Source organism: Polyangium sp. 6x1, from assembly GCF_029946515.1.
Lineage (GTDB): Bacteria > Myxococcota_A > Polyangia > Polyangiales > Polyangiaceae > Polyangium.
In genome coordinates this window covers 1-57,671 of the sequence record NZ_JARZHH010000009.1, presented here as the reverse complement: position 1 = coordinate 57,671, position 57,671 = coordinate 1, and the positions used below count along the sequence as shown (strand labels likewise).

Sequence of the window (57,671 nt, the reverse complement as noted above, 5' to 3'; positions counted from 1 at the left end):
CGCCTCTCCAAGCTGCTCGATCGACGGAGCGCCGCGAGCGAGCGAAGGCCCTCGCACCCTTCCGAGGATGCCGAGCCCGTGCTCCGCGGCAGGTACTTGCTCACGCTGCTGGAGAGCGCTGGCATCGCGCTCGAACCTCCGGAGGGCGCGTGGAGCTCGCCGTATCCGAACGCGCGCTCGAGCGGGCCTCCGGGGCCGGACACGTTGCGCGACGGCACGCCGTACGGTCACCTCCTGCGTGTCCGGGCCGCGGAGGACGACGGCGCGACCTGGAAGGTGCTCGGCGAGGCCATCCTCGCGGCCGCGCCGGAGGGCAAACGCGAGGGGCTCCGCGCGCTCTTCGGCCCGCAGGAGGCCTGCGTCGCCGCGCCTCCGCCGAGCTTCCAGGGGCCCGACGATCTGGCCTTCGCGTACGCGATGGGTCGCGCGCTCACGCCGTCGCTTTCGCTCGACACGACCCGGAAGAACCTCCTGCCGCTCGCGGCGTGGTTGCCCCGGTACGACGCCTTCGTTCGCGCGGTCGACGACGCCCGCACGACCTGGGCCCACGCCTTCGCGCTCACGCAGCAGCGCGGCGAGCTCTCGGGGATCTCGCTCGCGCAGACGCCCACGTTCCGGCGCGTCTCGACGCTCGTCTCCGCGCACCTCGCCGCGCTCGCGCAGCTCCACCAGGCGCACCCCGATCGCATGCGCTCGATGAGCGTGGTCACGCTCGCGTACGCGCCCGGCCTCGTCGCGGACGCGACGCTGCGGGATGCGCTCGTCGATCTGTTGCGACGCACGATCGAGGAGCGGATCGGGCGCGCGAAGGACGCCTCCGAGGTCTTCGAGGCCGCCTTCACCGGCATCCTGGCCGCGACGGCGTATCCGGCGGCGATCCAGAGCGCGTTTTATTCGGGCCTGCTCGGCGCGTTCCGCAAGAAGCTCGACGGGGATCTCGCCCGCCAGAGCGGCTGGGGCGTGGCCGGGCTCTTCACGGCCGACGCGCTCGTGCGCATGCTGCTCGGCGAGCGCCCCGATCTCGACGCGGCCGCGCTGCGGATCGGGCAGGCCCTCGGTGATCCTTCCGTCGCGCGGCGCCCGCTCGCGCGCCTCGCCGCCAGCGTGGCCCGCTACCTCGCGCTCGGCAGCGCCGGCAAGCTCGACCCCGACGCGGCCGATCCGGCCCGCTTCCCCGCCGATCGCAAGGCCGCGCGTGATGCCCTGCGGGAAGCCATCGCCGGCCTCGGCGAGGGCGCGGAGCCGATGCCCGCGGGCCTGCTCGAGGACGTGGTGACCCTTGGGGATCAAACGATCGCCGCGCTCGCCACGGTCCTCCTCGACAAACCTTCCGGAGCCGAGCCGACGTGCGCCGCGAAGGGCGGGCCGAGCCCCGCGGCGCGCCGTGTCCTCGCGCGGCTCGGTGACGTGCGGAGACGCATCCTCGCGAGCCCTTCGTACGCGAAGGGGGACAGCGCGACGATCCGCCGCGCGAGGTTCGTCGTGACGATCCTGTCGGACGCGATCGACGTCGCGTCGCCCCGGAAGAACAAGGCCGCGCCGTTCACCTTCGTGATCCCGGCGGCCGACGCCGAGCGCGCCTTTTCGGCAGGCCTCGTCGAGTGGGACGAGCGCGCGTTCGCCGACGCGATCACGTCGATCTACGGCCTCGTGCGGACGTACCTCGCCGAGCCGAAGGCGACGTCGATCGACCCGACACGCGTGAAAAATCTCCTCGGCGCGCTCGCCGCGATCTTCCGCGACGAACGCGCGGGCACGCCGGTCGGCCTCCTCGACGCGCTCGCGCGCGCCGCCGAGGTGGAGACCACGCGAGGCGGGCTCGACGCGCTCCTCGTCTCGCTCTCCGGCACCTTGCGCGCCCAGGGCAAGCGCGATCAGGCCGATTTTTGCCTGCTCGGCGGCGTGCTCGTCTCGGTGGCCACGGACAAACCTCCGCCCGACGCGGCCATCACCGCGGCGTCGAGCGGCGCCTCGGAGCTCGGCTGGGCCCTGCGCTTCGCGCGTGAGGTCTTCCGGGCGAGGCACGGCGAGCCGCCGCGGCCGAGCGAGTACGCCGAGGGCATGCGCGGCGCCGTCACGCGCGCCTGCGAGGAGCCCGAGGCCGCGGACGCCGTGGTGGCCGTGATGGAGGCGATCAAGCGCGCGAACACGGGCGACCGCACGAAGGCGCGCGAGGACCTCGACGCGTTCCTCGTGAAGGCCGAGTCGAGCGGGCTCGTGATGCCGCGCATGTCGTATCGCTACGAGGAGAAGACCGTCTCCAAGGTCTTCAACGTGAGCTTCGACGTCTCCTTCGGCGCAGGCCTCCTCGAAAGCTCGTCGACGTTCCAGATGGGCCTCGGCGTGCGCTCGCCCGGCAAACCCGAGGGCTCGTTCGTCGCGCGCCTCGCGCCGATCGCCGGCCCCGAGCGCGACACCGAGGCCGCGCGGTACTACGTGCACGCCGCGGCCATCGACGCCGCGTACCACTTCCTCGACGGGGACACCGAGCGCGGCGCCTCCGCCGCGTCCCGCGCGATCGACGCCGCGATCTTCGGCGCGCGCCTCGGCGGCCGATCCCTCGGCCCGGCCGATCCGAAGACCCTCGCCGCCGACGCGCGCGCGGTCCTCGCCGTGACGGCCGTCCTCGCCGCCGACGCGGGCATGCCCTTGCTCGCGGGCGATCTCTGGTCGCTCGTCCGCGCCACGCTTGAAGGCGACACCGACGACGCGGCGCTTCGAGAAATCCTCTCGACGACGCCCGTCGCCTTCGCCGGCATGCCCGCGGTGAAGCCCGTGCTCGCTCGCGCCGCGCGGGCCCTCGCCGTGCTCGGCGAGCCCCTCGCCTGCACCGAGGAGAAGGTCGAGCTCGGCGGCTTCGAGGCGCCCGCGTGTGACGCTTATCCCCTCGCCCTCTCGCTCCGCGCGGGCGGCGCGCTCCGCAAGCTCCCGCGGATCCGGCGGGGCGACACCGGCAAGGCGTGCGCCGGTCCCCTGCCCGCGCTCGACGCGTTCCTCGGCGGCATGGACCAGAAAAACTACGATCCCGACGCGTTCACCCGCGCCACGCTCGAGCTCGCGTCGGCCGGCCGGGTCTACGACGCCGCCGTCTTGCTCGCGCGCCAGCGCCAGCCGAGCCACTGCAACCCGAGCCTGCTCAGCGCGGCCCGCTCGATCGGCAGGTCGAAGCTCCTCGGCCCGAGCTTGCGGGCCGACACGCTCAGCGTCGCGGTCAATTGCGCCACGCTCGACGACGCCGCGCTCGACGATCTCGCCGCGCTCGACGCGGACACGAGCGCCCTCTCCGATCGCGGCCGCAACCTCTCGGTGCTCGTCTTCGCGACCGAGCTCGGCCTCACCCGCGACCGATGGGACGTGCTGGCCAAGCTCGCGCGGAGCCCCACGTTCGTCTCGCGATGGATCGACACCACGCCGCAGGCGTCGCTCTTCGCCCTCGTCCTCGCGCACGCGGTGGCGATCCTCGCGAAGGAGCCGGCCCTCGCCGAGCCTGCTGCGCGCTCGTACGATCTCTTCTGCGTCACGCTCCCGCCCGCGGACAAGGCTGCCTGCGAGGCCGTGCGCGCCTTGCGGCAGCCGGCGTCGGATCCCGAGGCCCAGGCCAAGCGCGCGCGCGAGGCGGTCTCGGCCGCGCTGCAAAGGATCACGCAGAAGGCGCGGCGATGATATCGTCCGCTCGCTTTTCGGCCCGCCGAGAGGAGACGCTCGCATGACCCAGGCCCAAGACAAACCCCGCCGCGAGGCGGGCATCCTCCTGCACCCGACCTCCCTGCCCGGCCCTTACGGCATGGGGGATCTCGGCGCCTCCGCGCGGCGCTTCCTCGACTGGCTCGCCCAGGCCGGCCTCGGCCTCTGGCAGGTCCTGCCCCTCAACCCGACCAGCAACAACTGCCCCTACGTCTGCTGGTCCGCGTTCGCTGGCAACCCGCTCCTCGTCGACCTCGTCCGGCTGCACGAGGTCGGCCTGCTCGACGCCGCAGACCTCGCGCATGGCTTCACGCCCGCGAGCCTCGTCGACTTCGACGCCGTGCGCGCCTTCAAGGAGCCGCGCCTCGATCGCGCGGCCGAGCGCCTCCTCGCGCAGCCCGAGCACCCGCTCCGCGCGCCGCTCGCCGCGTTCCGCGAGGCCGAGGCCTCGTGGCTCGAAGACTCCGCGCTCTTCTGGCTGCTGTCGCGCAAGAACGGCGGCAAGGCCTGGTGGGACTGGGATCCCGCCTTGCGCGACCGCGAGCCCGCGGCGATCGCGAAGGCCCGCGCCGAGCACGCGCGGGAGCTCGAGCGCGAGATCGCCATCCTGTTTTTCTTCGAGCACCAGTGGAGCGAGCTCCGCGCTTACGCCCATGCGCGCGGTGTGCGGATCGTCGGCGATCTGCCGATCTACGTCGATCGCAACAGCGTCGACGTCTGGGCGCACAGAAACCTCTTCCACCTCGACGAGCTCGGCACACCGCAGACCGTGTCGGGCGTGCCGCCGGACTACTTCAGCGAGACCGGCCAGCTCTGGGGCAACCCGATCTACCGCTGGGATCGCATGGCCGAGGATGACTTCGCCTGGTGGCGCGCTCGCCTCCGTCGCGTCCTCGCGCACACCGACATCGCGCGCATCGATCATTTCCGCGCGTTCGCCGCGTACTGGGAGGTCCCGTTCGGCGCGCCCGATGCGCGCAGCGGGCGCTGGGTGAAGGGCCCGGGGCTCGCGTTTTTCCAGGCGCTCGAGCGTCACGGCAAGATGCCGCTCGTCGCCGAGGATCTCGGCATGATCGACGAGGCCGTCCACGAGCTGCGCCGTGCCGCGGGCCTGCCCGGCATGCGCGTGCTCCAGTTCGCGTTCGGCGGCGACGCCGACAACACGCACCTGCCGCACAACCACGAGCCGGACAACGTCGTCTATCCGGGCACCCACGACAACGACACCACCGTGGGTTTCTGGAACGCGGCCCCGCCGCACGTGCGCTCCCACGTGCAGCGTTACCTCCGCGTGAGCGGCCAGGACATCGCCTGGGACTTCATCCTCGCCGCGTTTGCCTCCACCGCGAACACCGCGATCCTTCCCATGCAGGACGTGCTCTCGCGCGGCAGCGAGGCGCGCATGAACAACCCTGCCACGACCCGCGACAACTGGCGCTTCCTGCTCCACGGCGACGTCTTCCGCCGCGAGACGGCCCTGCACCTGCGCGAGCTCGCCGATCTCTACGGCCGCCTCGCTGCGCCCGTACCTACCGGAGCCGCGCGATGAGCGAGCAATACCGCCTCGCCTCCCCGCAGTGCCCGCTCTGCGGCGGCCTCTTGCAAGAACGCCCGACCCCGGGCGCGGTGGTCGACGTCTGCGCTGACTGCCACGCCGTCTGGATCGACTGGTTCGACGGCGACGTCTCCAGCGTCGCCGCTGCCGTCGAGGTTCGTCCGGCGATGCCACCGTCGCATCCCGGCGCGCGGATCTGCCCGCGTTGCCGCGACACGCTCGCGCCCGAGCACTTGCGCGGGCACGGCCCCGAGATCCTGCGTTGCCCTGGCTGCGCGGGCGTCCTCGTCCCCTCGACCAAGCTCGCCGAAGTCGTGGCCCTCGGCCCCATCGAGGACACCACACCCCCCACGCCGGAAGAGGGCCTCTTCCGGCGCATGCTCAACGCGATCCGCTCGCTCGGGGCTTGAGGCTCGACTCGTTGCATCGACTGCACCGCAGTCGATGCACCTGAGGTCCAGGGCTGGCCCTGGTTCGGGTCCAGGGGCGAACAGCCCCTGGTCGGGTCCGGGGTGAAACCCCGGCGCTACGCTACTTCGGCGGCTGCGTGGGCGGTGCGATCGTCGTCGAGCCTGCGCCCCAGAACACGAGGTCCGACGGGGCGTCTGGGATCGGGATCGCCTTCGTCTCGATACCGCTGCCGCCGGCGTTGAACGCGATCTCGAAGAGCTGGCCTTGGTCCGTGAAGCCGTAGACGATGCCGGCCCAGAACGCGATTCCGAAGACGTCCTGGTAGCCCACCGAGCCCCAGTTCTTCAGCAGCGCACCGGTCTTCGGGTTCACCTCGACCAGACAATCGCTGCAGCTGTTGCCCTTCACCGTGAGGTACGTTCCGCCGCCCTTCACGGACACGATGTCTCCGCTCGACGTGTAGCCGCCGCCGATCGCGCCGACCGTCGTCATCTGCCCGGTCACCGTGTCGATTCGCACGTACGTCGCGCCCTGGTAGCCGACGAGCGCTTCTGCGTTGTCGTCGAGCGTGCCGGCTGGCACGAACGAGAGCGAGTTCGGGTAGCTGCCCGTCGCGATCTCCGTGCACTTCGCCGTTGCCTTGTCGACCCAGTAGAGCGCGCCGAACGTCGTCGCGATGATCTTCGAGTCCTTGTCGATGGCCAGGTCGATGACACCGGAACAACCCTGGAACTCGCCGACGACCGTCACCTGCTTCGAGTACGGCTCGAGCTTGTAGAGCGTGTCGGCGCTGTGGCCGAACACTTCGCCGGGCACCTCCGGGTCGGGTGTGCCGCCGTCGGTCGGGAAGTTGAACCCGCCGTCGCCGCCCTGCCCGGCCGATCCTCCCTGCCCGCCTTGCCCGGCTGAGCCTCCTTGCCCTTGCCCGGCTTCGCCGCCTTCTCCTCCGCCGCCGCGGATGGCGCCGCCTGTGTCGGCTGCGCAGCCGACCACCAGCGCCGTAGCGGCGATCACGCCGAACCAGAAAGGAAGCAAGGAGGCTCTTCGCATGGGTAAAACTCCAGGAATTCGGCGTCCTTCGCGGACGCCCATCCAGGATCCGAGGAGACCAGACCCCCTCCCGGGCGTCAAGGCGCGCTCCTGGACACTGTTTCCTGAGCGATCCGGACACAACCGGCGGGAAGTGGCCCGGGTATTGTGGATGGCCTTGCATTCGGTAATGTGACGGAAACTAGGGATCACTTCCCTCGGTCCACGCCGGAGGCTCCAGACATGCTTCGCCGATCGCGACTTCTTTCTCTTTCTTTCCCCACCATCACGCTCGCCTTGCTCTGCGGCGCTGCCGGCTGCAGCGACCCCGCCCCGAACACGACTGGCGGCATCGCGCAGGGCGGCGCCGGCGGGACCGGCGGCGTCGGCGGGATGGGCGGCGACGGCGGCGGCGGGACGGGCGGCGTCGGTGGCCAGGGCGGTGGTGGCCAGGGTGGCACCGGCGGTATGTCCGGCTGCACCATCGGCACCACGCAGACGTGTTACTCCGGGCCCGACGGCACGCAGGACGTTGGCCCCTGCAAGGCTGGCGTGCAGACGTGCGAGCCGAACGGCGAGTTTGGCGCGTGCGTCGACGAGGTCGTCCCCGCGGCCGAGACGTGCAACGGCGTCGATGACGACTGCGATGGCAACGTCGACGACGATCCGAGCTGCGTCTGCGTCCCGGGCGACATGATGGACTGCTACGACGGACCGTCCGGCACGGCCGGCATGGGCGTCTGCGTGATGGGCAAGGCGACCTGCCAGCCCGACGGCCAGTCCTACGGCGCGTGCGTCGGGCAGGTCCTGCCCTCGGCCGAGGTCTGCAACATGCAGGACGACGACTGCGACGGCGCGCCGGACGACGGCATCGGCTGCGCCTGCGCGCCGGGTACCAGCATCGTTTGTTACACCGGACCCGACAACACGAACGGCGTCGGCGTGTGCATGGCCGGCTCCCAGACCTGCCTCCCGGATGGTACGGGCTACGGCCCCTGCACGGGGGAGGTCCTGCCGTCGCTCGACAACTGCGCCTCGGCTGCGGACGAGGACTGCAGCGGCGCGGCGCTCGCGTGCACGGGCAACCACGTCGCGAGCAAGGTGTTTGGCAACGTCTCGAACCAGGTCGGCATGGACGTCGCGGTCGACGCCCAGGGCAACGTCTACACGATCGGCCACTTCGAGGGCGCGCTCGACTTCGGCGGCGCCATTGGCACGCTCACGAGCGCGGGCGGCTTCGACGTCCTCATCGCGAAGTACGACGCGATGGGCAACGTCCTCTGGGCGAAGAAGTATGGCAACGCCTCGAACCAGGTCGGCAACGGCATCGCGGTCGACGGCGCGGGCAACGTGTACGTCACGGGCTCGTTCCAGGGCTCGATCAACTTCGGCGGGGGCCCCCTCACGAGCGCGGGCGGCGACGATCTCTACGCCGCCAAGCTCGACACGAACGGCAACTACGTCAACGGTTCTTCCTGGCAGCGCGCCGTCGGCAACACCGTGACCCAGCAGGGCACGGACATCGCGGTCGACGCGACCGGCGCGGCCTTCGTGACCGGCCAGTTTTCGGGCGACGTCACCTTCGGCGGCCTCAATTTGACGAACGTGGAGGGGCTCGACGCGATGCTCCTCAAGCTCTCGAACACCGGCACCCCGGTCTTCGCCAAGGTTCTGGGCGGCGCGGGCACGCAGTTCGGCTACGAGGTCGCGGTGGGCTCGGACGGCGACGTGACGTTCGTCGGCGCCTTCCAGAACACCATCACCATCGGCGGCAGCACGCTCACGAGCGCGGGCGACTACGACATCGCGGTGGCTCGGTTCGACAACGCCGGCGGGTTCAAGTGGAGCAAGGGCTTCGGCGACGCCGCGAACCAGCGCGCGTTCGCCGTGGCCGTCGATCCCACCAATGGCGACGTCGTCCTCACGGGCGAGTTTGCCGGCTCGTTCTCGTTCGGCGGCGCCACGCTCACCTGCACGGACGGCACGGCCAACGTCGACGGGTACATCGCGAAGCTCGACGCCACGGGCAACCACGTCTGGAGCAAGAAGTTCGGCAACCTGAGCGCGCAGCGCGGCCAGGGCCTCGCGGTCGACGTCTTCGGCAACATCGTGGTGACGGGCGAGTTCTTCAACCAGGTCGACTTCGGCGGCGGCCCGGCCGTGAGCGCGGGCGGGCGCGACGTCTTCGTGGCCAAGCTCAACCCGGCTGGCGCGCCGCTCTGGCTGCGCCGGTACGGCAGCGGCATGATGACGAACCAGTCGGGCGAGGCCGTCGCGATCGACCCGCTGACGAACACGTGGGTGACGGGCTCGTTCGAAAACATCATCGATTTCGGCGGCGGCCCCTTCACCTCCGCCGGCGGAACCGACATGTTCCTCGCGAAGCTCGCTCCCTGATCGAATGGTTCCCTCCGGGGGTTCGCTCCGGCGGACCCCCTTTCCCCCCCGAGACCATGCACCCTCTTCACGATATTCACGTCGTCCCGTCCACCGTCGACCAGTTCGTCCCTGCGGTCATCGAGATCCCGCGTGGATCCAAGCTCAAGTACGAGCTCGACAAGCGCACGGGGCTGCTCATGCTCGACCGTGTCCTCTATTCGTCGGTCCACTACCCTGCGAATTACGGGTTCATCCCGCAGACGCACGCGGGCGACGGCGATGCGCTCGACATCCTCGTCTTGATGCAGGAGCCCGTGCATCCGCTGACCATCGTGCGCGCCCGGCCCGTCGGTGGGTTTCGCATGCGGGACGACAAGGGCGTCGACGACAAGATCATCGCCGTCGCGATCGACGATCCTGCGTATGCCCATTACGCGGAGGCGACGGAGCTCCCGCCGCACGTCCTCGCCGAGATCCGGCGATTCTTTCAGGACTACAAGATCCTCGAAGGCAAGATCAGCGAGGTCGACGACCTCTACGCGCGCAAGCGCGCGCTCGAGGTGATCGCCGAGTCGCTCGCGACCTACCGGAAGGACGCGGCCTGGGGCAAACCCTGAAATGAAAAAGGGGTCCCGGCGCGGGCCAGGACCCCTTTTTCCTCCCGCGGCTTCTGTCAGCCGATCACTTGTTGCCCTTGCCGCCGCCGCCGCCGCCGCCGCTGCCCGGGGCGCCGTAGAGCGCGGCCGCGCCTGCCTTGTCCTGGCTCGTCAGGTTGAGCGCCCAGGAGTTCGTCCCATTGCACTGCGGGTAGTGCATGACGGAGCTCGAATCGTACGGCGTGAGGGCGCGCCAGTTGTTGTCCTCGAAGCAGGCGCCCGCCTCGGGGCGCGTGTGCTCGTGCCGGAAGCCGAGCGTGTGGCCGAGCTCGTGGCGCAGGACGCCGTCGAGCGAGATGCCTTGCGTCGTGAAGGCCGTGTTGTCGATGAGCACGTTGCGACCGCTGCGGCTCGTGTTCGGGAAGAACGCGCGCGCGAGGTATTGCCCGCCCACGTTCACCGGGCGAACGTCGAAGATCACGTTCTTGTTCTGCGCCGAGCAGTTCGCGTCCTGATCGCTCTTGTGGACGAAATTCACGTTCGCCGAGCCTTCCCAGGCGCTCGTGGCCGTGTTCATCGCATTCACGACGGCGCTGTAGCGGCTGCCGAAGCCCGTGCTGATGCAATACGTGATGTTCAGCGCCGTCGTCGAATCCCATTTCACGTCGCCGCCGCCCGAGGTCATGACCGCGAGCGCGCCCTCTTGCACGTGCTCGAGGTAAAACGCTTCGAGCTCGGCTTCGCTGAACATCGGCGTATCGCCGTCGACGATGTACACGCCGGTGTCCGGCTCCTGATAGGCGTTCGCCTTGAACTCCTCCCAGGTGATTCCCATCCCGACGTTCTCGAGGTCCTCCGGCTCACCCGACTCGGCGACGCAGCCGGTCGCGAGAGCCGCGGAGAGGGCGAGCAATCCGTAGACGAGACCAAGCTTCTTCATGGGCGACGACTCCTTGTTCCGATTCGTGACCATCCCGGACAGGGGCGAATGTCTACCAGGATCGGAAAGGCGCGTCGATATGGTAACTTTTATGACCGGAACTCGAAAATGTCCGGTCCGAGTGTCGTCCTCAGGCAGAGAAAAAAGGCGCGCTGGTGACCGGGCTTGCCACCTTGTCTCCTCGAACCCTGCACCCTAACTCCTCGGATGCCACGGAACGTTCGGCGCTCCTCGGGCGTCCATCGATCGAGGCCGAGGTCACGATGGAGATCGTCATTCTCGTTGTGGGGTCCCTGCTGCTACCGTCGCTGCTGTACGTGGTCGGCCGGGTCGCAGGGCGCGATGTGTGGGGGCTCGTTCTTTCGCGGTACGAGAAGCGCGGCGGCAGCGCTTACCGCGCCGCCGAGGTGCCGGTCTGGGTGCCCGGCAAGACGCCGCGATCGGTGAAGGTCGCCGCGATCACGAGCTTTTTGCTTGGGCAGATGGTCATCCCGGGGGCGCTGGCGGCGCTCGTGGGGCTCGTCGTCAGCCTGGAGATGTTCGGGAGGCCCGTCGAGGCCATGGAGCCCATCGTCCTCATCCTGACGGCCTCGGCGCCGAGTGGCCTCTTCGTGGCCGGATCGCTGCTCGGGCTCGGCGTCCTCATGCTCCGCCGCGGCCCGAACGCCGCCGCGCGGGCCCGCTGGGTCGCCCGCTGGTCGATGGTTCACAACGTCCTTCTGATCCTGACGCTCCTCATCGTGTGCGGCGCGAAGCGCGACATCGTGCCGATCGTCGCCTATGCGCTCGTTTCGCTCGCGCACGTGGCGCTGCTTTTCGTCGCGGCCCGGGCGCTCGACGCGCACGACGAAGCGCAAGCCGGGGAAAACCTGCCCGCGCCGGGTGAGACGGCCACGACGGCCGCCGGTTAAAGCTCGATCCCCGCGGTCCCCTCCGGCAGGATCGAGAACCGCAGATCATCCGATCCCTGCACCGCCATCGCCACGCCTCCCCCGACGAACGGCACGAGCCGTTTGGCAATCTCGAACGAAACGAGCACGCGCGCCTTGTACAGCTCGTCGTGCGTCGTGAGCGGCACGCCGTCCGCGAAGAGCCGGTTTCCTCCGAGATCCCCGGCCACCGCGAACCCCTCGGCGATCGGCACGCGCGCGCCCAGCGTGAGTCCCGCGGTGAACGCCGCTTGCCGTTTCCCCTCCGGGAGCGGCCGGTTGTGCAGGCCCATCCCGAGGATCGAATACGCATACGCGCTCGCGAACTTCACGCCGAGGTTCGCGAAGATCGAATTCGAGCCCCAGATCACGGGGTGGACGCCGCCGCGCCGCGGGATCGGCAAGAGGCCGAGCGACTCGCCTTCGAGTTTGTCGGTGATGTTCAAAACGCCCACCTGCACGCCCTTGATCCGCCGCGCCACGTTGATGAGCCCGATCTGCACGCCGCGCACCTCGGCCGAGACGTTCACGATGCCGAGCTGCAAGCCGTCGACGCGCCCGATGTTCGTCCCGCCCGCGATCTGCAGCCCGCGGACCTTTCCGCGCGCGACCGAGAGGAGCCCGCCGGCGAGGACGCCGTCGACGTCGGCGTACACGTAGCTCGCCATCCCCGCGAGCGCGAGGCCGGTCAATCGCCCGCTCGTCCATCCCATGAGGCCCGCGATCTGCGCGCCGGCGAAATCGCCTTGCGCAATGGAAAAGATGCCGTCGAGCTCGAGCCCCTCGGCGCGACCCTCGACGACGTGCGCGAGCCCGATCTGCGCGCCTCGCATATCGTAGCCGACCCAGCCGACGGGCCCGATCTGCAGGCCGCCGAGATAGCCGATCCGGCCGAGCATGAGCGCAATGTCGAGGTGGGTGAAGGCGTCCGGCGCGCCGACGTTGGTGCTGATCGGATACATGAACCCGAAGTTGACGGGCAGGTACGGGACGGCCGAGGGCGACGGAGGCGGGGGATCGTCGACGACGACGGGAGGAGGATACTCCGGGTCGGAAATGGGCGCGGGCGCGGGCGCGGGAATGGCGACGGGCGCGGGAGCGGAAGCGGGAGCGGAAGCGGAAGCGGGCTCGGGTTCGTCGGCGGCCGCGGGGGCGCCGAGCAGGCCGAAAGCGAGCGCGGCGGCCGCGGCGAGCATTCTCCTTGCGGGGGCGTTGAGGTCGGGACGCGGCGTCATGGCGCGGGATGGAGCGTAGCCGGTTTCGAGCGCGTCGCGAAGGGCGATGACATCATGGCGAGCGGCGCGGGCGTGGAGCCGGGCTTGGCCGTTTTCGGGCGTCTTGTGGTACGTGTATCGAGTGACGCGAAACGTCTTTCTCCGCGCGCTTGTTCCGCTCTTGCTCGTCGCGTGTGACCCTGCCGGTCACCTTCGGGTGGTCGTCGTGCGAGACGGCGCGGGGCCCGATCGTGAGCCCGTCGCGGATGCCTCGGTATGGCTCGCGTGTCCGGTCGGCGAGAAGCAGAAGCTCGGTGCGATGCGGGCCGCAGGGCAGTTTTGGACGGCGCAGATCCCCGCCGTCGATCTCGACTGCGTCGTCACCATCGAGACGCCCGACGGCGGGGGTGGTCGGTATCGCGTGCGGGATCTATGCGTGGACGAGCCGCTGCACGAGGGCTACGGCTGCAAGCAGGCGTTCCTCTACGTCGCCGTTGCGCGCGGCCCTGGGAGCTAGGGTAGCATCGAGCTCATGAGGACCTACGGGGGGTGGTGGCTCGTCGCGGGCGTCGTTCTCGCCTCTGCGTGCGGCGGCGCGCGCGCGCGCTGGCCGACGGGGCCGGCGCCCGTCGCCGCGACGCCGCAGGATATCTTGTCCTGCGAGGTCGATACGGCGCCGCTCGTGCAAACGGGCCGCCTGCTCCAGGCTTGCGGCGGGTTCTGGGTCTCGGAGAGCTGCGAGTACGTGACGGCGCTTTATTTCGGCAAGTGGAACGAGGAGGAATGCACCCGGGAGGTCGACGAGGTGCAATCGTTCCACAACATGTCGCTCGTCGCGCGCGCGATGTTCTGGCGTGATACGGGGTGCGGGATCGACGGGGTGAAGGCCGCGGACGACGACGCGCTCTCCTGGAAGTTCCCCGTGAACGATTTTCGCGGGCACCGCGTGGTGGTGCAGGGCTGCGGCAAGGAGGCGCGGTATGTCTGCGAGAAGGGCGAGGGGCAAACGAAGCTTCGTCCGCAATGCGAGCCCGCGCCGCCCGAGGTGCAGGCGTTCGCCGCTGCGGTGGTGGACGCGCGCGCCGTCTTCCAGGCCCAGACGGGGTGCAAGACGGCCACGCTCGTCCCGGAAGGCGCCGGGCCCATTCCCGAGGACGGGGTGACCGAGGTGTTTTTGTCCGGCTGCGGGACGCTGATGCCGCTCACCTGCGCGCTCGACGCCGCGAAGAACCACGCGGGGCAATGCGCGCCCGAGCCTCCCATGCCCGAGGCGGTGGCGGACAGCCAGCGGCGCGCCGAGCGAGAGTACGCCGAGGAGGCGCAATGCAGCGCGATGGGCGCGACGCCGCGCATGCGGGCGGAGCCCATTCGATACGATTCTCCCAAGGGGGTCTGGGGTCAGGTCTGGCACGCCGAGGGCTGCCGGGGACGCGCGACCCTGCTTTGTCATGCGTCGAAGCTGCGCTCCCGGCAGGTGAACTGCGACGCGGTGAAAAAACTCGACCGCGAGGAGGTGCGCAAAGAGGCGCTGGAGGTCCTGGGCAAGCTGCGCCCCGATTGCCGGCCCGAGGCCCCGAGGGTCTCCTCGGGCGAGCTCGTGGCGCAGGTCGATGTCGACGCGACGTGCGGAAAGGAGCCGACGGCGCTGCGGTTCGTCTGTGATCGCGATCCGACGACGCAGCTCCTCACGTGTGGTCTCGACGAAGCGCACGCGCGCGTCGGCGTGGAGGGGCGAGCAATTGCGCGTGAGCAATTCGGGCGGGCGTATGGATGCGCGAGCGCGCAGATCACCGTGGCCGAGGACAAGTCGGCGTCCGGATACGGGCGCACGATCAAGCTCCTTGGATGCAAGGAGACCGCGACGTATACGTGCGACGTGAAAAAGGACGCGCGCTCCGAGGTCGAATGCACGACCAAGGATGCGACGACGAAGACGCGCGCCGGAGCGTTGGGGCACCTGCCCGACGCGCTTTGAGCCGGCGCGCGCCTCAAGAGCAATCGCGGATCAGGGGGTACTTGTAGAAAAACGGTCCGGTTGCGTGGAACGGCTGCCAGCCGCTCGCCAGGGCCCCCGCAATCATCTCGCGGACCATCGCCGGCTTCACGGCCGTCTGGTGCGGGCTCAACCAGCTGTCCGGTCGGCTGACCACGAGGTCGACCATGAGCACGCTTCCAGAGACGGCGTCGCGCGGCTGAATGGCGAGCGTCATCGACGCTTGGAAGGCAGCTTGGTGGTACGTCGGCTTCTTCCGAATGCGCCAGGCATAGTCCGTGTCTCCCACGCGAACGATCCGGCGCCCTTTCCTGGGAATTGTCATGGTACCGTTCAGGGCTTTGCCTGCCGCGCGGCGCGCTCGAGACGCTCCTTCTCCCCGCGCCCAAGCCGGAGCGCGTGCTTGCCGCTCAACGCAGGCTTCAAAAGGTCGGCAAGGACCCGATGCGGGCGCGTGGGAGGAGGCGGGCGGGAGGCGCGCTCATCGGTCTGCCGGCTCGAACCCGAGCCAGGCGGCGGTGGCGGAATCGATGCGGCTCTTGCGCACGGGGGGAATGTAGAGCGTCGAGGCTGGCGTGACCCTGGCTTCCGCAAGCTTGCCGAGGCGCAGCCGCTCGATACGCGGCGCGCAGCCAATGTAGATCGCGGCCTCGTAGATCGTCACGACGTGGTCGGAAGGGTATTCCTCGCAGAGCCGCGCCACGAGGAAGGGCAGCTTGTGGTGGCTCGCGCCTTCGCGACGGTACGTGTGGTCTCCGAACGACCCGATCTGCCAGAGTACGAGCGCCGTGGTGGGATCGATGCGCTTTCGATGAAGCACGAAATGCGTCGCCTCGTAGCTCTGCATACCCTGTTGACCAGGATCGATGCCGAGGTCGGCGAACAGGCAATCCTCCGCCGAGACCGCTGGCAGCATGGTCGCCGGATACCCCTCGTCACGCGCGCGCTCGATGGCCAGGTGCCCCGGATAAGCGAACACGCCCGGATGCCCGTAGAACACCACGCACGTCCGCTGGCCCCCCCTGACCGAGTCGAGGATGCGGTCCACCATCGCGTGATACGTCTCTCCACGCGGCTTGCCCTCACCGTAGAGCACCGTGAGCGACTCGGCCGACGGCGATAGCTCCTTGATCACACGCTCGGCGACGAGATCCGCGACCACGTAGAGAACCTTGTCCGACGCCTTGATCCAGGCGATGGCACTTCCCGTGAGGTGCTCGGTCGTCCTGATTCCGGTCCCCACGACGACGAGCGAGCCATTCCCTTCGAGCATCCATTCCTCCATCCCTCGCCCCGACGCCGAGGCACGCATGATCATCCGATGAGAGCCGGCGACTGCATCCGGGCTAGTCCTGGCAGCCGAGCGCCATCGCGCGCTCCGCGGCTGCCTTCGCGGTCGTCGACTCGTCCGCCTGGCCCCACCGCCGCAGGACCACCTTGTACGCCGCGCACGCCCCTGCCTTCTCCTTGAGCCTCTCGCGCACGACGCCGAGACGGTACGTCGCAAGGGTGTGCCTCAGCGGGTCGTCGAGCGCCGTGCACGAGCGCGCCGCCGACTCGAGGCGGGGCAGCGCCTCGTCGTACCGACCCGCGAGGAATGCGACCTCCCCGAGCACCGCCGTGACCATCGAGATGTCTGCTTGCGGATAATGCACGTGCGGGCGCTTCAGCACGCTCCCCGCGAGCGCATCGCGGCCCTGCTGCGGGGTGCTCGCGGTCGCGGCCGTTCCCATCAGCCAGAGCACGCTCGGATCCGCCTCCTTGCCCCGCCACTCACGCTCCCACCCCGCGCGAGCAGCCTCGTACGCCGCCGCGTTCAGCCGTCCCGCCCGATGTTTGGCCTCCAATAACAATGGCTGGGCATCGTCCCAAGGCCTCCACTTCAAAGGACGAACCCACGCTGCTCGCTGCGAGAGGAACTGCTCGGCCACCTCCCCCGCCTTCCGGTCCTGCCCCATCTCCCAATAAAGCCGCACCAGCGCGAGCGCCGGCACAGCGTGCTTCTCCTCCTGCGATTCGCCGATGATCTCCCGATCGAAATCCTTCGCGAGCCGCTCGGCTTCGTCGAAATGGCCGGAGAGGATCGCGAAGTTGATCCGGAGCTTCGCCGCCGCCTCCGGCATGCCCGCCTCGCGGAACCGCCGGACCGCCTGATCCACCGCCGCGCCCACCGCGCTGAGCGGCTGGCCCGAAGCCTCCAGGGCCATGGCCAGCTCATGGTGCGCGAGCGGCGAGGCCGGCTCTTTCGTGATCCACCGCCGCGCGTCCGGCTCGAGGCGGCTGCACCTGCCCATGATCCTCTGGAAGCGCAGCCGCTCGATGACGCAGTCCGTCGCCATGGGCGCCAGCTCCACGCAGCGATCGAGCGCGTCGATCGCTTCGGGAATGCGCTCGTCGCGGAAGAGCGCCAGCGCGCGCGCTTGCCAGCAGTCCGCATACCGCTGATCCAGCTCGAGGCAGCGATCCACGAGCTCGAGCGTGCGCTCGGGCGAGGCCTCCGGCTGCACCGCGTGGAGCAGCAAGGCGAGCTCCGCGTCGCCAGGGAAGCGCTGCGTGGCCGCTTCGAGCCGTGCGGTCGTCGCGGCCTGATCGGGCGGATCGCGCTGGATCAGCGGCTCGAACGCGTCGAGCAGCACCTGGTCCCGCGCCGGCATCGTCGCGCGCAGCTCCACCGCGCGCTGGAACGCCACGCGCGTGCTCGTCGTCTTGCCACGAAACCGATCGATCACCGCGAGCCGCAGATGAGCCGCCCCGAGATTCGGGTCGAGCTTGGCCGCCCTCTCGAAGGCGCTGTACGCGAGCCCCCATGAGGCGTCGCGGATGCTCTGCAATCCCTCACGATAGGCCGCGAGCGCCTCGGGGCTCGAGCTCGAGGGCAGCTCGAGCTCGGTGACCGCGGTGGGCTTCGTGGACGGCGCAGCCGCCGCCGACGGCGCAGCCTCCGCCGCCGGCGCAGCCGCCGACCTGCGGCGCAGCCGCGACACGATGCCCATGGAGAGGACGACCAAGCCGGTGAGCGCGAGCGCCACCGCCGCCACGAGCTGCCACCGACCCTGCACCGACGCCCGATGCGCGGGCCCGACCGCCACGGCCGTCGGCGACTCCACCGTGTTCGCGAGCGGCGGGCGCTCGGGCAATGCCGGCGCCGGTGTCTCGATCCGCACCGAGGGCGGCTCGAAGGGCTTCGCGCGTTTGCCCGTGACCGGCGAGGGCGACCGAATCGTGTTCATCGGCGCTCCGCCCGCCTCGGGCCTCGGCGTGGCACCGCGAGACGTCGTGACCGCGGGCGCGCGAGGCGCCTCGAGCGTCTCCGGCTCGTGTCCGCGCGCGGCCGCGCCCGAGCGCGTCGCCGAGGGCGCGCTCGGGCCCTCCGCGGCATCCGCGTCGACGATGTGCACGGCGTCGGGGATGGCGAGAAACTCGCCCGTCACGAAAGGTACGAGCGTCTCGATGACGTGGTCCATCGACGGGAAGCGATCGGCGGGGCGCTTCGACACCGCGCGGCGCAGGGTCCGCTCGACCGTCGCCGGCACGATGCCGTCGAGCGACGGCGGGTCGTCGGCGAGGATCGCGGACAGGAGCCGCACCCCATCGAGGCCCGGGCCGAAGGGGACCTTGCCTGTGAGCAGCTCGTACGCGAGCACGCCCCAGCTGAACTGGTCGATGCGCGCGTCGACCGCGTCGCCGCGGAGCTGCTCGGGCGCCATGTACGCGGGCGTTCCCACCATCATCCCCTCGCCGGTGAGCGTGTCGCTCTTGCGGCTCGAGGGCGGCTCGAGATCGTCTTCGCCCGGCGTGGACCCGCGCGTGGAGAGCCCCACGCCCAGCCTGCGCGCGATGCCGAAGTCGAGCACCTTGATCGTGCCGTCGTCGCGAAGCATCACGTTCTCGGGCTTGATGTCGCGGTGGACGATCCCCTCGCGATGAGCCGCCGAGAGGGCCCGAGCGACGTCGATGAGCCAGCCGAGCCTTCGTGAAGAGGTCGTGCGGGCCGCGATGAGCTGGCGGAGCGAGACACCGTCGACGAACTCCATCGCGAGGTACGGCGCGCCGGAAAGCTCGCCGATGTCGTAGATGGCGACCGTGTTCGGATGGCTCAACGCGGCTGCGGCGCGCGCTTCGCGGAGCATGCGGCCCTCGGCGCGCTGCCAGGCCTCTGGCTCCGCGGCGCCCTGCTTGCGCAAGAGCTTGAGGGCTACGCGGCGCTCGAGCCGCGTGTCGCGCGCCTGATACACCTCGCCCATCCCCCCCTCGCCGAGGGGAGCTTCGATGACGTAGCGATCGACCGTATCGCCTGGGCGCAGGCGCATGGCGTCATGGTATCGCGGACTCGTGACGATTCGCGAGGATCCGCTCTCGATTGTTCCTGGGCAACCTTGGGAGACGCGCGACGTGCGATGGGAAGCACGTACGCCGACTCTTCATGACTCCCCTCGCCGTTCGGTCAAGGAGAGTCAGGAAAACTGTCGGCTGTCCGGGGAGCGGACCGAGATGGGCGCGCGTACGGATGCGGGCCCCGTATCCGGAGAGCGCGACGACATCGGGCCGCGTACGGAGTCCGGAGAGCGCGTGGTCAACGGGCCGCGCACGGACAAGGGGCTGGGGGGGTCGGAGGTTCGGCTCGACAGGGGCGCACGTGTCGACATGGGCGTGCGTGTCGACAGCGGCGCGCGTGTCGACAGCGGCGCGCGCGTGGACAGGGGACCGGCGTCGGAGGCGCGTGCTGCCGTCGTGGGGCAGCCGAGCATGTACGGGCACGACCACGGCGAATGCATTGAGGCGGCATCCGGATGGTCGGCCCGAAGGCACTCGAAGATCGCTTGCGGCTGCGCCGCGTGTACGGCCGCTCGATCGTCATCCGAGACGCCCGCGGTGCGCATGGTTTCTTCAGGATTGAGATAAAACCTCGCCAACAAGGAGTGGTCGAGGGCCATGTCCGCACAAAACTTGAGGAGTGACTGTGTCATCTGTTCGCTCCCTCCTAACTACGATCTCGTAGGTGGTGCTGGCGGCGGAGCGTGGCGTACGCGAAGCGCGTAGAAGATACCTGCCAGCGACTCGAGGATACGGGGCTCTCCGGGCCGTCGCAAGCCTGGGAGAACGAGTCGCGCTTTCTTTTCGCGCGGTTGTTCTCAGGGCGCGCCGGTTTGCGTCAGAACTCTGCCGGCTCTGCGTGCGCCTACCCCCGAGCGCCGGACGTCTCCCGCTTGGCATGACGCACCCCACGGGCCTCGCGCGGAAATCGGGCTCGTCATCGAATTTTCTTGCACTGCGAGTTCACGCGTGCTGCAGAGCCGCAGCCCGCGTGAAGCGCCCGCGTAGTAGGATGAGCGCGCCGCACTGTCTCGACGCCATCCACGAACGGGCGCGTCACCTCGGGTGCTGGGGCGGAGGCGGGAGCGGGAGCGCAAGCGGAAGCGGAAGCGGAATAGGATTCCGGTCGTCCTGACCCGGGGTCGCCAACCCCGCGGATCTTGGCTGGATCTGCTGCATCGTAGGCTCGGTTCGCCGTGGCCGTGGTGCCCTTTCGGCCGCCCTTTCCCTCGTTCCGCCGAACTCGGGGATCGCCTGGTCGAGCGGTCCGCACTCACCCAGTCCCAGTTCCGCCGCCGTGCGCGCCGCTCGTCGGTACCGGTTGATCATGCTGCTTGACCTGTGACCGGTCCGGTCCTGGACCCAGGCCTCCGTCTTCCCATTCGCGAGCGCGAGGGTGATGAACGTCGCCCGCGAATCATGAAGCCGGATCGGGATCCTCGCCTCGGTCCGTGCGAACAGCTCCGGCCGAGCAATCCCCGCCCATTCCAGATGCTTACGGTATCGAATGGCGCTCTCTCTCTCGGTCAGGGCCTTCCCCTTCCGCTTGCCGTCATCGTCAACGAACACCGGCGCGCTACCGGTCACGTCCAACCCCTTCACCGCGCATACGTCGCGCCACGCGCGCAGCGCCGCCGCGACGCCAGGAGACAGCGCCCACGCCCGAGGCTCATCCGTCTTGTTTTGGTCGAGCACGACTGCGCCCAGTTCGATGTTCACGTCCGACCATGTCAACCGTAGGGCCTCGGACCGGCGCATTCCCTCCCGATGGAGGAAGCCGTAGAAGAGCCGCCATCGAAGGGGAACCCTCGTGCAAGCCAGCAGCCTCGCATCCTCCTGGGGATAGAGCCATCCCTTCGCCCTTCCTAGTTGGACCCGCGGCACGAACCCCACCGGTAGCGGATTCGCCGTGATGTGACGCAGTGGCAGGATCGCGAGCCCGCAGATCCGGTGCATGAGCTGCGCGATTGCCCTCCGCGAGTTCGGCGACAGCTCCAGCGGCAAACTGCGCATGACGGTTTCAGCGTGATCGACGGTAAATGCGTCGATCGCCACGCCGCCGACCAGGGGATACACGTATTTGGCGAGCCAATAAATGTCGGTGAGCACGGACCGCTTCTTCTTGACCCGATCGGGGTACAGGGCAGCCAGTTCCCCGCTCGTCCACCGCTTCCCAATTTCCTCGACTGTGGGTGTCTTGTTCTTCTGCACGACCTGGCCCGACGCAATCATCTCCACGGCCTTGCGCACTTCGTCGAGAGCTTTGCCCTCACGTACCGCAGCGCGTTTGATGATGTCTGGCGCGATGTCGTCACGCCCGCACTTGCGAAGTTTCGCGGCCAGCTCCGCCAAAATGGCGCGGCGAGCAATGGCACTCTCCTCGTCCTTGCACGTTTCGAGCATGAAGCTCTGCCGCTTCTTTGTCCCGATAGTAAGCCGCGCGAACCACTTGCCGCGCCGCTCGTAAACGTTTCCCGTGGCTAACCTAGGCATCGCGACCTCCGGCCCTCCCGCTCGGCCGACGTGCCGGTCGAGCAGGGCAAGGCGTGTTGGGTGCGGCTCTCTTGGGAGCCGCGAGACTCGGAGCCGGCGCCGTCGCCGTGCCCCGGCGTGTGCCCATGGCCGCATCCCGTGAGGTGTCAAGCGTGGAGGGTAGGAGCGGACCGCCCCCACCCCAAAACAAGGGTCTACGGCTTGGCACGGCCTCGTCCGGCAGCTCGAGCCACAGGAGTCAGCCCGACCGCTCCAAGGATCTGGTCGGCGCTCTCCCCCCTGGGGCCGCTCGGCGGTGCCACCTCGTCACCCTCGGGAGCTCGCCCAACGCGGAACGCGCCCCGCTCGACCCACGCCACGAACGCGGCGCGGTTGACGATCCGAAGCTTCCCGAGTCGCGTCACCGGCAATGGAAACCCGGGCGCACGCACGACCTTCAGGAAGACCCTCGACGGGATGCCAGTCATCGCCTCGACGTTCCGCTGCGAGATGGTGTCGGGCGGTGGAGCCATGATCCGGAGCGCGTTCGGGGGGATGGCCAGCGTCGCCATGATGGTTGTCGTCGACTCGGCGCGTGAGTCCGACATGTCGCCCTCCTTCTTTAAGGATGCCGTCCCGGGGCTTCCTGTGCTCCACGCTCGGACGGTGACTGATTTCGTATCACGAAAGGAGGCTCCGAAGCAATCGCAATTGCCAGTAATACCAAGGATTTACGAAGACCAGGTTCGAGATTCGATTACGGCCTATTCGATGCGGCGAACGCGCTCCTGCCCCTTGATTCACCGCTATCGGTTCCCGCGAGGGGCCACCATTCGAACCACATTTGGTTTGGGTTGCACCGCTCGGCGCTGATCCGTCGGCAATTCCGGAGCGTGGTCCCTCCCCACGATGCAAAAAGTGGATCGAAAAGTGGCCCATCCCGGGATCCGACCCCCGAAATTCAAGGGGCTCGTGGTGAGGCTGTGCAAAATCCCCGGGAGAACGAGATGCTCTGCGCACCAATCCCCGAGCGTTCAGGCCATCTTGCATCACGCGTCGACTCAGGTGCACCTCCTGGCCCGCCACTCGCGCCCGTGAAACGTCCGAAAGGCAGCCCAGGCGCCCCGTTATCAGGAAAAAAGTGGATCGAAAAGTGGCACTGCGGATCGGCGGCAGCCGTGAAACAGTAGTTTCTGATCGGGCCCTGCAAAATGACCGAGGAAAAGTGGCCTCTCCATGTCGTGGCACGGAGCGTGCGTCGCCCCGTTTCTAGGAGCTAACGAGCCTGAAGGCGCGCCTTCCACGTGGTGTACAGCACGCAGGGGACCCATCCAGGCAGGCCCCGCCATCGGGACCAGGCCGTCGCCACCTCGGAGCTACGGCGCGAGCTGGGGCTGAATGAGGTCAGAGTGGCCCCAAACGCGGCTGTTCTCCGGCCCCACGTGGCGGATCTCAGGCGAGTCCGCTGCCAGTACCACGGCAAACCTTACGAGGTTTGCACGACGCCCACCGGTTCGTCTTCCCAGAACAAGCGCGTGCATCGACGCGCGAGCCCGTCGCGTGAAGAAGCATAAGGATATCCATGGGATGAGCTGTACGCCGCGCTCGTGTGGCGTCGTGGTCCGCACGGACACTGAACGTTGACGCAGTAGAGGATCGTCCGTACGCCAGACCATCGCTCACGGTGGGAAATCCATTGCCGCTTTCGGCACTTAGCGATCGGTTTGGAATGGCCCCATTGCGTTCGTCCGGTGAATTCGACTGTCTCCCTGAAAAAACCGTTGCAGAGCCGAGTTGCCAAGGTTCAACATCGCCGCAGCTAGGAGGGGCGAGTATGAGCAGCCCGGATTCCGACGCGCCCGGCGCGTCCGACGCTGGGGGGCACCCGCTATTTCCACGCCCGGAAACGGCGACGGGCCCTGATAGGCGTAAGTTCGACCTTATTCAGATCCGTCGGTGGGGGCCTGACGGAAAAATGGAGGTCTGCCCAAAGACCTTCAAAGGGTCGGAGCTTCGGACCTATGAGCAGATCGTCGACATGTATGGCGGTGGCGAGTATCAACTCGTTGCGCAAGATCAAAAGACGCATCAATTCCAGGCCTATTCCGATAGGATGCGCTTCCCTGGGCCGTCGAAGCCGTTTGTGGACGTCCCCCCGGCGCCTCCGCCGAGCCCCGCACACGCGCCGCAAGGCTATTATACTGCACCGTCGCCCTATCCAGGCACGGGCGGGAGCGAAATGATCGCCATGATGCGCGTCATGTTCGAGAGCAACGCCGCCGTGCAGACTGCGGTCCTGAAGTTGTTGGTCGATAGTAAACAAGATGGCGGATCCAACGTCCAGACCGTGCTGGTGAGTAAGTTGCTGGACCGGTTACTGGAGCGGCAGGCGCAGAACCCGCTCGAATTGCTGCGCGAGACCGTACCCCTGTTGCAATCTCTCACGGGCGGGGGTGGAGACTTCAAGAAGTTCATGCAAGGGGTCGAGTTCACCAAAGAAATGCTCGGGAGTGGCGGAACGAGCAAGTCCGACGACCTCGGCGAACTTGCGAGCCTGATCAAAACCTTCATGACCATGAAGGCGAGCGCTGCGCCGACGAACGCTGCGCCGGCACCAACGCCGACTTCATTCGGACCGCAGCCTGCAACGCAGTCGGCCCCGGCTCGGCCCCGGAAGCAGCGAAAGTCCCAGCCGCCGACGACGACCCCCCCAGGTTACCCTGCCGCGTTTCCCCCGTGGCCCTGGCCGTACCTACCCGCCCACTTATATGGGATGATGCATCCAGCATACCAGGCATGGGCTGCCGCTTATGCGCAAACCATGGGCAGCCATCCGGTGGTACCTCCGGCGCGTCCGTCCGCGCCGCCGTCCGCGTCCCGGCCGGCTGCGGCCAGCGCATCCCCGGTGGTGCCGCAAACCGCTCCCACTTCGACAACGCCTCACGAGGCGCCCGCCACGCCGGCACCGCCCCCCGCAGCGGCTTCCGCGCCGACGGTTGCCGGGCACGTGGCGGCCGACGAGGAGCTCGCCGTCCTTTCATCGACGGTTGCCGTCATGGCGGAGCCGGCCGTGGCCGACGAGGAACTCGCCGCTGCGCCGATGCCCGTTGTGGCAGAGCCGGCCGTGGCCGACGAGGAGCCGGCCATGGCCGACGCGGCCGACGATGGGTTCACCAGGGCCCAGGAGGAGTTCGATCCGTTCGCCTCGCTCCGGGCGATGTTGGCGAATCTGCATGCGTCCCAGCCGTCCAATCCGCTTGCGCAGGACCCCAGCGCAATGGCCGTCGCTACCCCGCTCGTGCAGCCTCCAGGGTTTCCGGCACTGCACCCGATGCAGCGCCCCCTGACGGGCATGCCGGTTGTACCTCCTGTCGATATGGCCACTGCCTTTGCGCTCTACCTGTCGACGCTGCAATCCAACCCCTATGGGGTCCCGCCTCCGGCCCCTGCCGCGGAGCCATTGGTACCGGACGAGGAGGAAGACGACGACGACGACGACGCGGACGGCGACCTTCCCGAAGACGGCTCGACGGTCGCCATGCCAGGAGTGATCGCCATGGCTGCGGCTGACTCGGAGTTCGAAACGACGCTTCCCGAAGAACTCCGCCCGATACTGCGCGCCTTGATGGGCAAGCCCGGAGGAGGGGGTTTGTCATGAGCGTGCGGATGGGCATCGTTCACTTTCCCTCCAATCTCGCCAAGGCCCGTTTCATGGCCGAGGCGGGCGCGGCGGATGTGTGGCAGCACGAGGTCCAGCGTTGGGCGGCAGTGTTCAACAAACTGCCTCTGGCGGAGCGCCCAGCCGCGATCCTTCGGTTTTGTCAGTACGCCATCGACTACGTTCGCGACCCCAAGCGCGAGGTCCTCGAAGACTCGACGGTGACCCTCCTACGTGGCTTCGGCGATTGCGACGCGAAGGCTCGAGTTTTCGTGGCGCTCTGCCGTGCCTGCGGCATTCGAGCGCGAATCTACCCGGTTCGCCCAGCCGAGGACTTTCCGCACGTTCTTGCCGAAGTGCTGATCGGCGGGCAGTGGCGTCGCGCCGATCCGACGGTTCTCAATTCGGGCATCAACGATATCCCGCCCGCCTGGAGAGCGGTCACCAACTACTGGTAAGGGGGCTCATGGAAACGCCTCTCCGTTGCGCCGTTTGTCATCGGCGCCGGCCCGAGATCTGCGGTGGGTTCTGCGCGTGTGGGGCATACGTGTGGGAGCCAATACCGATCAGACCGCCGCCCGGCATTGTCGTCGACACTCTGGATGGCGGCACTCCGCTTAGGCCGAGGCAGTTTCCGGCGGTCATCTCGCAGGCGATGGAGGGCGTCGTACTGGGTATGACGATTCTCGTCGGCGGTATTCCGGGGTCGGGCAAGTCGACCCTCTGTGCGGAGCTCGCGGCGCAGATGGCCGAACGCCTGGACAGCCTCGCGTACTGGCTCGACGCCGAGCAAAACCGGGACATCGTGCGCGAGCTCTTCCCGAGGACAGGCTCGTCTACGCAGCGGATTCGTCTCGTGAGCCGCCAGCGTGGGAGAGCCGGCGCAGACGCAAGCTTTCGTGACGCGCTGCAAGTCGTGCCGCGAGACGCTGCCGTGATCGTCATCGATTCCTTGCAGCGGTGGGCGCGCAACTACGCCGAACAAACGGAGCTACTCGATGCGGTGTCCAGCTTGGCTCCGACGGTGCTCGTCGTATCCCACTTCAATAAAGCCGGCCGGTTCGCTGGACCCGTGGGGAACGAGTACGACGCCGATGCCACGGTCATCGTGAAGCCAAACCGTATCAAGGTCACGAAGTGTCGTTGGACTCTCTGTCCGCGCAGCGTGAAGCGGCCCAAAGCGTCGACGACGTCGCAAACCGAGAAGGGAGCGGATGCATAATGTCACGAGCGATCACTCTATCATTCGACACTGGCGCCCCGTGGGACGAGAATCCTTACGGGGACGCGGCGGCCCCCGTCGAGGAGACCGGTGACTTCACGCAAGTCCTGTCCTCGGTTTTTGGCGGAGGTGGCAGCGGGGGCGGTGGCATCGGTGGAAGTCTCGGAACCCTCGCTGGCACGGGGCTCGGGAGCCTGTTTGGGCCCGCCGGGGCGAAAATCGGCGCCGGCATCGGGCAGCTCGGCGGCACGCTGATCGAATCGGCCGTCCGGGGTGCGACCGCGCGCAAGCCGGAGGCGCGGCCCCCGAAGCAGAAGCGATTAACGAAGCACGAACAAAGGATCCTCGCGGAGGGTGAAGCGCAGACGCGCAAGACCGGGAACCCGGTATTCGCCGAGGAGGCCAAGCTGCGGGTTTATCGCCCGGCAGAGTACAAGCGCAGGCGCGACGCTGGCACGCTTGCCTCGCAGCGCGCGCAAAGCTCACCGCCCTCGCCGAGCAGCGCGCCCCGCGTTAGGTTTCCCGCGCCCAAGTCGCCTGGCTCTTCCCCTCCAGCCACTACGACGCGTGCCTTGCCCGCCGCCGCGACGCGAGCGCCCGCGCCCTCTCCGTCACGGCCTCCGTCGGAACCTCCGATCGATGTGGCTCCGCCCGACGAACCCGATCTTCCGAGCGAGGAGCCGGTCGAGGAATACGACGACACCGGCGCGCCTGTGGCCGAGAGACCGGCGCCAGCGGCCCATCTCTCGGTCCTCCCGCTGAAGGACGATTATATCGCGTCGGTCCTCCGGGATATGCCAGGGATGAAGGACCTCGATCCGAGGGTATTGCGGCTCGTGACCGGAGACGCCAGTACGGCTCGGGACGTTTCGGGCGTGGATGCCGCGACGGGAACCTATCACGCGTCTCCCAACCAAACGCCCTACGGCATCACGAAGAACCTTACGGGAAAGGTCGAGCGCGTCCAAGAACTGCTGGCAGCAAACCCGCAAAAGTCCGCGGACAGCTCCCCGATCTGGAACATCCCGCCCGGGTGGTTGCAATACGCGAGAGGAGAGACCGGAGCGCCGTTGACCACGTCGCGGAAGTACGTCGTGCAGAGCGGCGACTTCCCGAGGGCTATCGCCGAGAAACTCGGTGCCGTCGACCGCAACTGGTGGAGCGAGCTCAGGTCCGCCAACCCGCACAAGCCGCTCAACAAGGAGAAGAACAACTGGAAGTCCCTGACGCCGGGCGAGGAGCTCGGCGTCCCCGATGCGTGGCCTCCTAGCAATGCCGCGCAGCCGGTCAATGGGGCGACTGCACCGGTCGCGAGCACCAATACCCCGTCGGCCCCGAGTGCCAACACACCGGCGCCGGTTCCGAGCACCAACACGCCCGCGCCCGCGCCGACGCCCACCCCGGGCCTCGACACCGCCCCGGGTCTGCCTGGCCCCGGGAAAAACACGACGATGGATCCCGGATTGATCGGGAACGTGCAGTTCATGCTCGCGCATTGGAGCGTGCGGTATGGTGAGGCGAACCCCCGGGATTACGGCATGCTTTACAACAATTCGGCGCTGGACATTACGAATAGCTGGAATCCTCGCACGAAAATGGCGCTCCAGTCGTTCCAGTTCTGGTGGAACCGACGCTGGCCTACTCGAATGTTGCGCCTCGATGGCGAGCTCGATGAACCGACGTACCGGGCCCTCTACGAGGTGGAGGTGATGGGGCTACAACAGCAACAACTGCCGCCCCCAGCGCAGCAACCGCCCCCGCCACCAATACCGCAACAACCGGCACCGCAACAGCAGTCAACTCCAGCGCCGTCGCCACAGCTCCCCGGCGGCTTTCAGTTCCCCGGCGGGCTCGGGTTTCCGACGCAGCCCCCCGCGGCACCGCAGCCCCAGCCGCAGCCGTCGCCTTCCGGCCAGGGTTCGGCGCCCGCGCCCCAGCCCTCGCCCTCTGGGCAGGGATCGCCGACGCCGAGTGGACCGCAATTCCCGGCCGGCTTCCCGTTCCCGGCTGGGTTCCAACTCCCGAACTTCCCGGGGCTGCCAGGCTTCGGCCAGCCTTCGCAGTCCTCGACCGCACCGCCTGCGCAGCCTTCGCAGCCCTCGACCGCACCGCCTGCGCAGGGAGGACCGCAATCGCCCTTCCCGCTCCCCGGCGGCATACAGCTCCCGCCATGGCTCCAATCCATTCTGCTCCCGCAGCAAGCGCCGCAAGCACAATTCAGAGACACGGCGGGTGTCAACGATAGCTTTCCGCTCGATCAGGCCTTGACCGAGAGCCAGAAGGAAGCCGTGCGGCAAGTCCTCGCAACAGAGGCCGACCCGATGCGGCTCGACGTGCTCGCCGTTCAGATGGAGCAATGTAACCTCCCGCTTTGTGCCCAGGCGCTCCGATACAGGTCGGCCAGCTTGTGGGGGGACCGGATGCAGGTCGATGGTCACATGTCGACAAACGACCAGCAAGCCGTGCGCGCCATCATGCGATCCGAGCTCGAGCGCTTCAAGCTCGAAGTGATGGCATACCATTGCGGGCGGAATGGGTTTCCGGTCACGGGTAGCTGGTTCCGGTCGAGGGCGTACATCCTGCTCATGGTCAGGACGACTCTCGACCACCACATGCCAGCGGAAACGCAGCAGGCCGTGAGGCAGCAACTCCTCGGAACCCCTGACTACTTGGACGCGGCGGGCAAGTATTATCAGAGCTATGGCTTTCCTATCGCCGCGGCAGCGTTCCTCGCCCGCGCGAACGAGGTTCGCTGGCTCGAATCCCAGTATAAAGCCGGCCAGCCGCAGCAGCAATCGCAGCCGCAACCGTGGCCGAGCACGCCACAGCAGCCGCAGCCGCAACCGTGGCCCAATGCACCGCAGCAGCCGCAGCAACCGCCGCCGTGGGGTGGGACGCCGCAGCAACCGCAACCCTGGCCGCCCGATATGCCCAACCTTCCCGACGGGCCTCCGGTCGTCGTCTGGGATAACAACCCCTCGCACGCCGCGCAAACCAACGAGCCGAGCTTGCTGCCTATCATTGCATTGATTGGCGCCGGGTTCGTGTTCTCCTGAGGACTCGCGAAAGGAGCTGGTGCCGTGCCGATCTTTCTTCCGTTGTGGTGGTGGCAGTGGTGGCGATCCAAGCCTGCACCCGCTCCTGCACCAGCGCCAAAAGGGGACGGAAGTCTGCCGTTCTTTCGATGGTTCCATCGAGAGTCAGACCTGGATGGCGCGTCATATGCAGCACTTGTGACGGCGATGCGCGGCGATTGGATGAAGCTCGACCCAAAGTCGCGCGTGCGCCAGTTTCGTGCACTCGTGCTGCTATCGCTCAGGATCGCGCCCATCTCGTACCGCGAGTTCGAGCTTGGAGATCTTCGGCCGGAGCTTTACAGTGATGACGAGCGTAACGCTGCGGGGGCCGCTATTGCACGGACGCTCGTACTTCTATCGCCGAGCGGTCTTCGCGCCGTCTCCGATGCGCAGACCGACGAAGGAAACCCCGCCGTCGCAACGGGAGTGACCGACACCGGCGTCGTCGTCACCGTCGTCGTCGTGGCTCTGGCTGCGCTATGCACGCTCGCCGCCGTCTTTCTGGGCGCGCATGCCGCCGTGAGGGTCAACTTCGACGACGAGATCACGAAGCGGCTCCTTTCGACTCAGGCCTTCGCGATTCAGGTCTTGACCTTGCATATCGAGCGCGAGCGCGCGGTCGGGCACGAACTGGCATTCAGCAATGAGGAGCGCTCGCTGCTAATGCAGTTGGAGGATGACCAAAAAAGGCTCGCAACGATGCAGGGCCGTCCGCTGCCAAGCCCATTCGAAGGGGCGAAGGAATTCGCTCGGGAGACGGCACGCGCCGCGACTTCAATGACTACGCTCGCCCTCGTTCTGGTGGGGGCGTACTTTCTGCTCAAACAACGGAGGTCGTGAACCATGGCAGAGAAACAGAGGAAGGCCGTCCGGGTGGACCGATCCCTCGTGGCGGTCCCCCGGGGGCGATCGAAGAGGCGACGTATCAGACGCTTCGTCGACCGCGCTGGGAAGGGCGTATTGCTTATCGCAGGCGCGGGCGCTGTGGTGGCGCTGCTCGCGAACCTGGAGGATCTCAAGAACAGCAAGGAGGTGAAAGAGCGCTGGTGGCTCTTGCCTCTCGGCGTCATTGCGATCGGCTACCTCCTCCGGAAGCGCGGCAATCCGTATGCGGGTGCAGTGCTTGCCGTGGGGGGCGCTCTGTTTGCGAGCGGGTATGCATTGCAGTCGAAGCAGGCGCAGGCAAAGACTCCACAGACGCAGCCCACTCCGCCGCTCCCGCCGTCCCCCAGGGGCCCTCAGAGAGGCACCGAGGGGCCGACCACGATGTGGCAGATGCCGCCCGGAGCCGCCTCGGGGTGGGTCCAGTTGCCGAACGGCGAATACGTACGTATTCCCGTGATGTCCATGCCGACTACGTAGGGAGGAGACGAGTATGACCATCAACCATGGCGATAATAGTAGAGGCCAGGATGTCGCCGACATCCTCGCTGCGACCGACGCGAATAATGAGACGGCCGCACCCGAGGACGAGCTCGACGCCGCCGGCCCCGCGGATGATGACGACGAGACCGCGGGCGCCACGCTCACGGCCGACGAGGCTGACACGGCCGATGTCAAAGCGGTGAAGCGGCGCGGCCGCCATACGGTCTCCGTCGACGAGCTGCGCACGTTCCAACTTCGCTCCCGCGCGCGCGGGGTTGCCATCGGCAAGACCCGCGCGCAGGCCAAGAGCAAGCCGAGGCTTCCGCCCAACATGGTCCCGCCCAACGACGGAATGCGGAAGCTCGCGGCCAAGTGGAGCGCGCGCGGGCAGCCGTACGTGGCTCGCCAGGAGGGCCATTACTACTCGACGTGCGAGATCATCTGCACTGTCGTCGGTTCACCCAAGGGAAATTGCTGCGTTCGTATCCCGAAAGGCGAGTACAAGTTCTTTGACCGCACCGTCGACGACGACACGACGTACATGGGCGCGCATCCCGGCAAGGTGACGACCAACTGGACGAACCTGCAACGTCCTTCGAAGAACTCCTACAACGAGCAGGACTTCCTCATCCGGTCGATCACGATGCAGGAGGCAGGCCTGCGAATTCGTTACGAGGCAAACGAGATCAGCCAGGCCCAAAGTGCCGAGGCGCACGCCGATGTTCTCAGCGGCAAGGTGTGGCTGTGGGATGACATGGGGGCATTTCTGCCGACGCAGATCTTCCACGACTACAACGGAGAGAACCTGCTCTACCGGGCGCTGCGGCGGTCCGCGGTGCTTTACTTCAACTGGGACAAGCGCAGGACGGGCGGCAACGGGACCACGCGAATGGTCCTGATCGATCACCTGCGCAACGTGCCGGACGCGAAGGTCAAGACGCTGGCGCGTACGTCGGGCGGGGCCCCGGTCCTTCCCGTGCCGGATGGGTACATCTTCACGGACAACCCCGAGAAGAGCGACGAAGGCGCGTTCACCGCGATCATCAAGGTCGAGGATGACATCGCGTTCCCGATCAAGCCGATCGATATCGGGTTGGGCAGCCCCAGCAAGCCGGTTGCGATCGGGCTTTACGTGCAGCTCTCCCTGAACGGGATCAGCTTCGAGAACGAGAACCGCCTGCGCACGTAGACCGGAGGAGACGACATGAGCGTGGTGGAGATCGACAGCGAGAGGCAAAGCAACACGGTGGAGACGAGCTCGAATTTCGGCCCGTCGACGCATTGCGTGGTGATCATGGAGCAGCTCCCTCTCCTGAGAAACGCTGTGCCTCCCCGCTGGCGGGTCGCCGCCACGCTCACGCTCCGTGACCCTCTCTTGGGTCCTGAACCGGTGCTCGCCGACCTCCCCACTGTCGTGGTGGGACCGCTCATTCACAAGCGGCAAGTCGTCGCCATGGCGAAGTATGCCGGACTCGTCTCACAGTGGTCCTTCCGGTTCGAGAGCGACGACGGCCGCGCGAAGGCGCTGGTTTGGCTGCATCCCGGCACCTCCCCCTTGAGTGACTGTGGAATCTTCGTGGTCCACAGCTCGCTGCGGTGAGCTCCGTGGACCCCTTGGCTACCCGTGTTGCGTTGCTGCGGGCTTGGAGCCAAGCCGTGGGCGCGCAGCGAATCAGCCCCCCAGAGCTCCAGGCCGTGGGGGCCGTCGTCCGCGGCGCGTCGGCACGAGCGATTCCGGCGCTGCTTCGTGCCCTCTACCGGGAACCCGTCACGGCTAAGGCCCTCAAGTGGGGAGACGTCACGGCGATCTCGGAGGCATTGCGCTGGCGAGGCTGGCGCGATGCTCCTCTTCCTGATTCGTTGTGGAACGGCAAGCTCGAGGACGCTCGCTACATGCGCGAACCGGTGTGGGCGCCAGCGGTGCATTCGGGCGAGCCGGATCAAGTTCCGCCCACGGTTCTCACGGTCGAGGGAGAGCTCTCCTTCGAGGACGAGTACCTGCCGCGCGTCATCACTGGCGAGCATTCTCACGCCGCGCCGGAGGCCAAGTGCGCGCTCGCCATCGCGGCGCGGACGTTCGTGCTGCGAGCGATGCGCGATCACCCCACGCTCGGCCGGAGCACTCCGATCGTAAATAGTCAACGCTTTCAAGTGTTCGCCCGGGTTACCACCTCTGAATGCGCCGCTGCGGCTACGCAGACGCGCGGAATCGTGATGTGCCACGGCGGCCGGTTGATCCTGGCCAATTACGTAACAGGCGCACTATGGACCAAGGACGGCGTGCCCGACAAGGACCCGACGAATACGGAGCGGTGGGTGACATACAACTCGGGGCGAGCCGGCACCGACGTCAGGCCGACGGCACTCAGCCTCAAGTTCCACCCATGCAATCGTGGCTGCATGAGTCAGAACGGAGCAGAGTGGCTCGCGGTCCACGGCTGGAATCGCTGGTCGATCCTACAGTTTTTCTATGGCGACGATATCGATTTTCCGCGCCTGAGCGACGCGCGCGGCGGGGGGCTACTTGGTTTGGCTGCGCTCGCGCTCTTGGGGCTCATGACGGAGTGAGCGGCCGGTTTGCCTATTTTTGTAGGCAGATTGCCATGAGCTGCTGCGGCGAATAGAAGCAGGCTTCGTCGCCCGCCAGCGGACATTGTCCTTTCGCATCGGGCGTTTTGTAGAACTTTATCGGTGATACGGCGTAGTCTGCACGAGTGTTACAATGATTGCGTTTTACCACTCGCGAGTTGCAGTCTGCAATCATATGGCCGCAAAAAACGTTGTTGGCATCGAAGAGAGACGACTCACCACTAACAATAACAGAAAGGCACACCTCCTTCCGTTCGTAGCATATTTCGTTCCCAGTCTTGTTTTCCTCAAGCGGTACGCGCGATACAGATGGCGCTTTGGCTTCGAGATCGACGATGCGTTTACCCAGATCTTCGAGCTTCGCGATACGGTTCTCCAAACCTGACAGCGTGGTCTCCCTTGAGGACGCGGGCGGAGGAGCCAGGCGACCACCCAGGTCTGATTCGACTGCGCCAAGGCGCGCTTCAAGCTTGGCCAGGCGAGCTTCGTCATCATCGGAACGACACGCTGGCACAACGACGATAGCCAACATGACGACAACTCTAGAGCACCTAGTCATGTGCGAGATGTCCCCCTTGAAGGGCAGGTGTACTAGAGGGCACGTGCTCTGCAAGTTTGTCCACGATACGCGGAGGTAGAAAGCGTGGTGCTTCGACTGGTTCAGGCAGGGGAAGGACATCCGCGGCCGTTGGTCCTGGCGTTCCTCGTGGGCGGCGACCTCGATCCGAGGCTGCGCGCGGCTTTCGGCCCGCAGGCGTGCGTCGTCGCCGATGGGGTCGCGAAGGGGCCGATGATGGGCGAGCTCCTGGAGTTCGCGCATCGACAGGCCGGGGTGCGCAAGGTCTCGCGCGTGGCGCTGATCGGCTACTCGGCCGGGTGCCAGCGCGTTCGGGCGCTCTACCTGTCCGGCGTCCGCGCAAGCGCGTACCTACTCGCGGACGGGACACATGCGTCCTGGCCGCCGGAGGAGTGGCAGATCGGCTGGCTACGCGGCATCGCGAGCGAGGCGCGCGCGGGCAGAGCCCTGCTCGTCGCCACGCACACGATGCAGGCGTATACGGAGCGGTTGCCGAAGGGCAGAGCGTTCTGTTCGACGGCGCGGGTTCTCCGCATAGCGACGGGGTGGCCACTCGACCGCGCGGGTCCGCTGGACGCCCCGGCCGTCACGACGGAGGGCGCTCTATACGTGTACTCGTACGCGAGCGCAGACATCGACGCGCCGGCCCACGCGGCGCAGCTCGTGCGCGTCGTGCCCGAGCTGAGCGCGCGGCATCTGGGGCCGTGGCTCGCGCAGCACGGACAGCACAAACGCGCACCGCGTTCCCTGCTCCCCCTGGGGCTCCTCGGCATCCTCGCAGCGCTCTTCGTTGCCTCGCCGCCCAGGACATAGGAGGAAAGCGGCACGGCGGCGCGGGCTCGTTGGCCGACCACCTCCTCCACGACCAGGGCGGGCACTGGCGGACCTTGTACGGGTGGGCCAGGGACGGCGCAGCGTCGGAGTTTGCCGCCGATCATCGACGCCCCCAGGCCGCCGATGTGGGCTCCTTACGGGATCTTCCGCAGCCGGAAGCTTTGCCTGCAACCACCGGAACGATTGTCCATGTCCAATCGAAGGGTCACAGGGCGACCGACTGTAACCGTGTGGGTCCCTTGATTGCCACATTGTCCAGCATTGCCATCGGCGTAGAAGCTAACATCGAGTGCGATATCATCGCGTCCTGCCAAGATAAAACGTTGTTGACAACCCCCAGCGCGGTTGTCGGTATCGACCCGATACGCATCGCTCATGCGATCCATGGCGGCAATAACATCGCCATAAATAGGAATGGTCTTGAGCCCAGGATTGTCACACTGTTCTCTGCCATCAGGATAGAACTCGACTTGCAGCGTGAGTCCTGCCAGGACACCAGCAGGATCGTACACAGAGAACTGTTGGTAACAACCGCCTGACCGATGATCGGTATCAAAACGGATTGTGGGAGTCCACTGGCCCATCGGAGTCATTGATTTTCCGTAAGCAGCTCCGTTGCATTGCCCGGGGTCTCCGTCTGCATAGAAATTGTGTACAAAAACAGGCAATTGGTCGGCGGAGCCCAGGCTTGGGTAAGCAGCCAATGCGATTGTTGCCAGAACGCCGAGAATCTTCATGCTCGCCTCCTCCAGTGTGCAGCCCGCTTGGCAACAAATGTGGTGTCTATTCAGATAACCACAAGTGGTAGCGGCGATTTTGACGTCAGAGTAGCGGCAGCTACGGGTTAGCATCCTGGACATGCAGCGTTGCGCTGCAAGGCCCTGGGCATCGAGCCGTAGCACCAAGGCGGGGGCTCGGCGGCGGGGGGATTTAACTAAACCTAAAGCAGGTTGCTTGGCACGCTATCCAAGCAGTGACGGCGAGGGAACCGCACGCGGGGGCTCCGGGGCCCAGGGACAGGCAATACTTGACCGCCTGTAGATAGGCTTCCTTACAGGCTTGTAAACAGGCTTGGTCCACCGATGCGAGAGGAAGCTCCGCCTCTCCAGTCTCATCAGAGGTGATGTAGTTCGATGCCTCCGTAAGCGGCTGCATGGTCTGGGATTCGGGCCCCGCCGAATCTGCGTACTCCGGAGTGAAGATAAACGCAGAAATGGCAAGCGTCGCGAAGTGATGTCGGTGGAACATACCGTAACCTCCCGCGGTGGATCATAGCTAATTACATCGATTTACGGGAGCCCTAGGGCTCAGTCCACTGTAACGGGCATTTGGAGCGATATCTGTAGCTTGTCGGCCGTCCCCGGTGGCTCTACGATCTGGGCCAGGGTTCCGAAGGGAGGGTGGGCTATGCGAAAAGTTTGGTCGATCGGGCTTCTTGCTGGTCTTGTGAGATGCGGACCGGCCAACGCGCCCCCAAATTGGTGTAGTCCGGAGGCGCGTGATTAGACCACCGCCCCTGCATGGTTCTCGTGCGTGGCGTTGATCGGCTACTCGGCCGGATGTCAGCGCGTCCGGGCGCTCTACACGTTCGGGACGCATGCGTCGTGGCCGCCAGAGGTCCTTGCCTCGCCGCCCAGGACTTAGGTGTCCCACGCTACCGACTGGCTCGCCAAACGGCCACCCCCGCCACTTTTCGCGTTACCTTGCCCGGAGCCCAGCGTTGATTTGGACATGGGACCCTCTCGTCGACCGTCTGCGCCTTTCCTCGATCGTCTCGCCGAACTCCTCGGATACCACCCCGAGATCAGCCGCATCGTCATGAGCGATGAGGCGTACACGCGGGACTCCGCCGAGGACCAGATCCAACGCGTGTTCCACAAGGCGTACCGTCGCCTCCCCGACTACGAACCGCATCCGGACGGCATGAAGCCTTGGCTCATGACCATCACCCGCAACGTGATGAGCGACGCGCACCGCGACACGCAACGTCACGAGCGGGTGTTCGAGCCCGACGACGGGCACGCCGACATGGCGGAGACGCCGGAGGTCTCACCCGAGCGCGCAGCGGAGTTGAAGCAGGCCATGGAGAAACTGACGGCCGCTCTCCGAGACATGCCCCCCTCGCAAGCTGCGGTGCTCTGGATGGTGTGCGTCGAAGAGCGGTCGCACGAGGAGGCCGGCGTGGCGCTCGGGATCTCCGAGGACGCCGCGAAGATGGCGCTTTCTCGCGCGCGGGAGAATCTCCGGGCTCGGTTCGGCAACACTCTCTTCACGGTCCCGTCTCCCGTGCTCGCGCTGCTCTCCGACTGCGTTCACTTGCTCGGGCACCTCTGGGCCTTCCTCATGGCCCTATTGTTCGCGTCGTTCGCGCTCTCGCCGCGCGAACCCGACGGCGAGCTTCACGCGGTGGCCACGGGTGTGGCGCGCGTCGTGGCAGCCTCCGCCGCGGACGTCGCGCACGCCGCGGAGCCGGTGCCCTCGTTCGATCACGTTGGTGCATCCGTGCTCGAGATCGAGCCGCCGACGCCGAAGAAGCAGCGGCACACGCCACGGCGTCCCCGCGTCGACAGCGACAAGGAAGGCGTCCCATCGGTCGGTTTGTCGGCGGACATGGGGGGTTCGTCCGGGAGCACGTCGTTCTAGGATCCAAGCCTCGGAGTGTGCTAAAGATCCTGGGCCATGCGCGCGATCGTGTGCTGTTCGATCCTGCTTCTCGCGTCGCCCGCGGCGCAGGCGCAGAGCCTTCCCAGCCCCATCGACGAGAGCCCCGAGGCGGACGCGGAGCTGCGGTTTCAGGCCTTCGCGCAGCTCGGGGACCGCGAGCGCGCCGCGGGGCGGCTGCGTGAAGCCGGAAGGGCCTACCGCCAGGCGCTCAACGTTCGGTCGGATCCGCTCGTCTCGGGGCGCCTCGGGCTCGTGCTGGTCGAGGGCGGGAGGCCCGAGGATGCGGCCGAGCTCCTCCTCCACGCGCTCCATCAGGCCCCCGCCACGACGCCCGCGGAACGGGCGGAGCGCAAGCGCTTCTTCGAGGCGCACGAGGTGGCGCGCGCTCACGGCACGTGGGTCGAGGTGATCGTCTCTCACGCCGGTGCGCGTGTGACGGTGGATGGCGTCGATAAGAACGCTCTTGGGCGTTCGGCCTTCTGGACGTTCGTGGCGGGAGGAGAGCACGAGATCCGCGCGACTCTCGACGGCTTCGAAGAGGCGGTCGTGAAGTTCACGGCCGTGAAGGGGGAGAGCATAAAGGTTCCCGTTTCCCTGACGGCGCGCACGGTGGAGGAGCCGGAGCCGGCGATCCATGTCCCCGACAAGGACCTGACCGCGACGTTGCCCGCGGTGGTTTCGGGGCCAGGATTTACGAAACAGGAGGATCCCTTCGCTGACGATGACCAGGCGAAGGATCCGACGAAGCCCGGCGAGAAAAAGGGCTTGCGGGGTTTTGTCGGGGCTGGGCCGGTGGTGGTGTTTGGCGTGGCGTCGTGGATGCCTGCCGTTGGGGCGACGCTCGCCGGTGGGGTGCAGCCCAACGACTACGTGTCGATCGGCCTGGAGGCGCGCGCGGCGTGGTTGACGACAGGGGTCGCGGACCGGCCGATCAACGCGATGACGGCGGGCGGGATCGCGAGTGTGTGCGGGCATTATAAGTGGTTGGTTGGATGCGCGCTGGGGTATCTCGGTGCAATCAAGGTCGACTTCACGGTTCAGAGCTACAAGCCCGCCAGCTTTGGTGAAGTGAAGCCCGGAGCGGGGGCGCGCATCGGCGCCAAGGTTCGAGTTTCGCAGTCCTTCACGCTCCAGGCGGCGGCCGACGTCCTTGGTCTGTCGAGCGGCGTCAAGGTGGTTGTTGGACCAACGGTCCTCGCCGATCAGCCGCCGGTTATGCTAGGCGCTCAAATTGGCGGGGGTTGGGAGTTTTAGGCTATGCGCACAGCGCTTTTATTGCTGGTTTTCAGCGTGGGTATGATCGGTGCCTCTTGCACGGCGGCGCCGTCTTTCTATGCGGGAGAGTGCGATCCGGACTCGTTTTTCCCAGCACCCGAGTGCATCGATGGTGGCACGGACGCGGGATCCGACGCTTCGGACGCCGAACCCCAAGCCGCATGCACATCGAGAGGCGGGGAATGCGTCGAGATTCCCGACGATCCCGAGGCTGGTTTCTGGAGCCAGGTTCCGTTGGCCGTCTGGTTCGGCCCTGCCGCGGACATACCGAAGGAGTGCTCCTTCGTCGGAGGCGAGCAGTTCAGGCTTTACGCCGGACTTACCGCTCCCCCCGCGCAGTGCGACCCCTGCGAATGCCAGGAAGCCACGGGGCAATGCAGCGGCGTCCCGGGTAACATCACGATCGGGGCTGGCATGTGCGGCGCAGTGGGGGCGCCGTCGCTCCCTTTTGACGGTCCGGGGGGGTGGGATGGGAGCTGCACGGATACGAGCGCGCTACCCGCGGGGGCGCAGTGTCCCCCGGGGAGCGGCGTCCCGTGCGCGCAGTCGATCACGTTCTCGGCGCTTCCGCCTCCGGTCAACGAGAAGTGCGAGGTCAAGCCGTCTGACATCATCAAGGCGGGCGGGACGCTGATCACGGAGTGGGAGACGGGTGCGCTTGCATGTCGGTCGAGCCTCGATACGTCGCTTTGCGGCGCGGGGGATCAACTATGCGTCCCCAAGGTCCTTTATCCCCACCGTCAATGCGTGTGGCGGGAGGGGAAGCATGCCAAGTGCCCCAAGCCCTACGATTATGAGGGGCCTCGGATCATGTACCCGTTTCAGCCCAAGGAATCGCGCGAGTGCACAGAATGTACTTGCGGCGCGCCGCAAGGGGGCACGTGCTTGGCAACCATGCGGCTCTTCGAAGACGAAGTATGCTCGGCCGAGTTCCACAAGCGGATCGTTTCATCCGAGGTCAGCGTGTGCGATCCCATCATCCCCGCGGGCCGGGCGATCGGCGGGAAGTCGGTCACGGACCACGTCTACATCAAGGGCACGTGCGAGACGGGCGGCGGGGAGCCTATCGGCGAGGCGGTCGAGGATGACGAGAACGCTGTGACGTTCTGCTGTCGACAGTCGTATATTTTCGACGAGTAGCCCGGCGCGGGCGCGCCGCACCTACATCCACCTACAAATCAACAACGAGCATCGTTACCCGCTGCCTCTCCGACGCGTTGTTTGTCTTTGAGGGACAAGCACAAGCGACTCGCAGGAGGGGGCGGTGGGGAGCTGCTTTTTCTGGGCATGCGTTTTCCCATCGCCCTCTCCTGGGGGTCGCTTGTCGTCGGCCGGAGGCGGCTGCGAACCGAGGTGCCCCACTGTTCTCCGCGCACGCCTTCGATTCGCACCGCGCACGCCTTCGATTCGCAGTCTCGGGCCGGCGACAAAGTGAAACCCTCGACGCTCGCAGCGAGCTCGCATGTTGCTGATTGATGCGGGTTCGCTGGGGGCGTCTGCATGTAGCCCCCAGCCTTCCCCTTCCCGGGCCGATTTTGGCTTGGGATGCCTGCTCGCGCGCCAAGGCCAGAAAAGGGCGCCGAAGTCGGACTCGGGAGGGGAAGGTTTTTCTTGCTCGCCGCTCGAAGACGGGGCGTCGTCGCGCGCCTGACTGCGTCATGGCAATGGCCAGGTCCGTGTAACAGCGGAATGGTGCATACACGCACGCCTCGTCTTCGGGCGATGAGTTTCATTCCGCACAGGAGATCGCGCGATGCTCGCCTTGCATGACCGGCCAACGCACGTTCCCACAGGCGACGACGACGACGCTGCTACGGCCGTGATGGTCCGCCAAGCGCTGCTTCCGCCGCCACCAAGCGGCATTCGCCCGAGCGTCGCGCATTCAGAGCCGCCGCCCCGAGATACGGTCTTTGATCCTCCGTCGCGTTGGAGGTGCCTCGGGGCTCTGGCCCATGCCCTCGTCTACCGTGTACGAGCGCGCTTGCGCCGGCGCCGGCTCTCGGATCGGCTCCCTCCGCTTCCCCTGTCTCGCTCGGAGAGGTCCACCTTGGTTGCCGCGCGCGCTGTCGCGCACGATGAACGCGGCGAGCAGCTCCTCCTCGAGCTTATGCGCGCGGAGCCTGCCTTTCAAAAAGCTGCGATCCACGTCGCGTATTACGCGTGCGAGCTTCGGAAACTCGGGGAGGATGCACACGACGAGGGCCTCGTCCACTTCGCACTGTCTCGGATGCGGGTGGACAGCGACGGCTTCGTCTCGCTCGCACGGTTGCGGGACAGACTCCCGAACTTGTCGTTTTCGGGCGCGCTCGTGCCCGCCCTGCTTCGGCTGGAAAGAGCGGGCATCGTCTCGCTCACCATAGACCATGCTCGACCCGAGCGCGTGCAGCTCCGGCTCCGGGTCCCCCTTTGAAACGTAGGAGACACCATCATGCCCAGCAACAGCACGCCCAAGAAAAAGATGCCCGAGTCCGAGACAGCCGAATCTGTGGAGTTGGCCACGGCGTTCGCGCTCGCCAGTGACGGAAAGCTCTATTTTACCTTTGAGAGCGCCCCGCCGCCGGGCCGTCCGGTGTTCGTGGGCTATGCGCTGCGTGCCGACGAGGCCCAGAAGTTTGGGGTCGGGCGCTTGCTGCTCTGGGCGATCGTGCAGCCGCTCGCGCTCGGGAGCGATGGGTGCATTTACGTCCGAGAGGGGCTCATCGACGCCGAGGGGCGCGACGTTTTCCGCGGCTTTGCCGCGACTCCCGAGGAGGCAGCCCGCGCGGCCGAGGAGCTGCACCGCATCGCGTCCAATGTCGTCGTCGAAGTCTTCGCGCGTGGGCGCAAGCGTACCGCAGCATAAATTGACAACCCGGGGCGCCCTTTCGACGAAAACACAAGCCCCGGGTCTCGTACGTCGTGCGCTTCGGCAGCTTGCGAGCGAGATCCGCGACACGATCTAACTCGGTTGTGTGCCGGGAACGTGACGACGGCCCGTACAAACGGGAGGCCCCTGGAAGCCGGTGTCGGGCGGGCCCGCCCGCGCCGGACGCTGATCGTGCAACCTCGACCGCGCCCGGTCGGCCCCATCTCCATCCCCGGTCCGTGTACCCAACGCGTGAGCCACAGCACACATGAGCCGCAGTGCATGCCAACTGGACCCCAAACTCCCGAAACGCACACACATGTCTTGACGCGTACCTAGCAATTAGCTTACCGTCCCCGCAAAACTCGACGAACCATGTTGCTGCCGGTTGTTCACCAGTTCCTTGGCTGGCCGTCCCCTGAAGAGGTTGTGGAGCCGTCTGGTGCGGGTCCGGGGGTCATTGCGTCCCTGGCCCAAGACAAAATCGGTAGGGCACTCAGCAGACTGACGGACGCCCGCGTCAGGGTCGGCATTCTCGCGGAGAATCCGAGGGCCGACACAACAGAAGCTCCCATTGCGATCGTATGCGAGTTTGACCGTCCCGTTGAGGCCAAGCTCATCGAGGAGGCTCGACGCCTGGCGTGGAATTTTTGCCGATCCCGCCTCCTCGTGACCCTGGAGCCACATCTTATTAGGGCTTGGACCTGCTGGAAGCGCCCCAGCACAGGCAAGGAACAGCTTGCCGATGAATCACTGGTAGCATCGATCGATCCCAAGAAGATCGCAAGCCAGGCGGCACAATCCCTCCATTGGGTCGAACTGGCAACGGGCCAATTTTTTCAAAAGAACGAGCCGCACTTTATGCGGGAAGAGCGTGCGGATCTTCTGCTGTTGGCCAATTTAAAGCAGCTTCGAAAACAAATGAAGGCCACGCAGCTGCCAGAGGACATTATCCATGATCTGTTGGCGCGCGTCATATTCATTCAGTTTTTGATGCAGAGGCTTGACGCAGCCGGCGTGCCAGCGCTCAGTCCCGCCGTACTTCGTCGCTTGTACGACGGCGGTGTCCTCAGCAATCTTCACACGTCCCTGGACGGAATATTATCGCACAAAGGCGATGCGTACCAACTCTTCAAATGGCTGAACGACAAGTTCAACGGCGATCTCTTTCCTGGCGAAGGCGATACCCCAGAGGCAAGGGAGGCTGAGTGGCAGCGAGAGATGTCTGCGGTAGGACAGACGCACCTCTCGATGCTCGCCGACTTTATCGGCGGTCGGCTCAAGTTGGAGGATGGACAGGCGTGTCTCTGGCCAATGTACTCATTCGATGTAATTCCGCTGGAGTTCATAAGCAGCATCTACGAAGAGTTTGTTCACGAGGACCAGTCAAGCGCGGGCGCTCATTATACCCCGGAGCATATTGTCGACCTTGTCCTCGATAGTGCTTTGCCGTGGACCGAAACCCAATGGAACCTGCGGATACTGGACCCGGCATGTGGCTCTGGCGTCTTTCTTGTCAAATGCTTTCAGCGGCTCATTCATCGCTGGAGAAGCGCGCATCCGGATGACGACGTTAACGCGTCGGTGTTGGCCACGATACTTAAACGAAATATTTGTGGCATCGACATTCATCCGAGCGCAGTGCGCGTAGCTTCATTCAGCTTGTACCTATCCATGTGCGATCAGATAGATCCGCGGCATTATTGGACCCAAGTAAAATTTCCGCGCCTCAGAAACCGTAGTATCATGGTCGGTGACTTCTTTTCGCCGACCACCGTGGAGCGCCTTGGGCAGCCTTCGTTCGACCTCGTGGTTGGCAATGCACCTTGGGGCGAAGGTCACATGACGGAGGACGCGCGGGTGTGGTCCCGTGCGAACAAGTGGGTAACGGCAAACGATGAGATTGGGACACTGTTCCTTCCTCGCGCAGCTGAACTAAGCAAGCCGGACGGCACCATCGTGATGCTGCAACCCGCTGGCGCTCTATTGTTCAATCGATCCAAAGTTATCGAACGGTATCGGAAGCGGCTATTTACTCAGTTTGCTGTAACGGAAATCGCCAACCTGTCAGCCCTACGATTTGGACTGTTTTCTAAAAGCCTAGCGCCATCTTGCGTGATTACCATGCAAGCACAGTCGCCTGCGAGAGACCACGAGGTCCTATACTATTCGACAAAGCAGCGCGACGATGCAAGTGATGAACGGGTGGTTATTGAGCCTCATGACATACACTTCGTGAAGAACGACCAATGTGCAACCGACCCTTGGCTGTGGTCGGTGCTCACTTGGGGAGGTAACCGGGACCTTGAACTGATCCATCGGCTTCGACAGCAGCCCCACACCCTCGGAACGCTAAAATCACGCGAAGGATGGATCGGAGGTGAGGGATATAAGCGGGGCAATCGCAAACTCATCATGGAGGATCTGGCCGATGGGACTTATGCTATCGTAAAACCCGGTCATCATCTATTACCGTTTGAGATCCTCGACTCCTTGGAGCCTAATTGGGACCCAGCTTTTGATGATGGCCATTTTGTAAACAAGGGCATTTTTAATGCGCCAATCCTTTTAATGGGAAAGTCGTGTACTGTTGAGCACGGATTTCGTTCTGCGATCGTAGATCGCAGAGCAATATTTCCAGCGTCAAGTGTATACGGAATGCACTTTCCGGAGAAGGATCGTGCCATAGCTGAGGCGACATGCGCAGTTATGGGCAGTTCCGTTGCACGATACTTCTTCACGCTGACTAGCGGCAGGGTTGCGTTCTATCGGCCAGAAGTTCTGGTCAAGGAACTGCTTTGCATGCCCATTGGGGACCCGTCGGCCGCTTCGGACGTGATGCAGCGAATCGGCTATCACGAACTGGCTGCGAACGCCAGTAATCCTGATACGGTTGCTGGACAGTGGCTCGGACTCCGCGAGTTTGACTGGCTTCTTATTGACGATTTTTGTCGTGTTACCCTTGCCGATTTTCGCCAACCACACCTCGGCGTTGGCAAGGCGCCAGCTAGTCACGACGTGTTGATGCGCTACTGTGAAACATTTGTTCGGTGCATTGGTGCGGGATTTTCCAAGAAGGCCAGCGCTACACTGTTCTCAATCCCGAACCAAGATTTTCCCGTACGACTAGTCGCGATCCACCTCGGCGTAGCTCGCGACGGGGTGGAGATATGCCATGATACCGATAGTCAATTAATCGCGCGCCTGCAACGCCTTAACGACATACTCCTCTCTCAGCGACGAAAGAGTGGTGGAATCTTCTACCAGGCGACTGCGAGGGTGTACGACTCAGTTCAAGTCGGCGCCCGGCGGGTTCCAACCGTATACCTTGTGAAACCGAACAGGATGCGATATTGGACGGGCTCTAGGGCACTTCGAGACGCTGATGACGTTGCTGCGGACATTATCGGTTCGTCAAGGATGGACGCGTCACAATGAACAGACGCTTTACGCCGGGTGAGTTGCGTTGGGAGACTCCAGAACTGAGCCAGTTGGCTTCTGAATGGAGTGCAGACGCCATTGTCAACCTACTCAAGGCTGTCTGGGCGGCGTACGATCGGTTGCTAATAGACATAATTGCCAAGATAGACTTGAGCCTGGCGGAAGACGATTTGGAACGCCAAATCACGCAGTTCTTAGAGCCTATGATCCGCCGCGAGCTCACGGGCGCTGAGCCTTTCTACGTACAGCATGGCACCTTCGAGGAAGAGTCCAGGCAGCCTGCGCCGGCTCAGCCTCCGCAGTACGACATTGCGTTTGTTCTACACTCCAACTGGCGCGTCATCTGGCCGCTTGAAGCCAAAGTGCTGAGAACTGATTCTTCAACCGCCGAATACGTAAAGGCAATTGTAGAGCAGTTCGTTTCTTGTCGATACGCGCCATTCACGGGGGAAGGCGGGATGCTTGGCTATCTCCTAAGTGGAAGCCCAGCGGCTGTACTTACAAAAGTCGCATCGGAATTAAGCTGCAAATTGAATGGGCACCCATCCTTTGGGGCACGCCCTCATTCAATTTCGAAGCATGCGCGCTCGGTTCCCAAGGGAAAGAAATACCCGTCGCGACTCACATGTCATCACTTAATTCTAACGATGAGCCACAGCGGGACGAATCCGAATCCGCCGGGGAGTGGACAGTCTCAGAATGGCGTGACGCCCGCACCGAGGGGTCGCACACCCCGGAGTGGACGCCTCGTGCGACCTAGGACGCGTGCGTCCACCTAGAGCGCCGAACAGGTCGCTCCTTCCTTGAGTTTACGCGGCCCTGGCCAAGGGTCGCTTGCGGGTCCGTCTGTCGAGCCCCGCCTCGATGCTCGGCTTCGGGCGCTCCCGGGGATAAACGTGCGAGGCCCCCTCGCATGCGAGGGGGCTTGCGGTTGGTTTGGTTCACCGTCGATTCATGACGCGAAGAAGCTTGGCGACGGCCGTGTGCGCCGCTCGCGCGGCGGCTGTGGTGTCGTCGTCAGTGTCCGGGAACATCGCGAGGAGCCGGTTGGCAGCATCATGCGCCACCGTCGCGGCGTCGATGTCGCCCGCTGCCGCTGCCGTGACCTCGCCCTGGACGAGGATGGCGAGAAGGGTCCTGCGTGGGTCGGCTCCGGGGATGCCCCAAAGGGCGGCCACGGGGTCCGAAGTGGCACCAACGCGCGCCAACGGTGCCGATCCGTCGTCAGCAGGATGCGGATCCAGCGGGTTACGCCGGGTCAGGGGTGACGGAATCCGAAGCGGAAGCGGATCACGTGAGCGCGAGCAGCTTCAGGTGCCCACGGGCGAGGTGCAGGCGGGCGTGGGCGGTCTTCGGTTTGATGCCGAGGAATTCGGCTTGCTCTTCGATCGCCCGCGTCAAACGAATTCACCCCCCACCAGAAGTGGTTGGTTCACTTGTGTCAAGTGGGCGGGCGGATCGACTCGGGTAAACCCGGTGGTATCTACGTTCGTCTCCCAAGCGGGTTGGACGCCCGGCTCGAGAGGTTCGACCTCCAAGGTCCTCGTCCACAGGTCCGGCGGCAGCGACTTGTCCACGCGCAGGTGTTGCCTCACCCTCCTCCAGACCGTGCCGCCTTGGACGCCGAGCGTGAAGAAGAGATACCGCTCCTTGACATCCCATTCGCCGCTGAGGCCGATGCTGGGGACATCGTGTATCTCTATCGTGAGGATCCCGCCCTTCTTTCCAAGGTAGCGGCGGCTCGCCTCTGCCTGGTCGTCCGCCGTATTGACGTTCTGCGTCCTCGGATTCGCGTCCCCTCCTCGCCGGTGGAACAGCTGCGCGCCCCCCCGAATGACAGAGCCCGGCATCCCAACGGCGGAGCGATAACCCTCGCGGTACCGCGCGATCCATGGCGCGAAGTTTGGGCTGCCGGGGTTACGCGCGTACTGGTCGACGCTGACTTCCCACCACGTCCGCGACTCCTCGGTGTGCGCGGCGACAGAAGTGATCACATCTGCGCCGGCGGCATCCCCGGCCGGGCTGGGTCTCCTCCGAATTTCCATGCAGATGATATGCTCGTGCCATACGAGCCTCGGGGTCTCGTGGAACCTGCTGAGCCGCGAGGCATCATACCGCATCCGAAATAACGCGTGGACGTTATGGCCGAAGACCTCGGCACTGGTGCGGTTCGTGGCGAATATGGTGATATTCTCGAGGCTCCATCTCCCCATAGACTCGCTCTCTTCCTCATGTGCCGAACGTCGGATCAGGCTTGCGCGGCAGCGGATAGCGGTGCGCAGCAGGCGGCAGCTTTCCTGTTCAGGATACGAGATCGAAGGTGTGTTTCAAGAAGTCGGTTTTCAAGAAATGCGTGTCTCGGACGAATGGGTTCGTCGGTAGCGCATCGAGCATCGCTCCCCGCGCGGAGAGCATCGTTGGGTTTACAATTCCGACGCATGCGAGACCGACTCTTCAGGCGAAAGCTCCCCCCGCTTCCGCCACATTCAGCGCCACGCTCTGCACGGCGCGCCGAAGTTGACGAGCCAGGTCCTCGTCCTTCGGTTCAATTCGCTCGGCAATTCGCCCCGCGTCCCCCGCCATCACCAAAACGACCTCATCGATCCCGAGCATAACGAAACCCTCCGCCCGACGACCCTTTCGACGATACGATCGTCGTCCCCGAGCGGGATCCCCTGAATCCCCGTCCCGCTTGCGCTTGCGCTTGCGCTCCCGCTTCCGCTTCCGGCTACGATACCCCCATGTCGTCCGCCCCTCTCCCGCCCCTGGCCCCCGGCGCCCTCCCCCTTGCCGGCCACTTCGTCGCCTACCGCGCCGATCCCCTCGCCTTCCTGATGTCCCTCGCCGCGCGCGGTCGCCTCGTCGGCATGCGCCTCGGCCCCATCGAGGCCTTCCTCGTTCGCGAGCCCGACGACATCGAGCGCGTCCTCGTCACCGAGCACCGCCGCTTCTGGAAAGACCGCATGACCCGCGGCCTCGGCCGTATCCTCGGCGACGGCCTCCTGACGAGCGAAGGCGACATCTGGCTGCGCCACCGCCGCCTCCTCGCGCCCGCGTTCCACCGCGAGCGCATCGCCACCTACGGCAGCGACATGGCCCTCGCGGCGGAGCACTTCGCCCTCGCCCGGGAGCCCGGCGAGGTCCGCGACCTCCACGCCGACATGATGCGACTCACCCTCGAAATCGTCGGCAAGGCCCTCTTCGACAGCGACGTCGGCCCGCGCGCCGCCGACGTCGCCCGCGCGCTCGACGCCGTCGTCGATCGATTCGGCACCGGCTTGATCACCCTCTTCCCCTGGATCGAGCGCCTCCCCTTGCCCGACAATCACCGCACCCGCGAGGCCATCGCCACCCTCGACGACGTCCTGCTCGGCGTCGTCCGGGCGCGGCGGGCGCGCGGCGGCGGCGGCTCCGATCTGCTCTCGATGCTCCTCGCGGCCGAGGACGACGCGGGCCGCGGCCTCTCCGATCGCGAGATGCGCGACGAGCTCATGACCCTCTTCCTCGCGGGCCACGAGACCACCGCCCTCGCCCTCTCCTACGCGTTCGTCCTGCTCTCGAAAAACCCCGACGCCGAGGCGCGCCTCCGCGCCGAGATCAACACGGTCCTCGGCGACGCGCTCCCCACCACGGAGCACCTCGCGCGCCTCCCGTTCGTCCGCGCCACGATCCTCGAAACCTTGCGCCTCTATCCGCCGGCCTGGGCCATCGGCCGCGAGGCCATCGAAGAGACCTCCCTCGCCGGCTACCGCATCCCCAAAGGCACCCAGCTCTGGATCAGCCAGTGGGTCAACCACCGCGACGCCCGCTATTTCCCCGAGCCCGAGCGCTTCCTCCCCGAACGCTGGCTCGGCGGCCTCGAGCGCGCTCTCCCTCGCTTCGCGTATTATCCCTTCGGCGGCGGACCTCGCATCTGCATCGGCAATCAGTTCTCCCTCCTCGAGGCCTCCCTCGTCCTCGCCACGATCCTCCGCCGCGTCCGCGTCCGTGTCCTCGAACAGCGCCCGCTCGCGTTCGTGCCGATGATCACCCTCCGCCCGACGGGCCCGATCGTCGTCGCGTACGAGCCTGCGCCGAAGCCCGATCTACTTCGCGTGCCCGTCTCGGCCGTGCCCTGACGCGACCTCGGCCACCGCTTCGAGCAGCGGCTCGAGCCCCACGGGCTTGTGCAGCACGCGCGTCGGCCCGAGCGCCGCGATCGGCTCGACCGCCCGCGACCCCGCCGCCGTCATCACCACGACCGGCACCGCCGCGAGCAACGGATCGGCGCTCTGCGCCCGCCGGAATTGCTCGCCGTTCATCACCGGCATCATCAGGTCGAGCAGGATCACGTCCGGCAGCGGACCGTCGTGCAGCCGCGTCAGCGCCTCCGCGCCGTTGGCGGCTTCCATCACGCGATACCCCTCCTCCGCGAGGACCATCGTCACGGTGCGGCGAAGATCCTCGTCGTCGTCCACCACCAGCACGCAGCGGCTAGCCCCCGACAACGCCCTGGCCCTCCTGCTCGGGCGCCGCGCCCCGGGCGAGCGGGAGGCACACCGTGAACGTCGCGCCTTGCCCCTCGATCGAGGCGACCGACACGTGGCCGCCCATCTGCTCCACGAATTGCCGCACGATCCACAGCCCGAGCCCGAAGCCGCCGTAATGGCTCGCCGGCACCGCTCGCTCGAACCGTTCGAAGATCCGCCCCTGCGCCTCCGCCGCGATGCCGATGCCCCGATCCCGCACCACGAGCTCGGCCTCGCCCCGGCGCCGCGCGACCTCGATCGTCACCGGCCGCCCCGCGCCGTACTTGATCGCGTTCGTCAGCAGGTTCGTCACCACCTGATCGAGCCGCCCCTCGTCCCATTGCCCGACGACGCCCGCCTCGGCCCGCACCTCCAGCGTGGCGCCCGCCGCCGCGGCTTGCACCGAGAGCCGCTCCGTCACCCGACGCACGAGCGCTCCGAGATCCGTCTCCGCGATCGACAGCGACAGCTTTCCCGACGAGAGCTGCGAGACGTCGAGGAGCTGATCCACGAGCGAGACGCACCGCTCCACCTGCCGCATCGCCATCTCGATCCGCGGCATCGCATCGGCCCGACTGAGCCCAGCTTCTCCGCCCCGCGCCGTCGCGCGGTGCAGCGCCTCCAGCGTCAGCCGCAGCGTCGCGATCGGCGTGCGCAGCTCGTGCGACGCGACCGAGAGGAAATCGTCTCGCGCACGCAGGGCCCCCCGCAGATCGGTCGCGAGCCGCGCGAGATCCGCCGCTTGCCCGAGCACGATGCTCACCACGGCCGCGCGCAGCGCGCTCGCGGCCTCGATCTCCCACGGCTTCCAGGGCTCCGCGCACCCCTTCACCGTCTGCCGCCAGACCTCGAACGAGCGGCGCGGCTCGATCCGCATCGTGCTCGGATCCCGCGTCGTGGGCTTGCGCGGATCGCCGGCCCACGAGATCGTCCGCTCGATCTCCGGGCGGAACCACATCGACATCGTCCGCCCCTCCGGGCTGAACGACGTCACGAGCAGCCCGCTCGCCACGGGCGCGAGCGCGCGCGCGAACGGCAGCGCCGCTCCGAGCGCGTCCGTCACGAAGATCGGCTCCTTCATCGTCTCCCGCAGCCACGCCACGATGCTCCGCACATCCTCCGCCGTCGGCGTCACGCCTGCCGTCGCCACCTCGGCCCCGTCCACCACGGCCACGCCCGCCGCCTCCACGAACCCGAGCAGCGACGAGACCTGCCCGAGCAGGCCCCGCTCGGCCTCGCCTTTGGCGGTCGCGCGGTGGGTCGACGCGCCGAGCTGCGCCGTGACCTGCTCGACGTAGCGCTGCGCGAGCATGCTCGCGCGGACCGACTGCTCTGCCGCTTCTTTTTGATGGAGCATCTCCATCTGGAACGACGCCACGCGCCCGAGCACCTCGCACACGCCACGCATCGACGGCACGAGCAGCCGGGGCGCGCGGTGATGACACGCGACGAGCCCGAACAGCGCTCCTTCGCGGAGGAGCGAGATCGACATCGACGCGCACACGCCCATGTTGCGGAGGTAATGCACATGCACGGGCGAGACGCTGCGCAGCCAGGCGTCGCTCAGGTCGAGCGGGCGGCCCGTCCGCGGGTTGTCCGGCGGCACGAGGGGCGAAGGGATCGCCTCCACGTCCCGGATGCACCGGACGAGGTTTTTCGTGTACAGCCGACGCGCCTGGGCGGGGATGTCCGAGGCCGGGTAATGCTGCCCCAGATACGGCTCGAGCTCCGGCTCGCGCGCCTCGGCCACCACCTCGCCGTGCAGGTCCTCGTGGAACCGGTAGACCATCACCCGGTCGTAGCCCGTGAGCGCCTTGACCTCGTTCGCCACGCTGCGGAAGAGGTCGACGACCGTCCGCGCGCCCGACAGCCGCGCGAGGAGCACCTGCAGGGTGCCTGCGATCCGGCTCTCCTCGGGCGGACCTGCCGCCTCGAGCTCGAGCACGAGAAGGCCCTCCGTGCGGTACAGCATCGCCGTGAACGCGAGCCCCGCGAAGCGCAGGAAGAGCGGGCTCTCCTTGCGGAGCGAGGGTTGCCGCAGGGCGCGTTCGAAGAGATCCCACGACCCCGGATCGAGGAACGCCCGGAGGGGCTGACCGAGGAGCGCACGCGCGTCCACGCCGACCAGGGCGCGGGTGTTCTCGCTTGCCTGCACCACCCGCAGATCGTCTTCGCGCACCGCGAGGAGGGCTCCGTGCGGCTGCACGGCGCCCGGGACGTGGATCGGCTCGCGCGCGCACTCCTCGAGCACCTCGGCGCTGACGTCGAGCGCCTCGGTGCCGATGTCGACCTCGCTCGTCGCCGCCATCGGAGCCCCCCGTCGTCCCGCTCGGGTTGCCCGAGCGACGCCCCCAAACCCCCGCCTTCCCGGGGAAGCAACACTGGGGCCCGCCGCCGCGCGCGGGCGTGCCCAACCATGTTTTTCGTTGTCGACGATGGGGGCTCCGCTCCGCAAGCGGAGCTGTGCCCCCAAACCCCCCCACGAACATTCTCGCGGCGGCTCCAGCCGTGTCATACCGTGGGCCCATGAGCCGGGTCGTCCTGCACGTCGACATGGATGCGTTTTACGCCTCCGTCGAGCAGCGCGACGACCCGCGCCTCCGCGGCCGCCCCGTCATCGTCGGCGGACACCCGCGCCGCGGCGTCGTCCTCGCGGCCTCCTACGAGGTCCGCCCCTTCGGCGTCCGCAGCGCCATGCCCATGGCCCGCGCGCTCGTCCTCGCGCCGAATGCGATCGTCGTCCCCCCGCGCTTCTCCGCGTACGTCGAGGCGAGCGAGCAGATCCACGCGATCTTCGAGTCCGTCACGCCCCTCGTCGAGCCCCTCTCGCTCGACGAGGCCTTCCTCGACGTCACGGCCTCCCGCGCGCTCTTCGGCACCGGCGAGGCCATCGCCACGCGGATCCGCGCGCGCATCGCCGATGAAGTGCGCCTCCCGGCCTCGGCCGGCGTCGCCTCCTCGAAGCTCGTCGCGAAGATCGCCTCCGACCTCGCCAAGCCGAACGGCCAGCGCGTCGTCGCGCCCGAGGACACCACGCGGTTCCTCGCGCCCCTGCCTGTCTCGCGCCTCTGGGGCGTCGGACCGAAGACCGAGGAGATCCTGCGCGCGCACGGCTTGCACACCATCGGCGACGTCGCCGCGCGGGATCCTGTCTCGCTTGGGGTCCTGCTCGGCAAGCTCGGCCCGCACATTCACGCCCTCGCGACCGGGCACGGCGACGATCGCCCCGTCGTCCCGGACCGCGAGCAAAAATCCCTCGGAGCCGAGGACACGTTCGAAGAAGACCTCCAGGGCATCGCGGCCCTCGCCCCGCACGTCCACGCGCAGGCCTTGCGCGTCGGCCGCCGCTTGCGCCGCGCCGGACTCGTCACGCGTGCGGTGGTCCTGAAGATCAAGCTTTCGGACCACACCCTCGTCACCCGCCGGACCACGCTCGACGAGCCCACCGACGACGGAAACCTCCTCCACCGCGCGGCCCTCGCGCTCCTCGAAGGCTTGCCCCAAGCGCGCCGGGTCCGCCTCACGGGCGTCTCAGCGCACGAGCTCAGCCGCGGCGGGGGCCAGCTCCCACTTTTCGACCAGGGCGCGCAGCGCTCGAAGCGTCTCAACCAGGTCCTCGACCGCATCGCCGACCGCTTCGGCGCTGCCGCGGTCGTCCCGGCCGACGTCGCCGGCCTCGGGCACGGCGGCGCGGACGACGAGGCGCGCCGCAAGATCGGCGCAGCGCGGTTCGACGCTCCCACCTCCCCCCTCTCCCGGCGAGAGAGGGACCGGGGGTGAGGGTCGTCCAGGCTCTTGTCATTCCAGCCCAAAGCTACTAAGGCGACCGCATGTCGGCCGAGACCCTCGATGCCTCTCGTGGCGCGCGCAGGACGTTCGTTTCCTCGCGCCTCGGATCGCTGCTCGCCGTGGCGCCGCTCGGCGTCTGGACCGTGAACCACGTGTGGGACAACCTCTCGGCCTTCCAAGGCGCCGAGGCGTGGCAAACGTCCGTCACCCAGCACGCGCACCCCGTCGCGCACGGGATCACGCTGCTCGTCGTCCTCTTGCCCCTCGTGATCCACACCGTCTGGGGCCTCGGCCGGCTCAAGAGCACGCGCCCGAACAACGCGCGCTATGGCTACTTCGCCAACCTCCGTTACATCCTCCAGCGCGCAAGCGCCCTCGGCGTGCTCTTCTTCCTCGGCGCACACATCTGGCTCGCGATGCTCCGCCCGCGTCTCCTCCTCGGCCACGCCGAGGCTTTCTCCGACATCGCGCACGAGATGCACCACCACATGCCGACGCTCGTGGTCTACATCCTCGGCACACTCGGCGTCGCGTATCACCTCGCCAACGGCATCGGCACCTTCGCGATGGGCTGGGGCCTCGCCGCAAGCCGCAAGTCGATCCGCACGATCGAGCGCCTCTCCTACGTCCTCTTCGTCATCCTGCTCGCCATGTCCTGGGGCGCGATTTTCGCGCTCTGGCGCGCGGGCACCTGAGTCTCAAGTCGAAGCCGCTTCGCTGGGGCTTTGCCCCAGACCCCACCGGGGCTGTCCGCCCCTGGACCCGGACCAGCGCAAGCGCTGGACTCGGGGTCGATGAACTGCGCTCCGCGCAGTTCATCGAACAGCCGGGTTCAAGACCACAGGCGACCCTGCCAGCCAAGACAGCAGCGCTGACGGCTTGGCCCGCAACGCGGTCCCACAGGCCAGGTCAAGACTGCGGACGATCCTGCCAAGCAAGACGGCAGCGTTGACGGTTCGACCGGCAACGCGGTCCCACCGGCCTGTGGGAAGAACTGCGCATCGCGCAGTTCTTCCCCAAAAGGTCCAGGGCTGGCCCTGGTCCGGGTCGAGGGGCGGATAGCCCCCGCGGGGCCCGGGGCAGCGCCCCGGCGCTACGCTACTGCAAGCACCCCCTGAGCCGCTCCCGCTGCGAAAATCCACCCGTTGTCTTGGGCCTGGCCGCTCCGTTAGGGTGGCTTTGGGCCCGTCTTGCTTTCACGCGCCCGCGCCTTCCTCATGCACCACCAAAAGCTTCGCCTCCTTTCCTGCGTCCCCCGCGCCCTCTTTGCCCTCGCTTTCGCCCTTGCCGGCTGCGGGGGGGATGAGGATGCGCCCACCTTCACCGCGCCCGACCGTGCCGAGGGGGCCCGCGCGCCTCTCACGGCCCCGTGTGGCGACCCGGACGAGCTCCGGTGCCTCCTCCCCTGGCCGTCGAGCGCCCACCTCGCTGCGGACGCCTCCACGGCCACCGGCGTTCGCCTCCGTGTCGAGGCCTCGAGCCTCCCGGTCGACGACGATCCCCGCTCCTTCGCGCTCGCCGACGGGTTTTCCCGGGTGAGCCCTCTCGCCATTGGGTTCGCCGGCCCCGTCGCCTTGCCTCAGGCGGCCTCCCCCACCGAGGGCCCCGTCCGCCTCCTCCTCGCGCAGCACGACCATGCGCGCCGCGGCGAATCCGTCCCCGTGCGCCTCTCCACGATTCCTGGCGAGGATCCGGCCACCGAGACCCTCGTCCTCGGGTATCCCATGCGCCCGCTCGAGCCTGGCGCCGATTACGTGGCCGTCGTCCTCGACGACCTCGAGATGGAAGGCGGCGCCTCCATCGCGCCCACCCGCCAGACCCAGATCGCGCTTGGCCTCGCCGCGCCGGACACGCAGGCCGAGGCCGACCTCCGCGGCTACCACGCCCCCACTCGAAAGCTCCTCGCCGACGCGGGCATCGATCCGGCGCATGTCCTTCGCGTCTTCGATTTCACGACCCGCTCCGGCGACGACCCCACGAAGCGGCTCACGGCCATGCGCAAGGCGGCCATTGAATCCGTCTCCCAGGGCGGCGTCACCGTTGCAATCGACTCTGTCGACTTCGACCCGAACCCGGCCGTCGCGGCCATCGTGCGTGGCCGCCTCGTCGGCCTCCCGTCGTTCCTCGAAGACGACCTCGACCTCTCGGTCGACGAGGCGGGCGCCGTCGTTGCCAAGGGCACGCACGAGGCGCCCTTCCGCGTCATGGTCCCGGCGGGCGCGGGTGATTACCGGTTCGTCATGTATGGCCATGGCATGGGCGGCGACGTCGACGACAGCGCGTTCGACCAGGAGCTCGGCCAGAATGGCATTGGCAAGGTCGGCATGCGCTTCGACGGCTGGACCGGCGACGACGTCATCGAGACCTTCGTCGGCATGAAGCGCATGGCCGAGGCCACGCACCGCTCGACGTCGCGCCTCATGCAGGCCATCGCCGACGGCGCGGCCATTCAGGCGGCGATGAACACGATTCTCGGCGAGCTCCTCTCCGGCCCCACCTTCGATGGCGGGGCGAACCCGCTCATCGGCCGCAAGCCCGACGGCAGCATTCCGGTCTGGGCGGGCGGCTCCCTCGGCGGCACGCTCGGCCTCGTGTATGCGTCCGTCGACCCCGACATGCATTACGGCGTCCTCAACGTCCCCGGCGCTGGCTGGACGCATTTCATCCCTGGCTCGAACGTCTACTCCACGGTCCGCGGCCTCCTCCGCACGAGTTATGGCGGCAACCTCGACGTTGGCCATGCGCTCGCGCTCAGCCAATCGAACTGGGACGACGTCGACGGCTCGGTCTGGGCCGATCGAAACCCGGACGAGCCCACGGCGTATCTGGTCCAGGAGAGCATGGGCGACCCGATCTTGCCGAACGAGGGCACGGCGCTCCTCTCCGTGGCGGTCGGCGCGAGCCAGGTCGGCGCGGTCTTGAGCCCGATCCTCGGCGTCGAGACCTCGGCTGAGGTCGTCGGCAAGAGCGGGCTCACGCAATTCCGGACGGCGGACATGGATGCGTACGACATCCACGGCTTTGCGGCGACGAGCGGCCCTGCGGGGGACGCGGCGCGCCAGCAGATCACGACCTACCTGAAATCGGTCTGGGCCGGCGCGCCGAAGATCGTGGTCCCCGAAGGCTGCGCCGGCGGCAACTGCGACTTCACCAAGTAATCACTTCAGGACGAGCTTCCCCTCTTTCGTGAGGCAGCTGAACGTCTCGTCGTTCGGCGGCGTCCCGTCGTCTCGGCAGGGCGGGGGCACGTCGAACGCCTCGCCGACCGGCGCTTTCGGATACCAGCAGACGCCGTCGAGGTGACGGACGAGATACTGTTGGTCGCCCTCCGTGCTGGTATCGATCTTCCAATCGGTCGAATCGTACACGATGATCGACCCCTTCTCGCAGATCCACTCGGCCTTCTCGATGTGCTCCTTTTTCCAGATGGGAGCGGGCTTGTTGCCCTTTGCGGGCATGCGGTCACAGGGGACGAGCTGGCGGGCGCCGTCGAATCTTTGCGCGGACATGCTGCCGATGTTCCGGAGGGGCATGATGGTCGTGGTCCACTCCGTCCCGGGGCGCTGCTCGCCGGCGCGCACGTAGAGCGAGGCATATCCGCACGCCTCTTCGGTCGAGCCCTTCTTGCGGATGGCGTCGCGCATCTGCCCGCATTTCCGCTCGGCTTCCTCGACCTTCAGGGGCCCCTCGACCGTATCGACGGTCCACCCTTCCTCCAGTTGCCCGTGGCTGGCATCGGAGCAGGCCTGCGCCTGGATGAGGGCGTTGAAGTAGGTCTCCATCTTGTCGAAGCTGCTCAGCTTTGATGCCTCGACGGTGGCATTGTACTTCTTCACGAAGTCGACGCGCCACGCTTTGCCCTCCTCCGTATCCGCGCCGAAGGAGTCCGTTGCGGCGGCGAACAGCGCCCCGCAGCCGAGCGGCCCCGCACACGCGAGCAAGAAAAGCAGTGGCCCGAGGAGCGCGCTCCGCCGCGCCGGGATCATATCTTTCATCGCATCACCCAGATGGTTGCCATGTTGAACTAGACAGGTGTCAGTCCGTTGACATCGCGGCGTCTATCACGCGCATGCCGGCGAATCAATCATGGTGGTGGGGCGCGTTGCTGCTCCCGTCAACGTTCCGCGTCGACGCGTCGATCCCGATCTCGGCGAACGCGCGGGCCTCGGCGAAGGCGTTTCGCTGGGGCTTTGCCCCAGGCCCCACCCGGGGCTATCCGCCCCGGGACCCGGACCAGCGCAAGCGCTGGACTCGTGGTCGATGAACTGCGCAATGCGCAGTTCATCGAACAGCCGATGCAAGACCACAAGC

Annotated in this window: 44 protein-coding genes (1 of these 44 running past the window's edge); 29 read left to right on the top strand and 15 right to left on the bottom strand. The window is 66.8% G+C overall.

Translation table 11 applies throughout. From position 1 onward, the window contains the following. The 3 genes in view from QHF85_RS11770 to QHF85_RS11760 are tightly spaced (at most 43 nt apart) and all read left to right on the top strand, a layout consistent with a single transcriptional unit that may run on beyond the window. A protein-coding gene (locus QHF85_RS11770; RefSeq protein ID WP_281327230.1) for a hypothetical protein crosses the window boundary here: on the top strand, positions 1 to 3,663 show its 3' portion. It extends 684 nt beyond the left edge of the window; 3,663 of the gene's 4,347 nt are visible here — the last part of the coding sequence; the start codon falls outside the window, past its left edge; it ends in the stop codon at positions 3,661 to 3,663. A 43-nt stretch (positions 3,664 to 3,706) separates the two neighbouring features. Next, positions 3,707 to 5,233, top strand: a complete 1,527-nt coding sequence (gene malQ / locus QHF85_RS11765) for a 4-alpha-glucanotransferase (protein WP_281327229.1) — start codon at positions 3,707 to 3,709, stop codon at positions 5,231 to 5,233. Continuing rightward, on the top strand, positions 5,230 to 5,649 hold the full coding sequence (locus tag QHF85_RS11760) for a zf-TFIIB domain-containing protein (protein WP_281327228.1): 420 nt from the start codon (positions 5,230 to 5,232) through the stop codon (positions 5,647 to 5,649). The genes malQ and QHF85_RS11760 overlap by 4 nt, the downstream gene beginning before the upstream one ends. Before the next feature lie 121 nt (positions 5,650 to 5,770). Here the strand turns inward: QHF85_RS11760 and QHF85_RS11755 are convergent, their stop codons facing one another. Further along, a complete protein-coding gene (locus QHF85_RS11755) occupies positions 5,771 to 6,700 on the bottom strand; it encodes a hypothetical protein (protein WP_281327227.1) in 930 nt (309 codons plus the stop codon). A 222-nt stretch (positions 6,701 to 6,922) separates the two neighbouring features. Here QHF85_RS11755 and QHF85_RS11750 point away from each other — a divergent pair, with 222 nt between their 5' ends. Together QHF85_RS11750 and QHF85_RS11745 are read left to right on the top strand one after the other, a co-directional pair. Next, positions 6,923 to 9,076: an SBBP repeat-containing protein gene (locus QHF85_RS11750; protein WP_281327226.1), complete on the top strand. Its 2,154-nt coding sequence runs from the start codon at positions 6,923 to 6,925 to the stop codon at positions 9,074 to 9,076. Between the two features lie 56 nt (positions 9,077 to 9,132). Then, entirely contained in the window at positions 9,133 to 9,675 is a 543-nt protein-coding gene (locus QHF85_RS11745; protein ID WP_281327225.1) for an inorganic diphosphatase, read from the top strand. 64 nt (positions 9,676 to 9,739) lie between these two features. On the opposite strand, the gene QHF85_RS11740 is transcribed toward QHF85_RS11745, so the two are convergent. Next, positions 9,740 to 10,594, bottom strand: a complete 855-nt coding sequence (locus QHF85_RS11740) for a M57 family metalloprotease (protein WP_281327224.1) — start codon at positions 10,592 to 10,594, stop codon at positions 9,740 to 9,742. A 263-nt stretch (positions 10,595 to 10,857) separates the two neighbouring features. Between QHF85_RS11740 and QHF85_RS11735 the strand changes: the two genes are divergently transcribed. Further along, a complete protein-coding gene (locus QHF85_RS11735; RefSeq protein WP_281327223.1) occupies positions 10,858 to 11,505 on the top strand; it encodes a hypothetical protein in 648 nt (215 codons plus the stop codon). Here the strand turns inward: QHF85_RS11735 and QHF85_RS11730 are convergent. Then, the gene (locus QHF85_RS11730; RefSeq protein ID WP_281327222.1) at positions 11,502 to 12,758 is read right to left on the bottom strand and encodes a hypothetical protein; all 1,257 of its coding nucleotides are present in this window, start codon (positions 12,756 to 12,758) and stop codon (positions 11,502 to 11,504) included. The genes QHF85_RS11735 and QHF85_RS11730 overlap by 4 nt on opposite strands. Positions 12,759 to 12,879: 121 nt before the next feature. Here QHF85_RS11730 and QHF85_RS11725 point away from each other — a divergent pair, with 121 nt between their 5' ends. Beyond that, entirely contained in the window at positions 12,880 to 13,254 is a 375-nt protein-coding gene (locus QHF85_RS11725; RefSeq protein WP_281327221.1) for a hypothetical protein, read from the top strand. 15 nt (positions 13,255 to 13,269) lie between these two features. Then, a complete protein-coding gene (locus QHF85_RS11720; protein ID WP_281327220.1) occupies positions 13,270 to 14,712 on the top strand; it encodes a hypothetical protein in 1,443 nt (480 codons plus the stop codon). A gap of 13 nt (positions 14,713 to 14,725) precedes the next feature. Here the strand turns inward: QHF85_RS11720 and QHF85_RS11715 are convergent, their stop codons facing one another. The 3 genes from QHF85_RS11715 to QHF85_RS11705 all read right to left on the bottom strand — a co-directional run bounded on the left by QHF85_RS11715 (position 14,726) and on the right by QHF85_RS11705 (position 19,040). Next, entirely contained in the window at positions 14,726 to 14,947 is a 222-nt protein-coding gene (locus tag QHF85_RS11715) for a hypothetical protein (RefSeq protein ID WP_281327219.1), read from the bottom strand. A gap of 264 nt (positions 14,948 to 15,211) precedes the next feature. Further along, entirely contained in the window at positions 15,212 to 16,042 is an 831-nt protein-coding gene (locus tag QHF85_RS11710) for an SAM-dependent methyltransferase (protein WP_281327218.1), read from the bottom strand. A gap of 34 nt (positions 16,043 to 16,076) precedes the next feature. Continuing rightward, entirely contained in the window at positions 16,077 to 19,040 is a 2,964-nt protein-coding gene (locus tag QHF85_RS11705; RefSeq protein WP_281327217.1) for a serine/threonine-protein kinase, read from the bottom strand. 480 nt (positions 19,041 to 19,520) lie between these two features. On the opposite strand from QHF85_RS11705, the gene QHF85_RS11700 reads away from it, so the two are divergent. Next, positions 19,521 to 19,688 (top strand): hypothetical protein, encoded by a 168-nt coding sequence (locus tag QHF85_RS11700; RefSeq protein ID WP_281327216.1) that lies wholly within the window; start codon positions 19,521 to 19,523, stop codon positions 19,686 to 19,688. A 412-nt stretch (positions 19,689 to 20,100) separates the two neighbouring features. Here QHF85_RS11700 and QHF85_RS11695 read toward each other — a convergent pair whose 3' ends face one another. Further along, positions 20,101 to 21,537, bottom strand: coding sequence for a tyrosine-type recombinase/integrase (locus QHF85_RS11695; RefSeq protein WP_281327215.1), 1,437 nt, complete (start codon positions 21,535 to 21,537; stop codon positions 20,101 to 20,103). Between the two features lie 1,813 nt (positions 21,538 to 23,350). Here QHF85_RS11695 and QHF85_RS11690 point away from each other — a divergent pair. From QHF85_RS11690 to QHF85_RS11650, 9 genes are all read left to right on the top strand, one after another. After that, positions 23,351 to 25,174: a hypothetical protein gene (locus QHF85_RS11690; RefSeq protein ID WP_281327214.1), complete on the top strand. Its 1,824-nt coding sequence runs from the start codon at positions 23,351 to 23,353 to the stop codon at positions 25,172 to 25,174. Next, complete coding sequence (locus QHF85_RS11685) at positions 25,171 to 25,632, top strand: transglutaminase domain-containing protein (protein ID WP_281327213.1); 462 nt, start codon at positions 25,171 to 25,173, stop codon at positions 25,630 to 25,632. Before QHF85_RS11690 ends, QHF85_RS11685 begins: the two co-directional genes overlap by 4 nt. Positions 25,633 to 25,640: 8 nt before the next feature. Then, a complete protein-coding gene (locus QHF85_RS11680) occupies positions 25,641 to 26,396 on the top strand; it encodes an AAA family ATPase (RefSeq protein WP_281327212.1) in 756 nt (251 codons plus the stop codon). A 641-nt stretch (positions 26,397 to 27,037) separates the two neighbouring features. Further along, positions 27,038 to 29,452: a hypothetical protein gene (locus QHF85_RS11675; RefSeq protein WP_281327211.1), complete on the top strand. Its 2,415-nt coding sequence runs from the start codon at positions 27,038 to 27,040 to the stop codon at positions 29,450 to 29,452. A gap of 24 nt (positions 29,453 to 29,476) precedes the next feature. Then, positions 29,477 to 30,313: a hypothetical protein gene (locus QHF85_RS11670; protein ID WP_281327210.1), complete on the top strand. Its 837-nt coding sequence runs from the start codon at positions 29,477 to 29,479 to the stop codon at positions 30,311 to 30,313. A 3-nt stretch (positions 30,314 to 30,316) separates the two neighbouring features. After that, a complete protein-coding gene (locus QHF85_RS11665) occupies positions 30,317 to 30,835 on the top strand; it encodes a hypothetical protein (protein WP_281327209.1) in 519 nt (172 codons plus the stop codon). Between the two features lie 13 nt (positions 30,836 to 30,848). Further along, entirely contained in the window at positions 30,849 to 32,027 is a 1,179-nt protein-coding gene (locus QHF85_RS11660; protein WP_281327208.1) for a hypothetical protein, read from the top strand. Positions 32,028 to 32,042: 15 nt separating this feature from the next. Further along, positions 32,043 to 32,438 carry a hypothetical protein gene (locus QHF85_RS11655; protein WP_281327207.1) on the top strand — a complete coding sequence of 132 codons (396 nt, stop codon included), beginning with the start codon at positions 32,043 to 32,045 and terminating at the stop codon, positions 32,436 to 32,438. A gap of 95 nt (positions 32,439 to 32,533) precedes the next feature. After that, entirely contained in the window at positions 32,534 to 33,406 is an 873-nt protein-coding gene (locus QHF85_RS11650) for a SpoIID/LytB domain-containing protein (protein ID WP_281327206.1), read from the top strand. Positions 33,407 to 33,419: 13 nt separating this feature from the next. Here the strand turns inward: QHF85_RS11650 and QHF85_RS11645 are convergent, their stop codons facing one another. Then, positions 33,420 to 33,959: a hypothetical protein gene (locus QHF85_RS11645; RefSeq protein ID WP_281327205.1), complete on the bottom strand. Its 540-nt coding sequence runs from the start codon at positions 33,957 to 33,959 to the stop codon at positions 33,420 to 33,422. A 156-nt stretch (positions 33,960 to 34,115) separates the two neighbouring features. On the opposite strand from QHF85_RS11645, the gene QHF85_RS11640 reads away from it, so the two are divergent. Next, entirely contained in the window at positions 34,116 to 34,817 is a 702-nt protein-coding gene (locus QHF85_RS11640) for a hypothetical protein (RefSeq protein WP_281327204.1), read from the top strand. Between the two features lie 155 nt (positions 34,818 to 34,972). Here QHF85_RS11640 and QHF85_RS11635 read toward each other — a convergent pair whose 3' ends face one another. After that, positions 34,973 to 35,575 carry a hypothetical protein gene (locus tag QHF85_RS11635; RefSeq protein ID WP_281327203.1) on the bottom strand — a complete coding sequence of 201 codons (603 nt, stop codon included), beginning with the start codon at positions 35,573 to 35,575 and terminating at the stop codon, positions 34,973 to 34,975. 994 nt (positions 35,576 to 36,569) lie between these two features. Here QHF85_RS11635 and QHF85_RS11630 point away from each other — a divergent pair. The 6 genes from QHF85_RS11630 (at position 36,570) to QHF85_RS11605 (ending at position 45,060) form a co-directional block, all read left to right on the top strand. Next, positions 36,570 to 37,481: a sigma-70 family RNA polymerase sigma factor gene (locus QHF85_RS11630; protein ID WP_281327202.1), complete on the top strand. Its 912-nt coding sequence runs from the start codon at positions 36,570 to 36,572 to the stop codon at positions 37,479 to 37,481. A 36-nt stretch (positions 37,482 to 37,517) separates the two neighbouring features. Continuing rightward, positions 37,518 to 38,756: a hypothetical protein gene (locus tag QHF85_RS11625; protein WP_281327201.1), complete on the top strand. Its 1,239-nt coding sequence runs from the start codon at positions 37,518 to 37,520 to the stop codon at positions 38,754 to 38,756. A gap of 255 nt (positions 38,757 to 39,011) precedes the next feature. Continuing rightward, positions 39,012 to 39,917, top strand: coding sequence for a hypothetical protein (locus QHF85_RS11620; protein WP_281327200.1), 906 nt, complete (start codon positions 39,012 to 39,014; stop codon positions 39,915 to 39,917). 907 nt (positions 39,918 to 40,824) lie between these two features. Further along, entirely contained in the window at positions 40,825 to 41,187 is a 363-nt protein-coding gene (locus QHF85_RS11615) for a hypothetical protein (RefSeq protein WP_281327199.1), read from the top strand. A gap of 18 nt (positions 41,188 to 41,205) precedes the next feature. Then, entirely contained in the window at positions 41,206 to 41,619 is a 414-nt protein-coding gene (locus tag QHF85_RS11610) for a hypothetical protein (RefSeq protein WP_281327198.1), read from the top strand. 378 nt (positions 41,620 to 41,997) lie between these two features. Beyond that, on the top strand, positions 41,998 to 45,060 hold the full coding sequence (locus QHF85_RS11605) for an N-6 DNA methylase (protein WP_281327197.1): 3,063 nt from the start codon (positions 41,998 to 42,000) through the stop codon (positions 45,058 to 45,060). A 944-nt stretch (positions 45,061 to 46,004) separates the two neighbouring features. Here the strand turns inward: QHF85_RS11605 and QHF85_RS11600 are convergent. The 3 genes from QHF85_RS11600 to QHF85_RS11590 form a co-directional block, all read right to left on the bottom strand. Continuing rightward, positions 46,005 to 46,241: a hypothetical protein gene (locus QHF85_RS11600; RefSeq protein WP_281327196.1), complete on the bottom strand. Its 237-nt coding sequence runs from the start codon at positions 46,239 to 46,241 to the stop codon at positions 46,005 to 46,007. A gap of 219 nt (positions 46,242 to 46,460) precedes the next feature. After that, positions 46,461 to 47,276, bottom strand: a complete 816-nt coding sequence (locus QHF85_RS11595; protein ID WP_281327195.1) for a hypothetical protein — start codon at positions 47,274 to 47,276, stop codon at positions 46,461 to 46,463. A gap of 241 nt (positions 47,277 to 47,517) precedes the next feature. Beyond that, complete coding sequence (locus tag QHF85_RS11590; RefSeq protein ID WP_281327194.1) at positions 47,518 to 47,676, bottom strand: hypothetical protein; 159 nt, start codon at positions 47,674 to 47,676, stop codon at positions 47,518 to 47,520. A gap of 128 nt (positions 47,677 to 47,804) precedes the next feature. On the opposite strand from QHF85_RS11590, the gene QHF85_RS11585 reads away from it, so the two are divergent. Continuing rightward, a complete protein-coding gene (locus tag QHF85_RS11585; protein WP_281327193.1) occupies positions 47,805 to 49,181 on the top strand; it encodes a cytochrome P450 in 1,377 nt (458 codons plus the stop codon). Here QHF85_RS11585 and QHF85_RS11580 read toward each other — a convergent pair. Then, entirely contained in the window at positions 49,149 to 49,529 is a 381-nt protein-coding gene (locus QHF85_RS11580) for a response regulator (protein WP_281327192.1), read from the bottom strand. The genes QHF85_RS11585 and QHF85_RS11580 overlap by 33 nt on opposite strands. A 7-nt stretch (positions 49,530 to 49,536) precedes the next feature. After that, a complete protein-coding gene (locus QHF85_RS11575) occupies positions 49,537 to 51,879 on the bottom strand; it encodes an ATP-binding protein (RefSeq protein ID WP_281327191.1) in 2,343 nt (780 codons plus the stop codon). Positions 51,880 to 52,097: 218 nt separating this feature from the next. On the opposite strand from QHF85_RS11575, the gene dinB reads away from it, so the two are divergent. The 3 genes from dinB (at position 52,098) to QHF85_RS11560 (ending at position 56,518) form a co-directional block, all read left to right on the top strand. Further along, positions 52,098 to 53,351 (top strand): DNA polymerase IV, encoded by a 1,254-nt coding sequence (gene dinB, locus QHF85_RS11570; RefSeq protein WP_281327190.1) that lies wholly within the window; start codon positions 52,098 to 52,100, stop codon positions 53,349 to 53,351. Between the two features lie 50 nt (positions 53,352 to 53,401). After that, positions 53,402 to 54,055 (top strand): hypothetical protein, encoded by a 654-nt coding sequence (locus tag QHF85_RS11565; protein ID WP_281327189.1) that lies wholly within the window; start codon positions 53,402 to 53,404, stop codon positions 54,053 to 54,055. 840 nt (positions 54,056 to 54,895) lie between these two features. Continuing rightward, positions 54,896 to 56,518 (top strand): hypothetical protein, encoded by a 1,623-nt coding sequence (locus tag QHF85_RS11560; RefSeq protein WP_281327188.1) that lies wholly within the window; start codon positions 54,896 to 54,898, stop codon positions 56,516 to 56,518. Here the strand turns inward: QHF85_RS11560 and QHF85_RS11555 are convergent, their stop codons facing one another. Continuing rightward, on the bottom strand, positions 56,519 to 57,355 hold the full coding sequence (locus tag QHF85_RS11555; RefSeq protein WP_281327187.1) for a hypothetical protein: 837 nt from the start codon (positions 57,353 to 57,355) through the stop codon (positions 56,519 to 56,521). Positions 57,356 to 57,671: the final 316 nt, after the last annotated feature.

Bases quoted from the DNA above. Each gene is read 5' to 3' on its own strand.
- QHF85_RS11760 (WP_281327228.1), top strand. From the start codon at position 5,230: ATGAGCGAGCAATACCGCCTCGCCTCCCCGCAGTGCCCGCTCTGCGGC.
- QHF85_RS11625 (WP_281327201.1), top strand. From the start codon at position 37,518: ATGCGCGCGATCGTGTGCTGTTCGATCCTGCTTCTCGCGTCGCCCGCG.
- QHF85_RS11735 (WP_281327223.1), top strand. From the start codon at position 10,858: ATGGAGATCGTCATTCTCGTTGTGGGGTCCCTGCTGCTACCGTCGCTG.
- QHF85_RS11695 (WP_281327215.1), bottom strand. From the start codon at position 21,537: ATGCCTAGGTTAGCCACGGGAAACGTTTACGAGCGGCGCGGCAAGTGG.
- QHF85_RS11590 (WP_281327194.1), bottom strand. From the start codon at position 47,676: ATGCTCGGGATCGATGAGGTCGTTTTGGTGATGGCGGGGGACGCGGGG.
- QHF85_RS11715 (WP_281327219.1), bottom strand. From the start codon at position 14,947: ATGACGCTCGCCATTCAGCCGCGCGACGCCGTCTCTGGAAGCGTGCTC.
- QHF85_RS11755 (WP_281327227.1), bottom strand. From the start codon at position 6,700: ATGCGAAGAGCCTCCTTGCTTCCTTTCTGGTTCGGCGTGATCGCCGCT.
- QHF85_RS11705 (WP_281327217.1), bottom strand. From the start codon at position 19,040: ATGCGCCTGCGCCCAGGCGATACGGTCGATCGCTACGTCATCGAAGCT.
- QHF85_RS11595 (WP_281327195.1), bottom strand. From the start codon at position 47,276: ATGGGGAGATGGAGCCTCGAGAATATCACCATATTCGCCACGAACCGC.
- QHF85_RS11555 (WP_281327187.1), bottom strand. From the start codon at position 57,355: ATGAAAGATATGATCCCGGCGCGGCGGAGCGCGCTCCTCGGGCCACTG.
- QHF85_RS11700 (WP_281327216.1), top strand. From the start codon at position 19,521: ATGGTCGGCCCGAAGGCACTCGAAGATCGCTTGCGGCTGCGCCGCGTG.
- QHF85_RS11610 (WP_281327198.1), top strand. From the start codon at position 41,206: ATGCCCAGCAACAGCACGCCCAAGAAAAAGATGCCCGAGTCCGAGACA.
- QHF85_RS11710 (WP_281327218.1), bottom strand. From the start codon at position 16,042: ATGCGTGCCTCGGCGTCGGGGCGAGGGATGGAGGAATGGATGCTCGAA.
- QHF85_RS11585 (WP_281327193.1), top strand. From the start codon at position 47,805: ATGTCGTCCGCCCCTCTCCCGCCCCTGGCCCCCGGCGCCCTCCCCCTT.
- QHF85_RS11575 (WP_281327191.1), bottom strand. From the start codon at position 51,879: ATGGCGGCGACGAGCGAGGTCGACATCGGCACCGAGGCGCTCGACGTC.
- QHF85_RS11720 (WP_281327220.1), top strand. From the start codon at position 13,270: ATGAGGACCTACGGGGGGTGGTGGCTCGTCGCGGGCGTCGTTCTCGCC.
- QHF85_RS11630 (WP_281327202.1), top strand. From the start codon at position 36,570: ATGGGACCCTCTCGTCGACCGTCTGCGCCTTTCCTCGATCGTCTCGCC.
- QHF85_RS11740 (WP_281327224.1), bottom strand. From the start codon at position 10,594: ATGAAGAAGCTTGGTCTCGTCTACGGATTGCTCGCCCTCTCCGCGGCT.
- QHF85_RS11685 (WP_281327213.1), top strand. From the start codon at position 25,171: ATGAGCGTGCGGATGGGCATCGTTCACTTTCCCTCCAATCTCGCCAAG.
- QHF85_RS11645 (WP_281327205.1), bottom strand. From the start codon at position 33,959: ATGTTGGCTATCGTCGTTGTGCCAGCGTGTCGTTCCGATGATGACGAA.
- QHF85_RS11680 (WP_281327212.1), top strand. From the start codon at position 25,641: ATGGAAACGCCTCTCCGTTGCGCCGTTTGTCATCGGCGCCGGCCCGAG.
- QHF85_RS11745 (WP_281327225.1), top strand. From the start codon at position 9,133: ATGCACCCTCTTCACGATATTCACGTCGTCCCGTCCACCGTCGACCAG.
- QHF85_RS11730 (WP_281327222.1), bottom strand. From the start codon at position 12,758: ATGACGCCGCGTCCCGACCTCAACGCCCCCGCAAGGAGAATGCTCGCC.
- QHF85_RS11660 (WP_281327208.1), top strand. From the start codon at position 30,849: ATGACCATCAACCATGGCGATAATAGTAGAGGCCAGGATGTCGCCGAC.
- QHF85_RS11665 (WP_281327209.1), top strand. From the start codon at position 30,317: ATGGCAGAGAAACAGAGGAAGGCCGTCCGGGTGGACCGATCCCTCGTG.
- QHF85_RS11690 (WP_281327214.1), top strand. From the start codon at position 23,351: ATGAGCAGCCCGGATTCCGACGCGCCCGGCGCGTCCGACGCTGGGGGG.
- dinB (WP_281327190.1), top strand. From the start codon at position 52,098: ATGAGCCGGGTCGTCCTGCACGTCGACATGGATGCGTTTTACGCCTCC.
- malQ (WP_281327229.1), top strand. From the start codon at position 3,707: ATGACCCAGGCCCAAGACAAACCCCGCCGCGAGGCGGGCATCCTCCTG.
- QHF85_RS11750 (WP_281327226.1), top strand. From the start codon at position 6,923: ATGCTTCGCCGATCGCGACTTCTTTCTCTTTCTTTCCCCACCATCACG.
- QHF85_RS11565 (WP_281327189.1), top strand. From the start codon at position 53,402: ATGTCGGCCGAGACCCTCGATGCCTCTCGTGGCGCGCGCAGGACGTTC.
- QHF85_RS11605 (WP_281327197.1), top strand. From the start codon at position 41,998: ATGTTGCTGCCGGTTGTTCACCAGTTCCTTGGCTGGCCGTCCCCTGAA.
- QHF85_RS11635 (WP_281327203.1), bottom strand. From the start codon at position 35,575: ATGAAGATTCTCGGCGTTCTGGCAACAATCGCATTGGCTGCTTACCCA.
- QHF85_RS11655 (WP_281327207.1), top strand. From the start codon at position 32,043: ATGAGCGTGGTGGAGATCGACAGCGAGAGGCAAAGCAACACGGTGGAG.